Below are 57,671 nucleotides of genomic sequence, written 5' to 3'. Positions count from 1 at the left end.
CGGTTACGCATCCGTTGCAGGTTCGTCTCGTTATCCTGGGTCAAATTCCACAGGCGGAACGAAACGATCAAATCGGACGCAGCTACTGCCTCACGGACGAAGGACAACACGTTCCGCAAATACCCTTCCCGGTCGGTCGAACCTTCATGTCCGTCGAAGCTGTGCAACGAAAAATTCATCTGCCGCAGCGCCGGCTTGCCGAGCAGCTTATGACGCACCTTGGGGAGCAGCGTGCCGTTCGTGGTGATGTTGACCTTAAACCCTTTTTCGTGGCTAATGTCAAGCAACTGGTCGATCTTGGGGTGCAGCAGTGGCTCGCCTTTGACATGAAAATAAATATAGTCCGTATGCGGCTTGATGTCGTCCAGAATCTTGCGGAAGTCCTCAACTTTGATAAACTGCGCCTGGCGATGGGTCGGCGGACAGAAGCTGCAGGCCAGGTTGCAGATGCTGGTCGTTTCGATATAAAACTTTTTGAATTTTTTCATGGTGACCTACTTCATTTAAATTTTAGTTACTGTCTTATTCTATCAATGAATCGCGGTTAATAAAAGATCATGTGGTCTTTGTCCGCTTTATAGTAATCCAGTCGGTCTTGTAACGTTCCGGTATGGAATTCGAACATATGCCCGTCCGGGTCCAGAAAATAAATCGACTTTTTGTCGCGCTGATCTCTTTCACGCCCTGGCAGCACTTCAACGTTTAATTCCCGGAGCCGGTTCTGAAAGGCCTCGAAATCCCCCTCATCGATCGAAAAAGCGATATGCGTATATGTACGATGCTGCTTGTCCCGCGGAATGTCTTCCTGATTTAAGGCGATCCACAGCCCGTTCAGGTCGAAATAGGCAAGCTTATGTCCTTTCACCAGGGGAGTCGCTCCAAAGACCTGCTCATAGAACGCCATGGATCGATCCAAATCCAATACGGAGAAACAGAAATGATTAATGCCATTAATTTTCATACCAATCCTCCTACTCTATCAAACAGACCGTGACAAGGCCCTGCCCCCTGCCACGACGAATTTTCATGCTGCTTCGCATTTTCCTAGTTCAGGACGTGGCTTTGGCGGTGATTCGCACGTTTTCCACTATAATCGGCGTGCCTGCCCCTATCATATCCTGCCCCAGCAACAACGTCAAAGACTCCGGCTCCAGTACAAACAATCTGCCTTCCTGCAGCATGCCATTGATAAATAAGTTGGTATAGGACCCTCCACCGATCCCGGCAAAAACCGCAGGCGTTTCCCCCTCGTCATCCGTAAATTGATTGGCAGGGATGTGAACGGTCCCGGTCAAATCGGCAAGCGGCGCAAAAAAGTAACGGAAAACTGTAGAGGTAACCCGAATATCGCCTGCAGGCAGTCCTGGTGGTCCGGGCTTTCCCCGCTCGCCTTGTGGACCTGTTAGCCCCATTGGCCCGGCTGCTCCTGGCTCGCCCTGCGGCCCTGGCGGTCCCATCGGACCGGCACTTCCCGGAGCGCCCTGCTGTCCTGCGGGTCCCAACGCTCCAGTTGCTCCCCGCATTTCGGCCAGATCCTCCGCAACTCCACCAGGAAACGGCATAAGATTCTTCGCGCGTACCAAGCGCTCATACTGCCGAAGTAACCGGCGGTAGCGGTGCAGGAGCCGTGCCGCTCGCAGATAACGAAGCCGCAGTGCATGCACGACCCGCTTCCGGCGCCGCTGACGCGAGCATGCCTGGCAGTGCTTTACCTTATGGGCTTGATACCGCCGTTTGTTCATGCGCGTTGCCTTTTTGCGCGCACCTCTTGCCGCTCCCATTCACCGCTTCCCCCTGGCCAGATGGCTCTTCAACTCTTACTTACCTATCCTATGAATAACCCGTCTTTGGCGCTTGGGCAATTGGCTTCCCCCGCCGTCCAAAAAATCCACATTCAACGGAGGTTGTCAGCCCTGTCACTTAACAAAGTTGCATCATTATATATGATGTATCGGACACTCTCGATACCCTCAAAGATTAGGAGGTGATGATAGATGCCTGTAATTAAACCCGTATTTACGGCAGTAGCATCGGCTCCAGTCGCCTCTGGAGGTGAAGTTACAACCGTAGTAACGCCGACAGTCACCCGTTACTTCGCCACGTTAACAGCCGACATGATCGGCGCTACCGAAACGACCATTCCTGCCGCCAGCTTCGTCGACGATGCCGACGCACCGATCACGGAACTGCCTGAGCTCACCGGTACCGATTATTTCAACGTTTACATTAACGGCGTACTTCAACAATCCTCGTTGTCAACGCTGACCACGGCCAGCCTCGTGCTCGACACCGTGGATTTGATCGCAGGTGTTCCCGTTCAGATTGAAGTGGGCAGCTTCAGCAACGTCGTTTCCACAATTACAACCCCGCCAACAATTTCGGCGCCCACCATTACGATTATCACGTAATCTGTATTGACGAGTTGTCCCCTCATAGCATAAAATGTTGCCAATGACAACGCAATAAGGCGATGGAGTTCGCCTAAACCGCTCGTTTGAGCTGATGACTCCTACCAGACTCTCTGGTAGGAGTCTGTCTATTTTTTCAGGAGGTAGAGCACATTGAACATCCTTGCATTAATTGTGGGTGGCTTACTCGGAACCCTGCTCCGGTACGGACTGTCCCTCTGGATTCCAAACATTGGAACTTTTCCACTTTCGATCCTGCTCATCAACTGGGCCGGTTGCTTATTTCTCGGCTGGTTGTTTACCGTCGCTGCCCTGCGAAAGATCCATCCCAGTATACGCATCGGGGCAGGTACGGGATTTGCCGGTGCATTTACGACGTTCTCCACCTTCACGGTCCAGACCGTTGATGCGATACATACCGGACATCTGGCTGCGGCAGTCGCCTATCTGTTGACCAGCTTGATCGGCGGTCTTCTGATGGCTTGGGCTGGAGTCCGCTTAAGTCAAAAACAACAGGCTCCTAAGGCAGGGGACTCCGCATGATCGGCATCGTGGGACTTGGCGGGATTCTCGGCACGCTCCTTCGTTACTATTTAGGACAATGGATCTCATCTCAAACCGCCCCTCGCGGCTCGCAATTTCCTTGGGGAACGTGGGTAATCAATCTCAGCGGCAGCCTCCTGCTTGGCGTCCTAGCCGGACTCCACACACGGCAGGCTATCCCTGACTGGGGCTGGTTGATGCTGGGAACTGGATTTTGCGGTGCCTACACGACGTTCTCCACCTTTGGATATGAAACGATCACCTTAATTAACAAGGGGCAAAAACAAAAGGCGGCCGTATATGTGCTGACCTCGGCTTTGCTCGGCGCGGCTTGCGCATGGTTGGGAAGCTGGCTTGTCTCAACTTAACGATCCTACATTACAAAGGCATCGGCCCGTATAACGATCAAGCGTCCCGGCGCCAGCATATAATGCAGCAAATCCGCGAATATGCGAGAAAAGGTGATATCTATTGGCCAGTTTTCGTAGAGCTTATTTGCTGAAACAGCGCATTGCCGGGAAGATGCTGAAGATGAAGGGAGTCCATGGCGTTGGCGTCGGCTTGCGGGACCCGAAACGCCCCAAACGCGGCGCAGCGATCATCGTATATGCCGATCCCCTGACCACAGCCGCTGCCGCCAAACAAAACAAGTCAACCCGCACCACAGCATTACCTCGTTATCTAAAGCCTCGGGCTGGCGTGCCGTTTCGTATCGTCCGTTCCCCTAGGTTCTGCAAACGGGCAGGTAATGGGAACGGCGGCAGGTTCACGCGCCGAATTCGCCCGGTTATGGCCGGCTACAGCGTTGGCACATCGGACTCCTCCGGCACGGTTGGTTTGATCGTCAGCGGCGATGCTTCCGGATGCCAACGCTTGATCCTTAGCAACAACCACGTCCTCGTCGATAATAATACCCGGCGATTCTCTGCCACGCTGCAACCGGGAGGTGCTGATGGAGGGACTATCGCTAAGGACCGCATCGGTCAGCTGGACCGTTTCGTCAAGCTGAGCCGGAAACGGGCAAATTATATCGACGCAGCTACCGCCAAACCTTTGAGACGTTCTTTGCTGAAGCCAGCCTATGCTGTCTTTGGGATCGTCCCGGGCCATGTGCGATCCTATAAAATCGGTGATCGACTTAAGAAGGTGGGTCGCACGACAGGGGTTGTAACCGGTACGGTGGAATCAATCCATACCGATGTGCAGGTCGATTACGGGGATTACGGCAATTTAGGGATGATTACCTTCAAGAACCAAAGCGTGATCCGCGGCAAACGCCCCGTTTCCTTGGAAGGCGATTCCGGCTCGGTGTGGCTGACGAGGAAAGGCAATCTTGCGACTGCGGTGAATTTTGCCGGATCCGAAAACGGATTGCTGTCCATCTCCTATCCCATTGAATGGTTTATGCAGGTGTTTGGCGCGCGGGTAGCAAAGCCCGGTTCAGGGCGGCTGCTTCGATCCGGGCGGGGCAACAGTAAGAAATTTATGTGCATCCGGCCGTTGCCGGCGAAGCTGGTCCAATCCCTCCGTCCGATTACGGCGTCTCCCCGCCCGCTCCGTCGGAGGACCACATAAGAAAAACGTCTATCGACGTACATTCAAAGTAGACAGACCGCGTTTAGAGGAAATTTTTCTTGCGATATCAGGATGCCAATCCTGATATCTTTAAAAAAAGCTCCCTAAGGGAACCCTTAGGGAGCTTACCATGTTATTCCATAAAATCTTTCAGCCGCTTGCTGCGGCTTGGATGCCGAAGTTTGCGCAGCGCTTTGGCTTCGATCTGGCGAATCCGTTCGCGCGTAACACCAAACTCCTTGCCAACCTCTTCCAATGTCCGCGTCCGGCCGTCATCCATACCAAAACGCAGCCGAAGGACATTTTCCTCACGCTCGGTCAGTGTATCCAACACTTCTTCCAGCTGCTCCTTCAATAATTCATAGGCCGCAGCTTCTGCCGGAGCCGGAGCATCGTGATCTTCGATAAAATCGCCGAGGTTCGAATCGTTCTCTTCCCCGATCGGCGTTTCCAACGATACCGGTTCCTGAGCGATTTTCATAATCTCCCGCACCTTATCCGGCGTCAAATCCATCTCCTTCGCAATCTCCTCCGGAGTCGGCTCGCGTCCGATCTCCTGAAGCAGCTGCCGAGAGACACGGATCAGTTTATTAATGGTTTCCACCATATGCACCGGTATTCGGATCGTTCGGGCTTGGTCTGCTATCGCACGGGTAATCGCTTGACGAATCCACCAGGTGGCGTAAGTACTGAACTTGAACCCTTTCGAATAATCGAACTTCTCCACCGCTTTGATCAGGCCCATATTGCCCTCTTGAATCAGGTCCAGGAAAACCATCCCGCGCCCAACATAACGACGGGCAATGCTGACCACCAATCTGAGATTCGCTTCAGCCAATCGGCGCTTCGCTTCCTCATCCCCGTTCTCGATGCGCTGCGCAAGCTCGATTTCCTCCTCTGCGGATAACAGAGGCACGCGCCCGATTTCCTTCAGATACATTCTGACCGGGTCATCGATTTTAATTCCTGGCGGTAACGTCAGATCATCGGTGTAATCCAATTCATTATTCTTCAAGTCCTCTGTCATCTTCCAGACCCCCACCCTAAAAATTAAATGCGAAAACCACTCTATATCTCTAAAACCGTAAATCCATTTGACAAATGATTGATTTTATGCTATTATTGAGGAGATTATTGCGTGAGTTTTTTGTGATTGGCTATCCGTCATTTTACCACAGTTCATTAGTTTATACAACAATTAATTTATTTTTTTATTTTGTTCGCAGAACGAGACGCTGATCCTTAGGGATCAGCGTTTTTTGCATTTTCTTATTTTCTAAATCGATATTAAGACCGATCTTCCCATGCTCGTAACAATGCCCCTTGAAAAATTTCCAACGGCTGTGCCCCCGACACCGCATACTTACCGCGCAGCACAAAGAACGGTACGCCGCGAATCCCAAGTCTTCTTGCTTCGTTCTCATCCTCGCGGACAGCGTCGGCATACGTATTTTGCTCCAGCACTTCCCGGACGGCTGTGCCTTCCAAGCCAACCTCTTCCGCCAAACGAACCAGTGTTTCCCGGTCCCCGATATGCAGCGAATCCGTAAAATAAGCCCGGAACAACCGCTCCGTCATCTCCTTCGCCTTGCCCTGCTCTCCGGCATAATGCGCTAATCGATGAGCATCAAACGTATTTGTAGGAATGATCGTATCAAAGTTATACGTTAACCCTTCCGTTTGAGCCTGCTGCGCAACATTGCGGTTTGATTCCTGCGCCTGCTCCAGGCTGAGGCCGTATTTCACCGCTAACAATTCATGGATGCTCGACTCCGTATCCTTAGGGGCACCCGGATCCAGTTCAAAGCTGCGGTAAACGAGTTCGATCTCATCCCGATGACCAAATAATTCCAACGCCCTTTCCAGGCGACGCTTGCCGATGTAGCAAAACGGACAGCCAAAGTCCGACCACACTTCGATTTTCACATCAATCTCCTCCTTTTTTTGCGCAAGGTCCTTACTGGATCAGACCTCATTCGCGAGCCTGCTCAAGCCGCCCCATCCCAATCACAATCATATGGGATTTCCTTGCGTTTATGCAGCACCTCCTCCCGCAAGATGTGACTTGCTTGTCCAAGGCAGCTATAATAAACGAGAAGGATATATTTCCACATGAGGTGATTGCTATGAAAGTTACTTATTTGGGACATTCCTGCATCCTGGTGGACACAGGGAAGCATCGTTTGATCATCGATCCATTTCTCACCGGGAATCCGGCGGCCGCAGCCTCAGCCGATGACATTCAAGTCGATTACGTGCTTCTGACCCATGGTCATTCCGATCACATCGCAGATGCGGAAAGCATCGCCCGGCGAAACAACGCGCCGATTATCGCCATTGTCGAGCTGGCCGATTATTTTGCTGGCAGCGGACTGCAAACGGTCGGCATGAACCTTGGCGGCTCCCGCACGTTCCCGTTCGGTAAATTAAAATGGGTGCCTGCGCTGCACAGCTCGTCCGTCAACCAAAACGGCGTAAATGTATATCTTGGCGTGGCGGCAGGGATCCTGCTCGATATTGACGGAACAGCCATATATCATGCCGGAGATACCGCCCTGTTCAGCGATATGAAATTGGTCAGCTCCCGCGGCCCGGTCGATCTCGCATTCCTGCCGATTGGAGACCATTTTACCATGGGACCGGAGGATGCTCTGACCGCGGCTGAATGGATTGGCGCCAAGCACGTTGTCCCTGTGCATTACAATACGTTTGATGCAATCGCCCAGGACGGGGAACGATTTGTCGCAGATCTCGCACGTATCGGCATTACAGGTCATGCCTTGAAGCCGGGCGATTCTCTGGACAACTTCTAATTAAACGGATGAACAGCAAAATTGTTGCGGATCTGCAGCAATTTTGCTGTTTTTTAATCCGCCAGCTCCTTCCCCCGCGTCTCGGTCCCCAGCCAAAACACCGCCAGTGCCCCAATGACGATTGTCACGAAGAACATCCAGAAGATTCCCCCGATGGCGACGTGGCGAGCGACCAGCATGCCGACCAAGTACGGAGCGATGATACCGCCGATCCGTCCAAAGGAAGCGGCCAAGCCGACTCCGGTCGAACGCACCCGCGTCGGGTACAATTCCGGGGTATAAGCGTACATGCCGCCCCATGCCCCAAGATTAAAGAAGGATAAGCAAATCCCAGCGGCAATCAGCATTCCCTCACTAGTCGCATTTCCAAACCAGGCCGCGCTGGCTGCGGTGAGCAGCAAATACAGCACCAGCACAAATTTACGCCCAAACTTTTCAATGAAATAAGCGGCCGTGAAGTATCCCGGTAATTGTGCCAGTGTCATGATCAGCACGTATTCAAAGCTTTTGACCAGACTGAAGCCTTTCAGCACCATCACCGAAGGCAGCCACAGAAACATGCCGTAATACGAAAAGACGACGGTAAACCACAAAATCCAAAGCATCACAGTCGAACGACGGTGCGGGGAAGCCCAAACGGACTTAAACCTATCGCTGAAGGAAGGCCCTCGTCCTTGATGATGACCCGTCTGCGCTTTAAATCGGGCCGGCTCCTGGATTGATTTGCGCAAGTACAGCGCATATAACGCAGGTATGGCACCGATGATAAAAGCGGCCTGCCATCCGTAATCCGGGATGACGAAATACGAGATCAACGCCGAAGCGATCCATCCGGCAGCCCAGAAGCTCTCCAGCAGCACGACGGATCTTCCGCGTTCCTGTACCGACACCGATTCGGATACCAGTGTGGAAGCGACCGGCAGCTCCCCGCCAAGTCCAAAGCCGGCAATAAAGCGAAGCAAACAAAGCATGGCAAAGCTAGTAGCGGCAGCTGACAAACCGCTGGCGATGGAGAAAATCAACAGCGTCCACAGGAGCACGGATTTGCGGCCAAACTTGTCCGCCATATAACCGGCAATCGCTGCGCCAAACGCCATCCCTACGGAGTTGATCGCCGTAAAGAAGCCGGTCTGCTGCGGCGTTAAGCTCCATTCCACCGCAAGGGCAGCAGCGATAAACGAAATGATCCCGACGTCCATGGCATCAAACATCCAGCTGAGCCCGGCGCTGAGCAGCAGCTTCCGCCGTGCTGCCGCGGGTTTTCCTGATAAAGCCTGTTCCTGAGTATTCAAACGACTCGCCCCCTATCCAATCTTATTCTCTCTGTAGCTTATCCCGGAAAGCGGTCGATCCATGCTAAGGTCTCATGCCTTCTTTCGTCTTGGATAGGAACCGGTTGCGAATGACAAAGGCGACGCCCAGCACAAGCAAAAATAGGGCGTAGGAGAGAATCAACTCCTGAAGATTCACCCCCGGAAACACAATCGATGCGCTTAAGATCCCGAACAGCCAAATGCTTGACAGATTCCCAACCAGGTTGGACCAGACATAAGAACGGAGCTTTAAATTCGAAACCGCCGACATAAACGAAATGAGATTGTTTGGCATAATCGGAATCGTGCGGAGAAAGATCACTGCCCACACCCCATAGCGGTCCAGCCCTTTTTGCCATTTTTCGTATTTTTGCAGCTTAGCCAACCACCTGCGGTTAAACCAATCAGCAAAAAAATATCTGCACATCAGGTAAACAACCATCCCTGCCGCCGTACCGGCAATCCAACTGGCTAATAAACCGTTCGCAATCCCCAGCAGGGAGAGATGCAACATCACGATCGTGGCAAACGGAAAAAAACCAAAAACTCCCTGCACAACGGCGAGTGGGATCGTAAAAAGCAGGATGGAGTACCCGCCTAACTGAGTCGTCTCCAAAAACCAGTCCGTGATTTCCTTAACCCATTCGTTCAAATGATTTGATCCCCATTCCCCAAAAGCATATTAAGCCTCAACAACCCGTTTCCCCAAAATAACGAGATCCCGTTCCACGCCGTCTAAATTGGCCACGCGGGGCAAATGCGCCCAACGCTCGAAGCCGAATTTACTAAGGAGCTTAAGGCTCGGCTCGTTGTGACCAAACACAAACCCAAGCAGCGTATGGACACCAATCTCAGGGCAAATCGCAAAGGATCGATTTAACAAGATCCCTCCGATTCCGCGGGAACGGTAGGCTTCTGTGATATAAATACTGATCTCGGCCGTGCCGTTATAGGCCGGTCGCCCATAGAAGGACTGAAAGCTGAGCCAGGCGATGACCTTCCCCCCGGATTTCATAACCAAAAGCGGCCGGAAATCGGGCGAATGCTCATCAAACCACTTCCGTCTGGCGTCAACGGTCACCGGCTCCAAATCGGCGGTAACCATGCGTCCAGCGATCGTTTCATTGTAAATCGCCACGATCGCCGGCAAGTCCTCAAGCGTTGCATCTTCAATGGTATAGTCGAAATGTTCCGTCATATGTACATGCTCACAGTCCTTGAATAATTTTGTTATACATAGCTCTGCCTTCACCTGCTGTGGCTGTTCCTCGAGCATTCAGAATATCGATAAATCGCCGTCCCGAATTCAAGCTGCCGCCAAATGATTTCTTCCATTCTCTTTCCTCCTACTCCGTTTCATGCTTGATTTGCACGTAGTGTTCCACGGTAGGCATGGGATCGTAGAATGGATGAAGCAGCGCTTTCCATTCCTCATATTCCGGAGATTGACGGAAACCTACCTCATGTGCGGAAATGGATTGCCAACGCACGAGCAGAATATATTTATTCTCCGTCTCTACGCATTTATGGAGCTCATGTCCAAGATAACCGGACGCCCGGCTGATGATTTTGGAAGCCTTCCGGAAGTGGCTTTCGAAATCATTAATCATTCCGGGCTTCACTTGCAGCTGAGCTACTTCAAGAATCATCCTCTGCATCCCCTCCGTTCAACTGATTATAGCACGGACTTAATGCTTTATGAATCCAAATTGCGGCAATTGAGCCTTCCCCCATGGCCACGCTAACCTGTTCCGCATGAAGTCCTAGATCCCCAGCCACCCACACGCCGGGGACGTTCGTCTGCTTTGTGCGGGGGTTGACCTCCACATGACGGTTCTCGGAAATGCGTACGCCAAGTTGAGCGGCTAATCCAGAATGAACCTCATTGCCGCCAAACGCAATAAATCCCCGTTCTGCTGTAAAGCTCCGGCCATCCTGTAATTTCACGCTGCGGATAAAGCCTTCGGATTGTTGGACTTCGGCGATGGTCCCTTCCTCGTAGCGAATCCCCTGTTCCTCCATTTGCTTCAGGAGCGACGCAGCGACAGATGTCTGTTCATGATTAATGTAGGTTAAATCGCGGGTCCGCTGGATGAGCAGCAGCGCCATCTTGGCACCGGTGTCCCCCGCCCCCATTAATACCGTTTTCCGCCCCTCAATTTCGTACCCATCACAATCCGGACAGACATAGACGCTTAGCCCAAGCGTTGGAACCAAACCGGGGACATCGGGATAACGGTCCAGCACACCGGTCGCCAGCAGCAGGGTTCGACCTGAATACGTTTGGCCGCTTAATGTTTTTACCTGAAATCCCTCATCCCGTTTCTTCGCTTCGGTTACTGTGTCTTGCACAAACTTTACGCCATAAGACGCCGCTTGCCGTCTCCCCCGACTGCGCAGTTCTTCCCCGGAAATACCTTCCGGGAACCCCAGCAGGTTATGATATTGCCGGCATAACGTGGATCTTCCATAACCCGCGTCAATAACCAGTACGTTGTGGACCGAGTACCGGCCTAGCTGAATAGCGGCTTGTAATCCGGCAATACCGCCGCCAATGATCATGCAATCGTAGTTTGTGGTTTGAGTCATGTTGTTGTCCCGCTTTCCGTAGCTATTAATTGACATCGTTAATTTGGTGTATAGCCGCTTTCCCGTTAGGAGAAATTAGAGCGTAAAACAAGGAGGTGAAAGGGTTGGACAAGTTTCTCGTCAAATTACTTGGAAATGGAATTATCGTCATCGTCATGGTAATGCTCTTAAGCAACGCCTCATTCATCTCAGCGCTGCTGACAGCCTTAGCGTTGTCTATTCTAGCCTATTTATTCGGGGATCTTTTCATCCTTCCGCGAACGAACAATGGGATCGCAACCGTTGTAGATGCGTTTCTCGTCTTTATCTTCCTGTGGGCGATTTCCGCCAACGCGGAATGGACGTTATCTCTTGGCGAAATCCTTGCCATTACCATTGTGATGGGCGTATTTGAATGGTTCTTGCACGCTTGGATGCTGCGCGACGGCATCCGCAGGGACAGCAGCGTACGAGTGCGCGATGCTCGTTAAAAGACAACAAAGAGCGCGAGTACAAGGGAATCCTCCCTTTGCACTCGCGCTTTGTGTACAGGTATAGTTGCAATTTAACTGCCCAGCATCACGCGATCATCGGACAGCTTGTGGCCGCTGATGCGTTCGAATTCGCCTAGCAGCCGTTCGATCGTTAACTCGCGTTTATTCGTTTCATCCACATCAAGGATGATCCGCCCGCCATCCATCATGATGAGGCGGTTACCCAACCGGATCGCTTGCTCCATGTTGTGGGTGACCATCAACGTGGTCAGCTTCAATTCGCTGACGATCTCCTGCGTAAGCTTCGTCACCAGCTCAGCACGGGCTGGGTCCAGTGCAGCAGTATGCTCGTCTAGGAGCAACACCTGCGGCTCGGTAAACGTTGCCATCAGCAGGCTGAGCGCCTGGCGTTCCCCGCCCGACAATGTACCGACCTTGGCGCGCAGCCGGTTCTCCAATCCAATGCCCAGCCTGCGCAGCTGCTCCTGGAACATCGCCCGGCGCTTCGCGTTCACCCCCAGCGCAAGGCCACGCGCCTTCCCGCGAGAGTAAGCCATCGCCAGGTTCTCCTCGATGGTCATATGCGGTGCAGTACCGGCCATCGGGTCCTGAAACACACGGCCAATCCACTTGCTGCGTCGATGCTCTGGAAGATGGCTGATGTCGACGCCGCCAAGGCGAACCTCGCCAGCATCCGGCTTGATGACGCCGGAGATCATATTCATCAGCGTGGATTTCCCCGCACCGTTGCTGCCGATGACCGTTACGAAATCGCCTTTGCGCAGATGCAGATTGACGTCAATCAGCGCGATCTTCTCATCCGGCGTGCCGGGGTGAAAGAGCTTCGATACCTGGGTTAACTTCAGCATTAGAACCCACCCCCTACGCTCTTTTGCCCGGCGGTTTGTGTAATTTCACCGGCGCGCCGGCGAGCTACGGCTTTCTGCTTCATGTTTCTTTGTGCGGTCGGAAGCACCAATGCGATGATCACGATAACTGCCGTAATCAGCTTCAAATCCGTTTGCTCCAGCCATTCGATCCGCAGCGCTAGCGCTACAACCACTCGATAAACGATGGACCCGAGAACCGCTGCCAGCGTTGCCCAGAATACCGTCCGCGTCCCGAAGATGGCCTCCCCGATAATCACCGAAGCCAGCCCGATCACGATCATCCCGATCCCCGACGAAATGTCGGCGAAACCGGACTGTTGAGCGATGAGCGCCCCGGACAAAGCCACTAGCCCGTTGGACAAACTGAGCCCGAGAATAATTGTGTTATCCGTATTGGCACCAAAACTGCGGATCATCCGTTTATTGTCGCCAGTGGCCCGCAGGGCCAAGCCAAGCTCCGTACGAAAGAACAAATCCAGCAGCAGCTTAATGGCGATAACAACGATCGGCATGAACACCAGCGGCGAAACCGAGCTGAACAGCGTTGTCTCCCCCAGCAAGCCTACATTAGGTTTGCCCATGATCCGCATATTGATGGAATACAATGCAATCATCATTAATATCCCGGAGAGCAGTCCGTTAATCCGTCCTTTGGTATGAATGATGCCGGTGATCGCACCGGCAGCCAAGCCGCCCAAAAAAGCAACGACCGTAGCAATCCAGGGAGAGCTTCCCCCTGCGATCATGACCGCAGCGATCGCACCGCCGGTCGTAAAGCTCCCGTCCACCGTCAGGTCCGGAAAGTCGAGAATTCGGAACGTAATATATACGCCGAGCGCCATAAGCGCATACAGCAGGCCGGATTCCAGCGCCCCCAGCAGCGAGTTCAACATGATGAGTACCTCCTCAAGAAATTAGGAGCGTGTGCTGCCTATTCGATCAGATTGTTTTCCTTATCCGTAATTTGAGCCTTCATGGCATCGGTCACTTCGATCCCTTGCTCGGCTGCCGCTTTCAGGTTCATGATCAAGTCGAGCTTATCCGGCACCGTCACTTTCAGGTCACCGACCTTTTTGCCGTTCTTCAGCACGTCGACTGCCATTTGTCCCACTTGGTACCCGTGGTCATAATATTTGAACCCAATCGTTGCAAAAGCCCCCTTCTCGACCGTATCCCGGTCACTCGAGAAGAAAGGAAGGTCGTTATCGTTGGCTACCTGGATCACGGTGCTGACGGCTTCAACGACCATGTTATCGAGCGTAATGTACAGCGCATCTACCCGACCAACCAGCGATTCGGCCGCTTGTTTAACTTCCGATGTATTGGTTACCGAGGCTTTCACCAATTTGATACCGTGGGCTTCCAATGCTTTCTCTGCATGGTTTGCCATAACGACGGCATTCGGTTCCCCTTGGTTGATCACCAATCCAACGGATTTGACATCCTTGAAGTGCTCAGCGATGAAGTCCATCAGCTTCGTAATCGCTTCCGGGTTCGTATCCGAAGCCCCGGAGATGTTCCCACCTGGATGATCCAAATTGTCCACCAATTTGGCATCAACCGGATCAGTAACAGCCGCGAACAGGATCGGGGAGTTCTTCACCTGCTGCGCTACAGCTTGTGCAGGCGGCGTAGCGATCGCGAGCACCAGATCATATTTCTCGCCGGCGATTTTTTGCGCGATGGTCGTATTGTTCGTTTGGTCCCCCTGCGCATTGTTGTAATCAAGCTCCAAGTTTTCCCCTTCTACAATGCCTGCGTCCTTCAAAGCGTCCAGGAAGCCCTCCCGCGTTGCATCCAAGGAAGGATGCTCCACGATTTGCGAAATCGCGATTTTATACGTTTTCTTATCGGAATCCGATGTATTCCCCGCACCCGCGGAATTTTCCGTTCCGGTTCCCCCGGCATTCCCCCCGTTTGCGGCATTTCCGTTGCCGCCATTGTTGCCGCAAGCAACAACGCCGACCAGCAGCAGCGACAAGGCGAGAATCATCCCAAGCTTCTTCTTCATGTTTTTGTTTCCCCTTTCTCTCTCATGAAATTAATGACCCTGCAGTGCCCCTGCAGTAAAGCATAATCTGATTAACGCTTTTGTTGATGAAAGGATTAAAGCGTCCGTGGACAAGGATTCGTCCAACATGGACACGAAGTATGATTCCTATATTAAATGGTGGTCAATTATACGTCAATACAGGTTAAGGGACTTCTGCCTCAAGATAGGTATAAAAAAGAGCCATCCAAAGCAAAACCGAAAATCGGCCTCGCATTGGTAGCTCCACATGTTCTTGGATCTACTTTTTGGCATCTAAATAAATATGTTGCGCCTGGATCGCTTGGGGAGTGATCTCAAGCACGCCAAAGCTGTATTTGGGTTCCCGCCGTTTGTCGGTAGGCGACCCGGGATTAAACCACAAGACGCCACCGCTTTTCGCAAGGTAAGGCTTGTGCGAGTGGCCAAACAGCACGGCGTCTACCGGTTGGCCAGCAAAGACGCGCTCCGCATTGTTCTTAGCCCCGTGCCCGCCGCCGGGGAGATGGCCGTGCGTCAGTCCGATCCGTCTGCCGCCCAGCTCGAGAATTTTATGCCAACCAAACTTACGGATAATGTCGTTTGGGTCATTGTTTCCTGCCACACCCTCAACCGGCGCTATCGTTTTTAACTGCTCGTATACCTCCATCGTCACCCAATCCCCCAGGTGGAGAATCATGTCGCAGGTGCGGAAGGTTTGCCGCAGCTTCGCGGGCAGTTCCACTCCGCGGCGCGGGATATGCGTATCCGATATGACTCCGATCCGCATAGGCGTTACCTCAACGGCGAAGCGGCCATACGCACATAGGTGTGCCGCCGCCCGCGGATGGCGATTGATACCGCTTGGATATTTTCTGGGATGGCCATGCCCGCGAAACCGGCATCCCCGATGTGTACAATGTCGGCGCCGGCACGTTTGGCGCTGAGAGCAATCTCTCGCACCGTCGATTCGTCCGCGCCTTCCTGACTTGTGCCGATCGCCGCCAAAACCAAGGCCCCCCGCGCCTTGACTTCCGCAATGACCCGGGCCAGCTCCTCCTCGCGCACGCCCGGAACGGTCCCCGGAGCTGGCAGCAGCACGACGTCCGCGCCGGCTTCAACGAACTTGATCGCAGCCTCGCCGTCCAGCACGCTGCCGCGAGTACCAGCGCCATGCATTTTGCCAGCGATGATCAAACCGCCGAATTCCCGTTTTGCCACATGGATCGCGTGCAGGATGCGTTCATGGGTCACTCCGGTTTTCGGGTTGCCTGTCAGGCATACGAAATCCACGCCAAGCCGCTTGGCTTCGGCCAAGCTCTGAGCGGTTGCCTGCCGTCCTTCGGGCAGCTCGTGAAGCCCTTCAACCGCATCGGCCGACGCGTCGACCGGCTCTAAATTGATGCCGACTGGCAGTCCCGTTAATCGTTGCAGCTCCGCGATCGGATTTCGCGCGCTCGGCCCGGGCTCCCCACTGCCGCGATCCGGCGCAAACAAATCCCGCGGCTCTATGCCGCGAATCTGCGGGTGAAACACGTCAAAGACGTTCAGCAGGATCATGTCCGCGCCAAAAGCTTTAGCAAGCTCCGCATTGGTGATCTCGGGCAGCAGCGGCTGGGACGTAACCACCGTTTCCGCCATCACCGTTCGCCCTTCCGCTGCCAAAATTGCTCCCCTTAGAGCTTCGCGATCCATTTGGCGAAAATCCGAAGCCCGGCAGTCCAATATCCGTTTCATGGGCTACCCCTCCATTCGTTCCAAGTTCTGCACAATTGCTATATCTCCAGTGTAGCACGTCGAAATGCTGCAGGCCATCCGATATCCCCTTGAATCAATATCGTTTCAAATAAACCCTTGCTTCATAGGGGCGCAGCGGTAAGTTCAATACATCCTCGTGCTCCCGTGGAGCGTAGTTGGAGATTAACAGTTCGATGTCCTTCGGCTCCACCGCCTCAGAAGGCCATTCGAATACCGGCTCCTCGGAACTAAAATTCAGGATCACCAACAAACAGCTCGTTTCCAACCTCCGGGTAAACGCATATATCTGCGGATGATCGGGGAGCAGCAGCTCGTATTCGCCGTAGACGATCACGGCATGTTCTTTTCTTAAGCGAATCAGCTTTTTGTAGTAATGGTAGATCGAATCGGGGTTACGGATCGCTTCCTCGACATTAATCCGATCGTGATTGGGATTCACCCGGATCCAGGCGGATTCGGCAGTGGTAAACCCGGCTTGCGGTCCGGCATCCCATTGCATGGGGGTACGGGCGTTATCCCGGCTTTTTAGATGAATCGCCCGCAGGATGTCCGCCTCCGGAACACCGTTTCTTCGCTGCTCCTCATAGTAGTTGAGCGTCTCCACGTCACGATAATCGTCAATTGAATCAAAGACCGCGTTCGTCATGCCGATTTCCTCGCCTTGATAAATGTACGGCGTCCCTTCCAGCATATGAAGGAAGGTCCCCAGCATTTTAGCGGACGGAATGCGGTAAGGTTCCTGATCGCTCCCAAAACGGGAAACCGAGCGCGGCTGGTCATGGTTGCACAAATAATTGGCGTTCCACCCCCGCCCGTGCAGCACAGTCTGCCAGCGAGTGATGACTTCCTTTAAGTCCGTCAGCTTCCACGGAACGACGTCCCATTTGCCGCTGCCCGCATAGCCCGCATCCAGAAACATATGCTCGAACTGAAACGTCATATTCAGCTCACGACGGTCATCGCCAACATAATTCAACGCCTGCTCCGGACCTAGCCCCGACGTTTCGCCTACGGTCATAATGTCATAGTAATACAACACGTTATCGTACAAGTTTTGCAGAAGTGTATGTACATCGTCCAGGTTCGAAAACAGCTCGTAAGCCCGAACCGTCGGTCTCTGCTCCGGATTGTCTGCATCCGGCAGTCCTTTCGCCTTGGCGATATGCGCAATGGCATCGAACCGGAAGCCGTCCACGCCTTTTTGAAGCCACCACTTGACCATGTCATGCAGCTCGCGGATGACGGACGGATTTTCCCAGTTCAAGTCAGGCTGATGCTTGGAATACAAATGTAAGTAATATTCATCGGTACGCTCGTCATACTCCCAAACCGAACCGCTGAAATACGACTCCCAGTTGTTCGGCGGGCCGCCGTTTTTACCCTTTCGCCAGATGTAATAATCCCGCTTCGGATTATCCTTGGACTTCCGAGATTCCAAGAACCAGGGATGCTCGTCCGAAGTGTGATTCAGCACCAGATCCATCATTAGCTTCATTCCGCGCGCGTGCAACGCTTCCAACAGCTCATCGAAGTCCTCCATCGTGCCAAATGCGGGATCGATCTTATAATAATCGCTAATATCATAGCCGTTATCATGCCCAGGCGATTGATAGATCGGACAGATCCAAACGACGTCGACCCCAAGATCTTGCAAATAATCCAGCTTGGACAGGATCCCGCGCAGGTCACCCACCCCGTCCCCATTCGAATCCTTGAAGCTGATCGGATAGATTTGGTACACGACGCTTTCCTTCCACCAAGTCCGCTTCATGTCCGACTCCCTTTCTCGTTTTTCCTTTAGCTATTTGCATCGAACCAGTTTTGTATTACGAAAAAAGCCCGGGAACCCAAAAGTTCCCGAGCCTCGTTATCTGCTAAGCATAATGCTCCACCGCTTGCACGTATTTCCGATGCGTTTCGGCCCGCTCCGATTCCAGCTTATGTTTGGCTGTTTCCAGCTCGCGTTGCACGTCGCTTACCGCCGTAAGTTGGTTTTGGACTTGATCTAAGCTGACGTTGATTCGCCCCTGCACTAGCCAATCCGAGATAAAATCGTCAAAGAAATAGTCGGAAAATTTCAGCAATCCGCCGATCTCCAGATGCGTCGAAATGTCCGCTCCGATGTCACGGAGTTCCCGCTGAAAACGTTGCAGACTTTGCCGCGCCGCCATTAGATGGCTCATCGCCTCATCAATCCGCGAGTGCTTAATATGTGTCGACAACATTCCGCCGCCCAGCATATCGTACACCCCCCAATTTTTCGCAGAACGCAGATCTTCCTCGGCTGCGCTTAAATCGTGAAGGGCGGATTGTCCAGCCTGCAGCGCTTCGTCCACCTCTTTCAGCTGCACGGTGAGGACCGCTTCGCGTTCGGCCAGCTCCCGCAGCTCTCCGTCTTCCTCCAGGATCTTCCGCTCTTTGGCTTGAAAAATCCGCTCATATTCGTTCTTCCAAGAACCCAGCTCGAGCAGTCTGCGCTCAATATCCGCAATTTGCCGCTCCATATCGCGAACCGCAGCTTCGGCGGCATCATACCTCATCTTGGCTTCCAGCACTTCCCGCTGCTCCCGATCCAGCTTCTCGGCTTTGTTGCCAAGCAGGGTAGCCAATAAGTTTGACAGCGACATCGTCGACAGCTTGCGAACATCTTCTTCCTCTGCAGCCAGCTGCTTCTGCCAACGGTTCCGTTCTTCTTGCAGGCCGGTCAACTCCTGCTGGAGATTTTTGAGACGCTGTTGCCATTTCTCCTGATTCCGGGCTTTCTCTTTGAGTTCTGCCATACGAACGTTAAGGTCCTCGAACAACCTTGGTTCCTCCCTTTATCGCCGGAACGGTTGTCCTGTCCGGCCTACGTAGTTTCGCTATCCTGTTCTACGTTGGTCGAGACCGAAAGTTTCAAAGCGGCCGTTCCCAAGCCACAGCGCCGTTCGCCTCAGCGCTCTTCACAATCTCCTCGCACAGCCGATGGGTTTCCAGCGAATCTTGCAGCGAGATGGCCGGTTCCCCTCCTTCGCGAACACAGCGGATAAAATGATCGATGATCTGCACAAACCCCCGCCGGTACAACACCGGATCCCAGTCCTTAAAGGTCAATCGTTTCGCTTCACCGCCGGCAAAATGCTCCGTCGTGTTCAGTCCGTCCACCCGCCATTTCTGGCCGGGGCTCATCACCTCCAGGATTTCATCGTTGGCCCCCGAATCGCGGTTCATGATGCCGATGCAGGTAAAGCCGTCGCCTTCCAACTGGAGCGTGACATGGTACAGCTTCCCCTCCTGCACTCGAGTCGAGACGTGAAAGTTCCGGACTTCACCCGGTGCCAAAAACCGCAGCGTATCCACCACATGGATATAATCGTCCAACACGAAGCGGCGAGCATAGTCGGGCGATGGGGTGCGGTTTTTCTGCAACAGCACGAGCCGGCGGTCCGGCTGTTCCTTCAGGGACGCGTTCATCGGGGCGAACCGGCGGTTAAACCCCGTCATGAGTAACACGCCTTTCTGTTCCGCAAGCTCACTCAGTCTTTTGGACTCCTCGTAATGGTAAGCGATCGGCTTATCCACGTAGACGTGGATTCCGTTCTCAATCAGTTGCTCCACAATCGCCGGATGGGACTCCGTCGCCGAATGGACGAATGCAGCATCCACGCCGGATTTCACCAGCTCGTCCACGCTGCTCACCGTTTCCGGGATGCGGTATTTTGCTGCCAGCTTAGACAGCGTCTCCTGATTTCGTGTACTCAAGACGAGTTCGACGTCCTCCCTCGCCGTAATGACCGGCAAATACGCTTTTTGCGCGATATCGCCGAGTCCGATGATTCCGATGCGCATCCTTTTTGCCTCCTGAGCATAACTTCATGATTTCGTTAGAGTGAAATGGTCAACGTTTCCTTTCATTTTGGCATAGGGAAAGGAAGATGTAAATTTGCTGCAGCAAAAAAGAAAACCCCCATGCTGATCATGGGGGTCTGCTCGGCTGATCGATTAAACAAAGGAAGGTTTCGTACGGTCTACGTCACCCGTGAGTACCTTCACATATTCCTTATCTCCGCCTTCGACGGACGGTCCAATATAGAGAATGCCTTTGGAACGGCTGGCTTGCAGCTTGCGTCCTTTTGCCGTCTTGGCATCCATCATCGCTGGGGACAGACGCTTGGAAGCCTTGGAAACCGGGGCAGCGCCTTGCTTCAGCTTCAAGTTACCTCGCTTCATATCGAATCCCCTCCAAGGATATAATCAATGGTTCGTAAGAGTTCATTATTATCGGATACAATGATGCCTAACTGCTCGTCGGTCAAGTGATGCCTGCCGGAAAAATGAACCGACAGCACATGCTCTCTACCTAAAGGATAGCATAGGATGTATACCTGTTCAACTTCAAGCCGGTTAAAGAAAGCCCATTTTGCGGTTAAATACGCATCTAACACGTAGATCGGCTGCTGGCCGGACTCCACTCGCTCTTGGTTCTCCTGAAAGGTGAAAAATCGGCCTTTCCCTACGTTGCCGCCGACTTGCCCAATCCCCTCATCTCCCTGCACCTTCCAAAGCGCAGCACCGGTAACCAGATACCCCGGAGGAGGAAGCATCGACGTCCGAATGGCCTCGCTCAAAGAGTTGTAACGCTCCTGCTCGTCGGATACGGTAATATTTTTGTTATAAGTCCAGAAGAGATGCAGGATCCGGCGTTTACGCTCCAACTCCATTTCCATTCTCGCGATTTCATTGTGGGGATCACGGTACACACCTTCGGCCAGGATCGCTTTAATCAGTGAACGGCAGGCAACGGCAACCGCAGCCTCCTCATTCCCATCCGTTCGCACCTCATATCTCAGTAACGTCAAGCCTTGAAGGTCGGATAAGAGATGATATTCTGAAACGTTCTCCCCTTGGATCAGATCATCCCTCTCTCTGATCTCCTGCGGGATGATGGCAAATACTCGCCTTCGCCCGAGTCTCCCCCAAAACAACCCCATCTCAAAAAGCGTGTTGTCCCGGGTGATGAAAACAAATTTCCCTCGATATAAAGCGATGTCATCCGGCGCAAAGATGAAAACCCCAAAATCATTCTTATGGAGTTGCTTCTCCAGCGATTCCATCGTGTAATCATTGCCTTCAAATGCGCCGGCATACCATGGAGTTACCTGGGCATATCGGTTGATCTGAGCGTGGATCCCGTTCGCGATATCCATCGCTTCCCGTGAGGATCCAATAAAGACGTTCGGCTTGGTCACATCCACAACTCCACAGCTCCTTGAAAAACGAATCATCTTTTCCTAATTATACCATCCCGATTCGTTTTGTGCAGGTTGATGGAATAACTGACGATGTCGTACACCGATGAAGACCGAAAGTAGGCTCCATCCCCCCGCCAGCAAGTAAACGTAGACAATTCCTACCCCCTCCGCGACGAAACTCATGAGCAGCAGAGATATCCCAAACAGGAAATTCTGCAACGCGGCTTGGGCTGACAGCACTTTGGGCAACTGATCCGGATCGGCGCTGCGTTGCGTATACGTTTGGCGGGCAACTCCGACTAGTTCGGCAAACGGACCTATCAAGAGCACAATACCCAGCGTCAAAACAGCGGAAGTGTTTAGCGCAAAGGCAAAGGTCAAGACGGCATATCCAAGCATACCGATCCATAGCGCAGGGTACAACCGATACTCCAGCTTGTTTACCAGAGCTACAATCAATATTCCGCCTAATACGGCCCCGGCAAAATAACCGGCGTTGATATACCCCCACCACGATTCATCCCGGTGTAAAATATCGCGCACAAACACAAGCAAAAATGCCCCCGACCATACCGAACTGCCTAACAGTTCCGTCATCTCCATGCAGGTTAATGCGCGCAATCTTGGCAATCGCAATAGGGTGATCCACCCCTCTTTTAACGTTTCCCAATGAGAGATGACCCGTTTGGATCCCCTATCTCCATATGCTGCCATAGATGTTGCATTTCGAGGTTCCCCTCCGATCGGATCTACGATTCGGGTCGTAGCCAACATGGCGATTCCGTAAGCTCCAGCAACCGCAACAAGAACCGGAAACGAACCAAACTTCGCCACAACCACACCGCTGAGTGCCCACCCTGCAAACTGGATGATTTGATCCGTCGCCGCGATCATACTATTCGCTTTCAGCAAAGTATCGTCCTGAACCAACCTGGGAATCAACGCGTTCCTCGCCGGTGTCGTCCATCCGTCGAGGAAGGAAATCACCAAGATTATTCCATACAGAATGCCCGGGGCAGTTCCGCCAACCCATGGGGAGACATATAATGCGAGCAACGAAAACAACAGAAACTGACCGCCTTGCGATATCGATAATATTGTGGTCAGTCGAAATCTGGCAATCACCAAGGGAGCCAGCAAGCTGCTGATCAACTGGGAGCTTACCCGAATAAAAGGAACTAATGTCGCAAAGATGATGGATCCAGTCTGATCCAGTACCAGCGTAATAAAAGCGACAATATACAGGACGTCCGCCATGTTGGACAAGGTCTGCGAACTCCATAACCAAAAAAAGGACCGTTTCATCCCCGTATCACTCCTTTGTTCCAAACCAAATAACCCGGAAACCCCGGGGTCAAAAAAAGGTTAGGTTCAAGAGTGAAGGATCAAATCGGTCCCATGCTTAAGCTCCTTATATAATGTTGATTCATCTTTGCTCACGTCTTAAGGCTCGTAAATCATCTTCCGCGTCATCCCGCCGTCGACCACCAGATGTGCACCGGTCACAAATGTATTGTCCGGGTGAGTCAAGTACAGACAAGCCCGGGCGATATCCTCCGGAGTTCCAACGCGTCCTGCCGGATGCTGCTTGTGATCGATCTCGCGCAGAGCGCCGTAATCCCCGGTTTCAATCCACCCCGGACTGATGCAGTTCACGCGGATGCCATCCGGGCCAAGCGATACAGCTAACGCATGCGTAAGCGACACAATCGCTCCTTTGGAGGCGGCGTACGCCTCCGAACCGGGTTCCGACATGAGCGAACGCGTGGAGGAGATGTTCACGATGGCTCCGCCCCGGCCGCTTCCCTTCACACGTTTGGCCATCTCACGGGAAGCTAGAAACGTACTGCGCACGTTGGTATTCAGCACATCGTCCCATTCCTCTACCGTAAGCTCGTAGGTGGATTTAAACCGCGATACTCCCGCATTGTTGATCAAAATATCAATCCGCCCCAACTCACGCTCGGCCGTTTCCATTAAGCGAACGATATCAGCCTCCTGGCGCACATCACAAGGCACGAATAGGGCTCGGCCCCCGGCCTGGCGAATTGCCTCCGCCGCCGATTTGCCGGTTTCTTCATTAAGCTCCGCCAGTACGACGGACGCACCTTCCCGGGCGTAAGCTTCAGCCACACCGCGGCCGATGCCTTGCCCCGCTCCCGTTACAATCACAGTCCTATTTGCAAAAGACATGTCTCGAAACTCACCCCTTCTGTCCGCTTTCCGCGATGTGACAGATTAACCCCGACAGCCAATCGTCCAGCGCTTCGAAACGATATCCCGCCTCATGCGCTTTAGTATTGTCCATCACCCACGAGCTTGGGATGCCAAATGGAGATCGATGCTCCTGAGCCGTTTCGCGTTCGATCAACGCTGTTTTGCCGGTGATGGATTCAATGAGGCGGATGATTTCTCCAATGGTAATTTCCCCATCGGAACAAGCATTAATCGGCCCGGTCAGTTCGGATTCCCCCAGCCAGGCCAGAAACTTCGCCGTTTCCGCCGAAGTGATAAACGAGATCGCCGCGTCCGGGTTCGGTACGCCAATCGGCAACCCCTGCTGAACATGCTCGACATGAAAATGCAACCGCCGTGTATAATCATCCGGCCCTAATACAATTGGAATCCGCAAGGCGCTCACCGGAAAATCTGCCTGTTGGAAGAATGCCGCTTCAGCCAACCGTTTTCCTTCCCCATAATCAAACGCCTGCTTATCGCCAAGCTTCAGTTCATAATGATAGGGATCAAAATCAGCTTCGGTTAAAGGCGATTTACCCAACTTGTAGACGGATAAGGTGGAGGTCAAAATATATTTCCCGACGCGCTCCTTGAATGCCCGCACCGCGGCAAGCGCTTCGTTAGGCGAAAAACAGATGTTATCGTACACCAGATCCCAAGGTCCAGCCTCAGCCGCCGCTTGCAACGATTTCTCATCTGTACGGTCCAGCCGCAGCTGCGTAACTGGAGAATCAAACTGGACCTCCGTTTGTCCCCGGGTCGCAACCGTTATCTCGTGCAAGCCCGAACTTGCCAGCAGGTTAACCAATCTTTTGCCAAAATAACGAGAGCCGCCAAGCACTAAAATCTTTGCCATTTCTTCTTCCTCCTCCATCGCCGGATATTGAGTCACCTTCTAACGAGCTTAACGCGTCGCAAACGTACTTTTGATCAAAGATAAAGCGCTTAGCATCCCAAAGAAAAACAGTTGCGGATCTCGCACGATCTCGAAATAACCTACGATATAAATCTGTTTCACATAAATTGTAATAATCGGATAGATCAGCAACAGGAAGCTCGGTACAAATACGAAAGCAAACAGCGGCCGATGGAACTTCCGCCGGTTTGGAAAGCCGTTCAGGAAGCTTAAATACAATCCAAATGCTAACCCGTACACGATTTTGCCGATCAAGCCGTAATCGATTTTACCCAGCGTTTGCGTCTTGTTGTTCATCATGTCGATAAACTGATGCCCGTAATACATCAGCACCAGCGCTCCCAGCATCCAGATAAAATAATAAAAATACCCTTTTGAGCTCTTCATGTATCCTACTCTCCCTATGTATGGATCAAAACCAATAATAATCAAATTTTATCATGAAACGCAGGGAGAAGCAGGAAGTTTTGTTGCCGGAAGGGATTGCATAAAAACCTAACGGACCTCAGAGTCCTTATTTCGTTGATTTTGTGCTTGTAAAAAATCTAACGGACCTCAATGACGTTATTAGCCCTTGGTTTGCCTTGAAAGGAGCAAATTCCAGGATATAAGGTCTCTGGAGTCCGTTAATTATCGATTTTAAGCGTTTGGACTCAAAATAACGTCATCTGAGTCCGTTATCTGTTAGGTCTTGGCGATACCCCCTCGTTCAATGAGGCAGCCGCAGCCCCTCCTCCCCCTCGACCAGCTTTAACAGCGGCCAGCGTCTGAGCCAATCTTTGCCGTTGACCCGCTTCCGGAACACGTCGTGATCGTGAAAATACGGACCCTGCCGAACTTGAAGTGACAGGAGATCGTCCAGCCCAAAGGGCGCGATCAGCTCGACCTCCCCCGCAGCGTTCAAGCGTGCGCCAACGGCTGTCGCTGTTTCCGGCCAATGGCGCATGGCATCCTCGACGGAGCGGTAAGTGGCCGTCCCATTACGTAAATGCATGCGCGCCTGATTTTTCACCGACCAATTTAGCCGAGGATTCCGTTCGCGCAGCCGTTCATCATAGGCTTTCTCCGCCTCTTCATCCAGACACGCCGGATCATAATACAGCACGTCCACATCGTGCAGCGGCGTCCGTTCGGCATAGCCATGAAGCACGTCCCAGACAAAGTTGCGGATATAACCGGCGGCAATGCAGCCCTGAGGCAACCTCAGCTCAGCAACGAGCTGCAGATCGGCCATTATCTCCGGCTGACGACGGATCGCCTCGCGCAAATCGGCTGCACCTGCAATCGTTGGCATCATCAACTCCCCGCCTCCTGCTCTTTTAATGCTTCATCCTTTGGCAGCAGGACGGTGAGCAGACCGATCAACGGCAGCAAGGAGCATACCTGCATAATGAACAGAATGCCTGCCTGATCGGCAAAGTTCCCCAACACGGCGGAACCTAAGCCGCCAAGTCCAAAGGACAAGCCGAAGAACAGGCCGGAGATCAGCCCTACCTTTCCCGGCAGCAGCTCCTGCGCATACACAACGATAATCGAAAAAGCCGAGGACATGATCAGGCCGGCAATGACGACAAGTACACCTGACCAGAACAGGTTAGCGTAAGGCAGTAGCATCGAAAACGGCGCCGTTCCAAGAATAGATACCCATATGATGTTGCGCCGACCATACCGGTCCGCGATAGGCCCGCCAAAAAACGTGCCCACCGCCGAAGCTGCCAAAAAGGCGAAAATATACCATTGAGCCGTATCTTTAGCAACACCGTAGTGATCCATCAGGAAAAACGAATAAAACGTCGAGATGCTGATCGAGTAGACGTTTTTGGAGAATAACAACAGCACCAGCACGGTGATGGCCAGTATGATCTTGCCCCGGCTGAGGCGGCTCTTTGGCCGAGCGGCTCCGCCCGCGGCTGCCGAACCTGTTGTACGCGGCTTACGCGGTTTCAGATCCTGCCCGCTGTACCATTTTGCCACGAAAAACTGGATGACGATCGCCGCCACCGCCGCCAAAGCAAACCAAGCGACGCTGGTCTGACCCAAAGGGATAAAGATCAAAGCCGACATGATCGGACCTAACGAAGCTCCGATATTCCCGCCGACCTGAAAAATCGACTGCGCCAGCCCGCGTCTCGGACCTGCAGCCAAATAAGCAACGCGCGACGACTCCGGGTGGAACACCGACGAGCCCAGCCCGATAGAGGTGACCGCCAGCAGAATCAATGGATAGCTGGGGGCAAAGGCCAGCATGACGATGCCCGCCAGCGTAAAGCAAACGCCAAGCGGCAGAATATAAGGCCGGGGCCGAACATCCGAGTACAAACCGACCAATGGCTGAAACACGGAAGCCGTCATGTTCATGGCGAACGAAATCCAGCCGATTTGGCCGTAGGATAACAACAGAGATTCGCGCAGTACCGGGAATAAAGCCGGGATCGCGGATTGCATCGTATCGTTTAATAAATGCACCGTGCTGATCGCAAAAAGAATCGGATAGACCGTGAATGCAGGGTTAGCCGTTTTGACGGCGGTTGACTGGTTCATCTTGACCTCACATTTTTATCTGATATAGGATGGTTTGCTTCATTTACTTTGGAACGTTTTTATCCGGATCCGACCCAAAACGTTGGTTGCGGTTTAACCCATCCATCGCCTGAATCTATGCCTTTCAGTAACTCATGCTCCAGCAAATGACCTTAGCCCAGCGGCGAGGCTTCCAGATGAAACGCAGTCTTGCAGATGATATGGCAACTTCGACATGGGTTTCGTCCTCCTTAGGTTCAGGTGATTTCTGGTAATATCCTACATCAAGTAAACCGAATTGAACAGAGAACAAACCAAAAAGACTGCCCAAAGGCAGCCTCAAAGGTGAAAATTTCATATTTAGATAGTTAAGTATGATTAAGTATAAGTATATAAGATCAGGCTGTTTCTCTAGACCGGCGCAGCTTTTGTCTGGCGCGATACAACACGATTTTGAAATGGGATAACGAGATGCCCATCAAATCCGCCGACTCCTGATAAGAGAAGCCCTGTACGTCATACAGCAGCACCGCATGTTGTTGATTGGGCTGCAAAAAAGCCAGCTGCGCGTATAGTTCCCGGCGGTTTTCCTCGCCAAGCACGGATTTCTCCGGTGTATCGTCACTCGGATAACGGTGGAAAAATTCATTTTCGTACGAGGACGACCGGCTTTCCTTCCGCAGCAAGTCGATATAAGCGTTATGGGCGACGCGAAGAAGCCAGGCCTTGGCCCTTTTCCCCTCTGCTTCGTGCAGGTGCATCAGCGCCCGGCAAAACGTCTCCTGCATCAAATCCTCAGCGATATGCGAGTTACGGCACATACTATACAAATATCGAAAAACGTCATTTTTATATTCGCGGTAAAGCAAATCCATAGAACGAGTCTTCATGATTGATTCCTCACTTTCTCCCGGCTTTCAGAGCAAGGCTGTCTTTATATCTCCGCCATACTTGGTCCATTATGCCGAATAGAGTTTGCGTCCCGACTAAGAAATTGTTAAGTTTTCCTTAAGAATTTACTGCGTTTTCCTTAAACAAAAAGACGCCATCTGGCGTCATCATGCGAATTCTAGTTGATAGTTCATGCACCGTCCCGGCGTAACCGCACCGTAAACGCGGTACGATACTCGTTGCTGTCCGCTGAGATTGTGCCATGATGCAAATCGACGATATGCTTGGCGATCGCGAGGCCAATGCCGGAGCCCCCCGTCTGGGAAGCGCGCGACTTCTCCACACGGTAGAACCGGTCAAACAGATGCGGCAAGTCGACGGTCGGGATCGGATCGCCGTAATTCACAACCTCTGTGATGATTTCATCGCCTTCCTGCCAGCCGCGAATATCCAAATACTTGCCATCGTGGCCATACCGGATCGCATTGGTCATCAGGTTCTCGTAGACTCTGCGAAGCTTGTCCCCATCCGCCTGAACGTACAGCGGCCCATGCAGGTACAGCCGGCATTCCATGCCGTTCTCCTGCAACTGCCAGCCGAAATGGGCAGCCATTTGATGGAGCATCTCCGCCAGATTAATCCGCCTGAACTCCAGCTTCATCTCCTTATTCTGCATACGCGTATATTCGAACAAATCCTGCAGCAGCTGCTTTAATCGAAGCGACTCCTCGTAGGCCATGCTGACATAATAACGCAGCTCAACCTCATCGCGGTAACGGTCCTCTTCGATCAGTCCCAAATAACCGGTAATCGAGGTAAGCGGGGTGCGCAAATCATGGGATACGTTGGTGATCAGCTCATTTTTCGTCTGCTCCGCCCGTCGCTCGTCCTCGATGGATGTGACCAACCGATCGATCATCCGGTTGATATCGGTCGCGAGCTGTCCAAGCTGCCCGACGTTCTGCACAGGGATTTTCCGTACGGAGCCGGCTTCGATTTTATGGACCTCTTCGATCAGCTGCTCCAAGTATCGCTTCTCTTGACGGCGGAGGCTGCGGCGGTAAAAATATAACGAAAACAGCATAAGAATCGGCACGCCGGTTAAATAATACGCTTCCGGGAAACCGATATTTCGGTTAATCCACATCACCACATTGTACACCGTCATACTCGGGAAGGTGAGGAAAAACAACCGCGCCAGCAAAATAAGCAGAAACAGCGAAATGAGTGAAGTGACGACGGTCCAGAACAACCAGGCAACAAAACGCAGGCTAGCTTTCAAGTTTGTAGCCGACCCCCCATACGGTACGAATCAGCTTCTCCCCATCCATTTCCTTCTCCAGCTTATCACGGAGGCGGCTGATATGCACGGTTACAGAATTGCTGCTGTCCAAATATTTGTCCTTCCAGATCAGCTCGAAGATCTCTTCAGAACCAAACACCCGCCCGGGATGGCTGGCTAACAAATGCAAAATGCCAAATTCGATAGGCGTCAGCTTCAGCGGGTTGCCGTCTACGGTCGCCGTGTGCGTTTCTTTGTCGATCGCCAGCGAGGCGATCTTGATGATATGATCCTGCGATGACTGCGTTGAGCTTGGCGGCTGTGCTGTATAGGAGGAGCGGCGAAGCAGCGATTTGACGCGGGCGACGAGCTCCAGCGGATTAAACGGCTTCACCATGTAATCGTCCGCTCCGGTCATCAGCCCGGTAATCTTGTCCATATCGCCGTCCTTGGCGCTAAGCATTAAGATCGGCGTGGTCTTCGATTCACGGATCTTCATACAGACAGATATTCCGTCGAGCCCGGGGAGCATCACGTCAAGGATCACCAAATCAACCTCATCCTGCTCGGTGATCTCCAGCGCCCGCAAGCCGTCCTCCGCCTTCAGGACATGATAGCCTTCATTCATCAGATATATTTCGATCAGTTTTGCGATTTTTTCGTCATCATCGACAATTAAAATACGTTTACTCATTCATCCAATCATCCTTTATTTGAGCTGGTTAGACACGAGCACACAATACCATCATACCATGTCTCTTGCCTCCAAATCCAAATAAAAGGTTACAATTTCCACCGATTATGGTTTCCAGCGGAAAGGGATGAACACGTTAAAGCTTGAGCCCTTGCCAGGCTCGGAAGTCACCGTAATCTCACCTTGATGGATGTCCACGATTTTTTTGACGATCGACAGTCCCAGCCCGCTGCCCCCATCGCTGCGCGTGCGGGATTTGTCCGCTTTATAAAAGCGTTCAAAAATATGAACCAAATCCTGCTCGAACATACCGATCCCGTTGTCTGCCACCGTCACAACCGCCCGTTCCCCTTCAGACGTGAGGGAAACTCGAATTTCCCCGCCTTCCGGCGTAAACTTGATACTGTTATGAAGCAGATTCATCCAGACCTGGCTAAGCAGATCCTCGGCGCCCTCCACCTCCAACGCTGAAACTTCCATCTGTATTTGAATGTTCTTGGCGAGCCACTGAGGTTCACAAGCCAATACTACGTTTTGCAGTTGGCGATCAAGCCGAAACCGGTTCGTTTGCAGCGAGGCACGGTCCGTCTCCAGAGCGGAGAGCTTCAACAAATTGTCGCTCATCTGCGCCAAACGGCGGCTTTCCGATTCGATGATCTCCAGGTAATGGTTCCGTTTCTCTGGAGATAAGTCCGGTCTGCGCAAAGCTCTGGCAAAGCCGCGGATCGAGGTCAGCGGCGATTGGATTTCGTGCGACACGTTGGAGATGAAGTCTTGTCGCATCGTTTCCATTTGTCCCAAAGCTCCGGCCATTTCGTTAATGCTGTTAACGATGGTTTCAAACTCTCGCATCCGTTCGAATCCGACGATCCGAACCGAGAAATCCCCTTGGGAGATCCGGCGAATCGCGTCGATCACGATGTTCAGGCTTCTCAGTTGACGGGGCCGGAACATCGCGGAGATCAGAAGCACGACCAAGAAGAATAAGATGACTCCGAAAATGACATTCAGCAGATCGATGACATAAGCAGAAAAAGGAGGCTCCCATTTTCGGTAAACCGCTGCGGTTACCCAGCGCGCCAAAGACCAAGTCGTACCAAAACAGGCGAGGATGACGAGGATCTGGCCGATTCGGAGCAATATCTCTCCTGCTCTCCTCCAGAAGGTCAACGTTCACACACCTCCAAACGATACCCGAGACCGCGGATCGTACGAATCTTAAATCCAAACGTTTCCTCGGGAAACCGTTCGCGCAATCGATTAATATGCACATCTAGCGTGCGTTCATTTCCTTCAAAATCGTATCCCCAGATTTCCTCAATAAGCTGCTCCCGGGTGAGGGTTCGCCCTGCATAACTGCCAAGCTTGAACAGCAGCTCGAACTCCTTAAGCGGCAGCGTAATGCTGCTTTCGCCGCTTTCAACTTCAAATGTTTTGCGGTTCATTCGCAGCGCGCCAATCGTCACGGTTTGGGAGATCGACACCTGATAGCGCTTGAGCAGCGCCTTCACCCGTGCGACGAGCTCGGCCGGTTCGAACGGTTTGACGAGATAATCATCCGTGCCCAGCTCGAAGCCCTTAACCACCTGCCGAGTCTCCCCCTTCGCCGTCAGCATGAGCAGCGGCATATCATAGTATCGGCGCAGCTCACGGCAGAGGTCCCAGCCGTCCATCTCCGGCATCATGATGTCCAAAATCACCATGTCGACCTTCTCCGATTCCACCAGAGCGAGCGCCTTGCGTCCATTCTCGGCTTCCATCACCTGATCGATGCCCGCTTCCTCCAGGAACAGGCGAACCAGCTCGCGGATATGCTGATCGTCGTCAACTACGAGAATTTTAGCCATGTTGCATCTCTTCCTCCTCGTTTTCGCGCGGTTCCGACTCTTCTCGGCTTGCGGCGATTTGCAGCTGCTGCGAGGCGAACTCGCGATACATGGCGTGCTGACGCAAGAGCTGCTCATGTGTGCCTCGGCCCGTAACCTTCCCTTTTTCGATAAAAATCAGCTGATCCGCCCCAATGACGGTGGAGAGACGGTGGGCGATGACAATCGTCGTCCGGCCTTTCATGAGGTTATTTAGCGCCTTCTGGACGACGATTTCCGAGCGGCTGTCCAGGCTCGAGGTCGCTTCGTCCAGCATGAGGATTTTCGGATCGCGCAACAGGGCCCGTGCAATCGCGATCCGCTGCCGCTGCCCGCCGGACAGCTTAACCCCGCGCTCGCCGACATCGGTATCGAACCCGTTCGGCAGTTCGGCGATAAAGCCGTCAGCATAAGCCATCTCCGCCGCCCGCTGCAGCTCCGCTTCGCTGACTTCGCGCTCGATGCCGTAGCACAGATTCTCACGGATGGTTCCGGCGATAATCGGGCTTTCCTGCGAGACGTACCCAATCATCCCACGCCAGGAGCGAAGCGAAAACGAATCGATGGGGTCATCTCCCAGTCGGATACTGCCCTGCTGCGGCACGTAAAACCGCTCCAGCAAGGAAAATAACGTCGTTTTGCCGCCGCCGCTTGGGCCAACGACCGCCGTTACCGTCCCCGGCTCCATCGTAAAGGAAACGTCCTGCAACACCGGCTCGTCCGGTTTGTACCCGAAGGTAACCCCGTCCACGATTAACGGCTGATCCGCCTTCGTAATCTCCTGACCTTGGCCAAAAGGCTCCTCCTCGGCATCCAGCGTTTGGAGAATCCGTTCCGTAGCGCCTTTGGCTTTCTGAAGTTGGGTGAAAAACGTCGTCAACTGCGTCATCGGCATGACGATCTGAACGAGGTACAGAATAAACGCCACCAGTTCCCCGGCGGACAACCCGCCGCCCGCCACCTGCATCCCGCCGTAGCCAATTACCACGACGAGCAGCATCATCATGACAAAGGCCATAAACGGGCTAATCCATGCCATGACTTTGCCCTCCCGCACGCCGAAGGAGAGCAGTCTGCCAATCGCTTGGCTGCCGCTTTCATATTCCTTCCGCTCCGCGTTCGATGCTTTGACCAGGCGGATTTCGGACAACACCTGGCTTAAGGCCGCTGTAAAAGATGCGGTCTCGTCCTGCATGGCCAGCGAAATTTTATACATCGTCCGGCCCAGCGGTACAAGAATCAAAGCGGCAAGCGGGATCACCGCGAACATCACCAGGGTCATTTTCCAGTTCAAGTAAAATAGAACGGCCACCGCACCCAGAATCGAGATGATTCCGCTGATAAAGCCGGAGACCTGTTCGGAGATCAACGTTTTGATGATCCCGGTGTCATTGGTCATTCGGCTGACCGACTCCCCGGTCCGATTGTTGTCGAAGTAAGATACCGGCAAGCGGAGCAGCTTCTTCCATAAACGATCCCGCAGGCCAGCAACCATGCGCTGACCGGTATAATTCAGCAGGAAGATCGATAGTCCCGAAGCGACGGACATCCCGACAAATGCGGCGCCGATCCACACGATCTGCGAACCGCTGATGGAAGACAACGAAAAGCCGTCAACAAGATTCTTCGTGAACATCGGAATCACGAGGCTGACCAACGTTGACAGCAAGCTGAGGACGATCGCGACGGCAAACAGCGGCAGCGGCGGCTTCGTTTCCCGCAGCAGGCGGAAAAACGCCTTTGAGCTTCCACCACTTGTGCTCACTTGACGATCGGTATCTTTAAAATTGAAGTTATTCCTTGGCATGTGTTTCTCTTCCCTTCCATCTCTATCTGAAACAAGACGAGCCGGAAATACCGGCTCTAGGAAAAAGACTACATTCGGAATTTAAACTGAAGTTAAACAAAATAAAACCTTAACTAGTTTCCCCTGAAAAAGTCAGGGTGTTTTGAGCATAATTAAAAGGAATTCAGCACCTCAAAATGGAAATTGTTATTGACGAGATAACAAAGTTCCACACCCCGAGGGAAGAATTCCTTTGCTATAGGAGTTCAACAGAAGCCCTCGGGAATCCTTCCAAGAGGTGAAGAAAATGTTGAAACTTCGAGACGAGCAATTGACCATCTGGGATGCCATTCTCCCGGAATCTGTTAGAAAGTTGCCGGTCGAGCTTGCAATCATAGATCAATTACTGGACGACGACCGTTTTCTTCAACCGTTTACTGAGTTGCACCCGAAAGGCAAGAAAAGCGGCCGTCCTACGCTTGCAATTGAAAAGTACATCCGTCTTATGGTCCTGAAGCATAAATACAATTTGGGCTACGAGTCACTCGTGAAGGAAGTCGGTGACAGCATCACATGGCGAATGTTCTGCCGGTTTGCCATCGACGAACCGATGCCCGACCCGTCTACGCTCATCTATGCCCGCAAACGCTACGGCGACAAGATCGTCGAAGACATCAATGCCGCACTCGTAAAGCAGTGTGAGGAAAAAGCCGTTCTGAAAACCCGCAAATTGCGCACGGATACGACGGTTGTGGAATCCGACATCCATCACCCGACAGACGCTACGCTGTTGCAAGATGGCGTAAAAGTCATCACTCGAACGATTCAGAAAATCCGGAAAGTCGCCTCCCACACTGTTCAAGGCTTTGAAGATCGTACGGCAGAAATCAAGGAAAAGATTCTGTCCATCGCGAAAGTTCTACGTCGCCGCACCCGTGAATCTTGGGAAGAAGTTGACCGGATCACTGGGAGCGTAATCGAAGTAGCCGAGAACGTTGTGAACAAGGCGCAAGCCGTTATCGAGAAACTGCAAGACAAGGGCAAAGCTGCTCTTCGACAAAGTAAAACCAAACTGACCGAGGCGGTCACGCTAACCGGCAAGTTGTTGGAACAAGCCAAACAGGTCGTTTCCGGCAATCGAATCATCGCAGATCGGATCGTCAGTTTCTTTGACCCGGAAGCAAGACCGATTAAGAAAGGTAAGCTGGCCAAAGGAACTGAGTTCGGCTACAAGGTGCGAATCGACGAGACGGAAAGCGGCTTTGTGACCGGCTACGCTGTCTACGAGGGGAACCCCTCGGATGATGAACTGCTCGTTCCCGCTGTACAGGCGCATATCAAGCAATTCGGCAAAGCGCCGCAAGCTGTAGCGACCGACCGCGGTTTCTCAAGCAAGAAGAACGAAACGGCCATTACCGAACTTGGTGTGAAGCGAGCTAGCTTGCCGCGAAAGGGCAAAAAAGGCATTGCCCGATCCGAGTACGAAAACGAATTATGGTTCAAAGACTTGCAGCGTTACCGTGCAGCTGGAGAAGCGAAGATTAGTCTTCTCAAGCGGAAGTACGGTTTGAACCGCAGCAGGTATCGGGGCTTTGTCGGCTCAAAATGCTGGGTCGGCTTCGGGATTCTGACCCACAACCTGCAAAGAGCGGCAAAAATGCTCCAAAACTAACATGGAAACCGATCATTAGGGAAAGTTCCCCCTCACAACCCAGCCAGCAACCCGAAACTATTTTTGAAAATCGACTTTTTCAGGAGCAACTAACTAGAGATTCTCCACTTCCACGCTGATGACATGGTTAATCTTCCGGAGAAAATGGTACAGCTCCGTCGTATACTCCTTCTCCGATGCGGTAATCACCATATCGATCCGCTGGCGTCCTTCCTCCAAGTCTTTGATTTTCAGCCGCCGAATCCGGTGCTTGTTCACTTTCGTTCCTTGTTCTGGATCACCGCTGCATTCGATGATACGAATCAGTTCGGTTACGTTGCCGTGATCCTCCATGACGATTTTGATGGAGACATCGCGCTGATTCAGCTTATAGGGTCCAATCCATTTAATGATATAGGGTACGACATTCACGGAAATGATCAACAGAACCACCGTTAATGCAGCAGCCAGATAAAACCCGGTTCCGATTGCGATCCCAATCCCGGACGCTGCCCAGATCATCGCCGCAGAGGTAAGGCCGGAGATCCCCTCATTGCTTCGGCGAAGTATCGCCCCTGCCCCCAGGAAACCGATCCCGCTGACGATTTGCGCAGCTAGCCGCATCGGATCCATGTTCGGATGATCCGGTCCGGCGAATTTGGCAAACGCCTCGATCGACACGATCGTAACCAAGCAGCTGGCAATACAAATAACCATACTCGTCTTGATTCCCAGCGGTTTCTGCTTTAATTGCCGGTCGATACCGATAAATAACCCGAACAATAGAGCTAGGCCAAGCTTTACAACCATTTCCATTTCGTTGTTCATGATCGCAACTCCTTCAAGTATATAAGGTGAGTATAATTGTATTCGGCACTTTGGTGCAAATCGAACATACCCGCCCAGAAGATAAAAAAGAGACCCGGCTAACGGATGGATCTGCCCCTGTCAGCAAGAGTTTCTTGGACTTACTACTTCACAAGTTCAGAAAAGATATCGTCAGGGTTCGCTTCAGAATGAGAGTGCACAAATTGATCATATGATCCCTCAAAAGTGAACCTCCCCTGGTTCAGTAGATGAATCTTACAATCCACTTTCTGAAAATCATGCAGCGTATGGCTTGATAGTTAGAGGGATAATTTTCTAATATTGTTAGATTTTCTGTTAGACTCATTTTATTTTTTCCCTGCTTCGTTGGTCAAGAAGAAAAAAGCCTGAACCGTATTTAAACGGCTCAGGCTTCTGAAATTGCATATCAGATAAATTAGAATCTTGCAGCCAGCTCGGCAGCGCGTTTTACGCCATCTTGAATAATTTCTTCGGCGCGGTCTTGGAATTGATTATGCCCCTCGACCACAACGGCTTCCGGATCGTTAATGCCCCAGAAGGCCAAGGTGTTCTTTACATAGTTCAGAGACATTTCCAGCGCACTCATTGGACCTTCGGAATAAACGCCGCCGCGCGCTTGCAGCAACGCTACTTTCTTGCCGCCGACCAGGCCAACCGGACCTTGCTCGGTGTACTTAAACGTTTTACCAGCTTGGTTCAAGTAGAACAGGTAGGTCAACAGCTGTGCCGGAATCGTGAAGTTCCACAACGGGAACGCAAATACGACTTTATCCGCATTCAAAAATTGCTCCAGATAACCATTGGCCAAGTCAGCAGCTTTTTGCTCTTCTGGCGTTGTCGGGATCCCATTATTGACTTTGAACAGCCCGTTTAGCATATCCAAATCATAATAAGGCAGGTTCAACTCGAACAGGTTCAACTCGGTGATTTCATCATTAGGATGAGTTTCTTTGTAAGTTTGCAGGAAGCTTTCATACAACTTTACAGTAGCAGATTGCTCTGCTGGGCGATTATTGGCTTTGACAAATAAAACTTTAGACATCTGTGGTTTCCCTCCAACTCTTTATCTTTACTTTCTTTTTTCTAGTTACTCTATATTATCTTGTAACTGATTTAACAATGGTAATGATAAAGGCTAACTACCACTTTGTCAATTACAGATTCAAAAAAATCAAACTTCCTTCACTGCCGTGTTGCCTGCGTTCCACGTCCAAATTTGCTGCGAACCTGCTCTGCTGCCGCCGTCATTTGCCGCAGCGCTGCGACCGTTTCGTGTTGTCCTCTCGTTTTCAAGCCGCAATCAGGGTTCACCCAGAAAAGTTCCGGGTCCAAAACTTGGAGCGCCCGCTCGATTAACCGTACCATCTCCTCCGCAGACGGGACGCGCGGGCTATGAATGTCGTAAACCCCCAGCCCGATTCCAAGCGGATACGTATGCTTCTCAAAACTCTGGATCAGCTCGCCGTGGCTGCGCGACGTTTCGATCGAGATCACATCGGCATCCAGCGCACGGATCTCCTCCAAGATATCGTCAAATTCGCAGTAGCACATATGCGTATGAATCTGCGTCGTATCCCGGACCGATGAGGTCGTCACGCGGAACGCCTTCACCGCCCACTTCAAATAGTTCGCCCAGTCCTTCTGCTTGAGCGGCAGCCCTTCGCGCAGCGCAGGCTCGTCCACTTGGATCATCTCGATCCCCGCTTCCTCCAACGCCTCGACTTCCCTTCGCAGAGCCAGAGCAATTTGATAAGCCACCTGCTCCCGGGACAGGTCGCTGCGAACAAAGGACCAGTTTAGGATGGTGATCGGTCCCGTTAACATCCCTTTCACCGGTTTGTTCGTCAAGCTCTGGGCATAGGCCGTTTCCTTAACGGTCATTGGCTTCGCAAATTCGACGTCTCCATAAATGATCGGCGGTTTTACGCAGCGCGTGCCGTAGGACTGTACCCAGCCTCCTTGCGTAAACGCAAATCCCGGAAGCTTCTCTCCGAAAAATTCCACCATATCGGTGCGCTCGAATTCACCGTGCACCAATACGTCGAGCCCGATCTCCTCCTGGAGCTCAACCCATTTGCGGATTTCCGCTAGAATGAACGCCTCGTACTTCTCTGGGCTCCACTCGCCTTTACGCCATTTCTGCCGGGCGGCCCGAACCTCGGCGGTTTGCGGGAAACTGCCGATCGTGGTTGTAGGCAGGAACGGCAACTGCCACTTTGCCTGCTGCTTCCGCCGCCGATCGGCGAAATCGCTGGCGCGCTCGGCCGGAGCCGCTGCAGTCTGCGCTGCTTCTTCCCGCACCGAAGCAAGGCTGCGGGCCGGATCTGCGGCAAGTACAGCCAAGGCGCGACGATTCTCGGCGAACTGCACCGGCTCTGGTTCTTCCCCATTTGCCGCCCTGCTTAAGCTCACCAACTCCTCCAGCTTCTGCTCGGCAAAGGCCAACGCATCGCGCAATACCGGATTAAGCCGCTCCTCCCCTGCAGCAGATACCGGGACATGCAGCAAGCTGCAGGAAGGCTGCACGATCACATCCGGCGCTCCGGACTGGAGCGAAATCGTCTTCACCAGGCTAAGCGCCTCATCTAAATCCGTACGCCAAATGTTCCGCCCGTCAATCAGTCCCGCTCCTATCGTCTTGCCAGCGGGAAAGCCGTAACGCCGGAGCGCTTCCAGGTTACCGTCCCGGCCGTGTACGAAATCCAACCCCAAGCCGTGCACCGGCAGTTCAATCAGATCTTCGTATCGTTCAACCGCATCAAAGTAGGTTTGCAGCATCAGCCGCAGTCCCGGAACCTCCTGCGCGATCGCCTGGTAGATCAAGCGAAGCCGGTGTACGTCCTCCTCACTTAAAGAGACAACGATAGCCGGTTCGTCGATTTGCACCCAATCTGCGCCCGCCGCCTTCAGCTCGCGCAGCACCTGTACGTATAGCGGCAGCAGCTTGCGGGTCCAAGTCTCGACTTCCCCCGCCGTTTCCCCCTTGGACAGCTTCAGCAAAGTAAACAGCCCAAGCAGTACAGGCCTTCCGTTGATCCCGAGCTCCTGTTTCGCTTCCAGATAAGCCGCCAGCGGCCGATTGACGGTCAACTTGGGATCTCGGTTCCCAAGCTCAGGCACGATATAATGGTAGTTCGTATTAAACCATTTGGTCATCTCACTGGCGGTCGCTTGGTCGTCGCCTCTTGCGATGGCGTAATACAGATCAAGCGATACTTGGTCACCGTTCCATACGAAGCGCTCCGGTACTAGGCCAAACATCGTCGCTGTATCAAGGACGTGATCGTAATACGTAAAATCGCCCACCGGGATGACATCAAGTCCCCGATCCCGCTGCAGACGCAGGTTGTTCAATCGAATCTCTTTTAATCGAGCATGGAGCTCCGGCTCCGTGATTTTTCCTGCCCAATAAGCCTCGATCTGCTTCTTCCATTCCCGTTGTCCTCCGATTCTGGGATACCCCAGATTTCCGCTAACAAAGTCCCCCATATTCATTGCCTCCCATTGGTAAGTTCAAAACGCGCCAATCCGTAAAGCACAAAAAAGGTCCTCGATAGCATGGCTAAAGAGGACCTTCGATCCGTTGTTCGATGGCTTGCAACTTTAACACCTCCCTATCTCCCGTAGGTACAGCAGTGCTGTCGAAATAGGCAGGTCTCCTGGCTTCGGCATCATCGCCGGATGTGACCTTCCCAATGATTACATCACCAGTGGCATCTCACACATCCGACTCCTCCGTTACAGTGGCGGGACCGCGCCGGCATTGCACCGGACTTCCCTTTTAAGCTCCGGCCAATCCTGGCCGGAACACCTATTTCCGCTATATTCGGTTGGAATATACCTACCATCTTACTTCATCTGCCCCGCGAATACAATATCAAACAGATCGGAATTAACTTATTTATGCAATGAGAATGGGAATCAAATGACAACATTTTCGACAACTTTCATGTGATACATATCACAATGCGGTCTTCGGACCCATCGTACGATGAAGGTACATCAAGGAGTTATTGCTTAACCATTTCAGATAGAAAGAGGAATGACCGATGAAATCGCGGAACATCCCGAAGCATCTATTGCTTAGTTTGTGCTGTCTGGTCATGATTGCCGCAGCATGGTTTGCGTTCCCATCGGAGACACCCCAGGTCAGTGATACCGTCCTGCAAGAGGAAGAACAGCATCTCCATCCACCGCCAGTTGAGCCAATCATTCAACGGGAAGGCCATACCGTCCGCATTGAAATGACCGCGCAGCAAGCGGATATCGAGATTTCCGAAGGCGTCACTTATCCCGCCTGGACACTTAACGGTACCGCCCCCGGGCCGGTGTTGCGCGTGAAGCAAGGCGATCAGCTGGAGTTTACCTTAAAAAACCTAGATCCAGATATGCCGCATTCGATGGATTTCCATGCGGTCCATGCCGCTCCAAGCGAGAAGTTCGTTGAAGTGATGCCTAACGAGCACGGCACGTTTACTTATCCCGCCAACACGCCAGGCGTGTTCATGTACCATTGCGGAGCAAGTCCGGTACTGCTGCATGTAGCCAATGGGATGTATGGGATGATCATCGTTGAACCGAAGGACGGATACCCTACGGACTCGGATATCGACCGAGAATATACGATCGTCCAAAGCGAGTGGTATGCGGCAAATGATTTGGATGCTTTTCAACAAGGTGATCCGGAGTATGTTGTGTTCAACGGCGATGATTTTACGTTAAAAGAACACCCCTTGCTCGCCAAAGTCGGCGACAAGGTTCGGCTGTACGTCATCAATGCGGGACCAAATCATGTTTCTTCGTTCCATGTGGTTGGGACGACCTTTGATCGCGTCTATCTGGACGGGAATCCAAGCAATCAGCTGTACGGCATGCAAACGGTGTTGCTTCCGGCCGGCGGCGGCGCAGTCGTTGAGTTTACCGTCATGGAAGAAGGCGATTATCTGATTTTGACCCATCAGCTGGGTGATGCTAACCTCGGAGCTACGGCGATCCTGCGCGTAAGCCAGGACGGGACAGATCATGGAGAACCGGTGATGAGCCATTAATGAAATACCATTTTCACGCAAATTCATAAACGAGGTGACGTTGGATGAATCGACAAGACGCCAGAATTGTAGAGCTGGACGTTCGAGAGCAACTACGGAACAAACTGGAGCCGTTCCAGCTCATCATGGATACTGTCAAAAAGCTGGAAAAAGACGATCTCTTCGTGCTTCACGCCCCCTTCAAGCCGACCCCTTTGCTCAAGCTTCTGAAAATGAAGGGACTCGTCGGCAAAGCGGTGATGCTAGACAAAGAGCATTGGATCACGACATTTGTCCATAAGAAAAACAAGGCATGGCTCGAAGAGGAAAACGAATCCGTACCAGTTGAAGCAACCGCAGAGATTGCTCCGGCATCAACGGGTGGATCCGGCGAATCTGCCGCCAGCCCTAACATCATCACGCTGGACAACCGTGGTCTGGAACCGCCGCAACCGATGGTTCGAACGCTGGCAGCCTTGGATCGCTGCAAATCAGGTGATGAGGTGCATATTCACAACGACCGGGTACCGGTATTTCTTATCGAGGAATTAAACAGCTTGGGCTGCACCTATACGGTGGAAGAACAACCGGATGGGACGGCCAAAGTCCAAATTCGCAAACCTTAAGGAGGTGAACCTGATGCCGGCCATGTCCCGCCTGCCCTTTCTCTTTATCGTCACCGGAATCTTCGGATTCGTCCTGTTTCACGCCACCTCCCTGATGTCACTCACAGGCTGGATCGGCGATGATATCCGCGGCCCGGCCGGCTGGTTCCAGGTGCACCTGTTTGTGCTGGGCTGGGCAACCATGCTGGCGATGGGTGCCGTCTACCAGCTGATCAACGTTATTTTGCAGTCGAAGATCTACAGCGAACGTCTCGGGTATGTGCATTATACACTTTTTACGATTGGTCTGTTTGGTCTGCTATTTGGCTTCATTCAAGGCGACACGTATTGGATTGGCGGCTTTGCCACACTCGCATTCTCTGGAGTTGTCCTGTTCGTTTGGAACCTGGCCGCCACATTGCTGCGGGCCGAAACGTGGAACGCGATCACCATTAGCACTGCCTGCGCGGTGTTTTACCTGCTGCTCACCGGGTTATCCGGGATGGCGATGGGGATCAATTTTGCGACCGGTCTTTACAACGATTTGCACGAAAACCTATTTGGTACGCATATCTGGCTGGGGACGCTAGGCTGGTTTGGTCTGTTGATCACCGGGTTCAGCTACAAGCTGTTGCCGATGTTTTATTTGTCCCATAACTATCCAACCCGGCTGGAATATGTCGTCTTAGGGGTATGGAACGCAGGGGTTCTGCTAGGCGCGACTTCCTTTCTGTTTGGTTTGCCAACAGGCTTCAAAATTGCCGCGCTGCACCTGATTGTTGTTGCCGTCCTTTGTTATAACGTTCATCTGTTGCAAATCCGCAGCAAACGGCATAAACGCAGCCCGGGGGCAGGCATTGAATGGACAGTCACCGGAAGCCAAATCTTTGCCGCCTTTGCGGTCATGTTTGCGGTTCGGGCACTGGTGTCACCAGGGCAACTGCTGGAAACTCAAACTGTTCTTACAGCCGGCTTTGTTTACTTAAGCTACTGGGTGTCGTTCACGGTGCTTGGATACGTGTCCAAAATCGTACCGTTCCTGTGGTGGACCTACAAATACGGCAAGCAAGCCGGACGCCCGGGAACGCCGGTACTGGCCGACCTGCTGGACGAACGGAAAGTGAATCTCGGGTTGACCTTGATTCTCTGCGCGAATTTGACCGTCCTCATCGGCATCGTGACCGGATCATCGATCGTTATTGCCATCGGAGGCGCCGTATTATCCATCGTTTCGGTGGCTTATATCGCTTTGATCGCAATGGTGTTTGCTCATTAACGACAATGCAAATGGAGGTTAGTGGCCATGAATAAAATTGAACAAATCCGTGAATGCCTGCGTGAGGTTTATGATCCCGAGCTGGGCGTAAATATCGTTGATCTAGGGCTGGTATACGACATTCGGGAAGAAGATGATCATGTCTACATTCAGATGACTTTAACAACGCCGGGCTGCCCGATGCATGATACGATTGTTGGCGGTGTTCGTTGGGTTCTTAACGATCAACTTGGAATCCAAAACCCGGTCATCGACGTCGTCTGGGAGCCGCGCTGGTCGCCGGAGCAGATGTCGGAGGCAGCCAAGGAGCAGTTGGGGTATTTTTGAGGTTGTGATGCAACGGGATAATCACGTAAGGGATGCCACACGCATGCAGAAATACAGCTCTCCTTATCAAAAAAAGCTGGCGACTTCATCTGCTGGATGAGCCGTCAGCTTTTTATTTTACGATCAAGATGCCTTTCATTTCCTTGTGGTTCTTGCCGCAGGAGATGTTGCAGGAGTACTCAAAGGTTCCGGCTTGGTCAGCCGTAAACGTAATCGTTTTGCCTCCGCGGACTTCTTTGTTGTATCCTTTGATTTTCAACGAATGCATCCCCTGCGTATTTTTGAGCGTAATCTGCACCGTATTGCCCCGTTTGACCTTGATTTCCGTCAAGTCGTATCCCGATGAGCTGGCATGAACGGTAAACGACTTCACCGGTCCTGTTGTTTCCGCCGCCGGCTCAGATTCGCCAATATAGCGCCCTGGGGCGTCGGCACATGCCGATAGCAGAAGCATCCCGGCCGCGAGCAAACAGGCAACAGCACCCAAACGTTGATTCATCAGCTTCTCTCCCCTTCTTGAACTAAGAGCTACTCTCAGTTTAGAACGGGAAGGCTTCACGCTTTGTGATTTCCGTCACAACTTCGACATTTGTCCCTGCAGCCATTGAAATCACCCTCGCGGGTCGATCCACCCTTGCTCCAGCGCATAACGCGTGAGTTGTACCCGGTTTTCCAAATGCAGCTTTTGCAAAATGTTTTTAAGATGGTTTTTTACCGTCTGATCGGAAATGTGCAACACCCCGGCAATCTCCCGATTGGTCATGCCCTGCGCAACCCAGCCAAGGATCTCCCGTTCGCGGGCAGTTAGCGGAGGTTGTTCACCGCTTGTCCGCCTGTTCACCGGAAACTCCTGCAAAATCCGCAAAGCCAGCTCACTGGATAATGGCGCTTCATCGCTGGCGATCGCCCTTAAATATTCCAACCAAGTTCCGGGCTCCAAGTTTTTGAGCAGGTATCCCTGGGCGCCTTGCTTCAGCGCTTCAAACAGATGAGCGGCGTCATCCGATACCGTAATGAGCACGATCTTCACATAAGGGTAGCGCAGCTTGATCTCGCGGGTCGTTTCCAAGCCGTCCTTGCCCGGCATGCGGATATCCATCAAGATCAAATCCGGCATCCACCGCTCCGTCTGGGCAATGGCCTCGTCGCCATTTTCCGCGTAAGCCACGATTTCAAAGGAATCATCCTCGGCTAATATCTCCCCGATCGCTTCCCGGGCATGAGGATGATCATCCACGACCAACACGCGAACCTTCATCTGAACCGCCGCCTCCCCGAATTTGAATCGTCGTCTCTCCTGGCTGGGACGCAACCGTCAGCTCCCAGCCCATCTCGTTCGTCCGCTCTCGCATGATCTGCAGGCCGTAGCGGCCCGGTCTGGCTTGATCCTCTTGCGCGAAGCCGCACCCGTGATCTGTGATCGTGACGGTGAAATCCTGCGCATCTCCCGATGCCGAGATCTCGATGGCTTGTACGCCCGCATGCTTGGCTGCGTTAATCACCGCTTCCCGCAGGCAGGACACCAGCTCCATCTTCGCCTTCGCCGGCCAGCCCGCTTCCTCCAGCTGCCAGTCCAAATGCAAAGTGAGCTGCTGTTCAACAGCGATTCGACGGACGATTGCCGACATGGAGGCTTCATCCGCTTCGCCTTCCCGAGAGTCTGGCGGAATCCGCAGGTCGGAAATCGCCTCCCGCACATACCGGTTCACTTCATGGATCGATTTGCGCAGCCCGTTCCAATCATACGAACTACCTGCCGCCTGCTGCTGCCGTTCTGCCCGGTCCACCTTGACGGAGAGAAGGAACAAAGATTGCGCGATCCCATCATGCAGCTCACGAGCCAGCTGCTCCCGCTGCTCCAAACGGGCCTTCAGCGCCCGCTCCCGCTGCAATTCCTCCTGCATGCGTTCCAAGTTCGAAAACCAGCGATATTGCAATGTAATACTCACCGCAAACAAAATGACCGGCGTCAACACATTCCCTAGCTCCATCGACACAAACGGCATGAGAAATTGGTGGCGTACCACCTCCCACACCCCGACCACCAGTGTTGGAACAATCAGGATCAACCATTTCGTAAATTTATAGGACATCGTCTAACCCCTTAAGCCGTTTTCCTTCGACTTAACTTTACATAACCCGAGATTGGGCTGGCAAGCGTTAGACAAAAAAATTGAATCCTTTCGTTAGATAAAGCCGTAAAATAAAAAAGCAAGGCGGAACTGCCATTCCGCCCTGCGATGCAATACGTGCGTTACCTTACAGCATCTTTTTGATGTCATCCTTGATCGCTTCGGATTGCGGTCCGAACACGACTTGGACTGCGCCTTTGCCGAGTCTCATGACGCCCGATGCGCCCAACTGCTTCAATGCGGCATCGTTCACCTGTTTATCGTCCTTGACGACGAGGCGAAGGCGGGTAATGCACGCATCCACGGACTCAATATTTTCCGGTCCGCCGATGCTGGCCAGGATTTTGGCCGAACGGTTGTCGGCGGCAGACTTCCCTGTTCCTGAAGCCCCTTCCTCTACCACTTCTGCGATATCCTCAGCATCTTCACGACCTGGTGTTTTCAAATTCAACTTGACAATCATGAAGCGGAAGATGACATAGTACACAACCGCCGTAACTAGACCAACTGGGATGAGCAGCAACGGCTTGGTCGAGATTTGATAGTTGATTGCATAATCGATGAAACCGGCCGAGAAGCCGAAACCAAGCTTCATACCAAGCGCGTAAGTGACATAAGCCGCAATCCCCGACAGTACTGCGTGAACCGCATAAAGCACTGGAGCAACAAACATGAAGGCAAATTCCAACGGTTCTGTAATCCCCGTCAGGAACGATGCCAATGCCGCCCCTAAGAAAATGGAGCTAACCATTTTGCGTCTTTCCGGTCTAGCCGTATGAATAATCGCAAAGGCTGCAGCCGGAAGACCAAACATCATGATCGGGAAGAAACCGGTCATGAACATACCTGCGGTCTTGTCGCCAGCGAAGAAGCGGTACAAGTCGCCATGAATAACGTCCCCTGCAGCATTCGTAAAATCTCCAATTTGGAACCATACGATCGAGTTGATGATATGGTGAAGACCAAACGGAATCAGCAAGCGGTTGGCAACGATATGAATTGCCGAACCAATGCCGCCCAAGCTGGTTACCCAATCGCCAAAGACATCCAAGGCAGCTTGTATTGGTCCCCAAATCAAGCCGAAGATCAAACCTACAACAACCATCGTTATCGCAGTGACCATCGGAACAAACCGTTTGCCACCGAAGAAGCCTAACCAATCCGGCAGTTTGATATCATGGTACCGTTTGTACAAATAGGCGGAAATACAACCCACGATAATACCACCAAGAACCCCCATATCCAATTTGGTATCGGCGGATTGCATGAGTCCTGGAAAAATGCCGGGTACTCTACCAAGCACGTTCAGCAAAATCAAATGACCGATGACTGCAGACAATGCGGCTACCGCATCTCCGGCCAAACCGATCGCAACGCCAACAGCGAAGATCAGCGGAAGATTGTCAAAGATCGTTCCTCCGCCCGCTGCTAGAAACGGTGCGATATACGTGTTGAGAAATCCCCCAACTCCATCCCCCAGGTGAAAATCCTTGATGTAGTCGATGCTGCCGAACCTGAGCAGAATCGCCGCTGCAGGCAGTGTTGCAACCGGAAGCATCAATGACTTACCGATTTTCTGGAGAAAAGCTAGCATGCACAAACCATCCTTTCCTTACTTCTTGTATTTTATTGTAAAACCGCCTTTAAAATGACGCTGCTGCCTGCCGTCACAGGACCGGTGATGGGTTCTACGCTGCTCGTCACTTCTCCGGCGTTTGTTACTATAATTGGCGAAATCACCGGATAACCAGCTTCGCGAATGGCTGCCAGATCAAATTCGATTAGCAGCTGACCTGCTTTGACTTTGTCCCCCACGGAGACATGGGCAGTAAAGCCCTCGCCTTTGAGCGACACGGTATTGATTCCGAGATGAAATAGAAACTGCAATCCGGACGAATGCTCCATCATCACGGCATGGTTACTTTTGATGACATGAACGACTTTGCCGTCAAACGGCGCAACCAGACGTCCTTCGCTGGGTTCAACAGCGATCCCCGGACCCATATGGCCCCCTGCGAACGCTTCATCTGGAACTTGAGCTAACGGTACAGCCTCCCCGGTTAGCGGCGAGAGGATCTCCAGCACTTTACTCTCCGTATTTTTCTTTCTCCATTTTGAAAACATATGGCTCTCCTCCTAAATCTGATTACCTATATTCTGGCATCTTTAAGAAATCAATATGCCCTACTCTCGGATATTGGGAGATACAGGCGAAAAAAAGAGCCAAGAAAAGAAGCCTATTGTTTATCTAGGTCTGCTTTCCTTGGCTCATGCCCATTCTGAATCAATGGTAACACGCCAAAAGTCATTCAATTGTCGGTCGGTTATGTGACTATAATAATTCAAGCTCTCGCTAGCGTCAATAGAAAAATGAAAGCGCACACAAGATGTTAATTATTTAAATTTTTATCCTTATAGAGCCTGAAATAACGCGGGTACCTTATCCGGTTCCCAGCCAGGCAGCGACGTGTGGGCTTGAATTACTTTATAGGTTACACCGTTATACGTTACGAGCTGATTCACAGTATACGACGTATAAGGTGCCCAAGCTGTCGCCCCCGTCCCTGCCGAATCTGTGGTGACCGTCACCGCATTGCTTGCAGGCGAGAGATTACCGGCGGCGTCTTTCGCTTTCACGGTAAACGTATAGGAAGTAGATGGCGAAAGTCCGTTAATCGTAGCCGTTGTCCCCGTCACCGTCGCAACGAGTTGACTACCGTTGTATACCTCATATCCAGTCACGCCGACATTATCGGCCGATGCGCTCCAGCTCAGGCTGACGCTGGTCGAGGTTTTGGCCGTCACCGTAACGTTGCCCGGCGGGGTGGGAGCGATTGTGTCGCCCGGGTCGGTTCCAGGCTCGGTCGTGACCGTCAGCGGAGCGCTGGCCGGTGAGACATTGCCCGCAGCATCCCGTGCAACCACCGTAAAAGTATACGTCGTTGCGGGGGCAAGACCGCTGATCGTCGCCGTCGTCCCGGTTACGCTGGCCGCTTGCGTTCCGTTCCGGAAGACGTTGTATCCAACAACGCCGACATTATCAGAAGAAGGCTGCCAGGTTAACGTGACAGAGTTCGCCGTTTTGGAGGTGACCTTTACACCGGTAGGCGTAGACGGAGCCACCGTATCTCCCGGCGGCGTTACGCCTCCGCTCAGATCGTTGTTCAGCTTGGTGAGCAGCGTTTTGTTGCGGTCACCGCTCAGTTCCCAGAACATGGCGCCGGCAAGACCACGGCTCTTGATATAATCGGTTTTGAAGCCGATGGATTGTGGATCGTCATAAGAGATAAACCGCCGTACCGAAGGATTATACAGGTACGGCACCTTGGCCGTATCGTTCCAATAGCGGCTATACCCGTTCTTATTGATATAATTCGCTTCCAGGTCGTAGTAATCAAAAGAACCAGCCTCCCAAGTTCCGACGGAAGACGCTCCGCTGGCGCTTTGGTATTGCCCGTTGCCGGCGTTGTTTACGCCATCCCAACCGCGACCGTAGAATGGAATGCCAAGCACCAATTTATTGGCGGGAACACCGGCATTTAAGTGGCCTTGCACTGCGGCGTCGGCATTAAAGACCGAGGCGCTGGGCACGCCGGCGTTGCCTGCGGCCGGATCGTAGTACAGCGGTGCATTGTGAGCCGTAATTTGCTGCCATCCGCCGTTAAAATCATAAGTCATAATATTAATCCAGTCGACGATGGATGCGATATTGCCGAGCTCCGTATTGCTAACGAAGGAAGGCGAAGCTCCGGAAGCGATCGTCAGCAAATATCTTTTGCCATCCACCGTTCCGGCTGCATCCAGCTTATTCCGGATCTCCTGGAGCAGCTTCGTATAGTTCTGCTTATCCTCCGGACGATAGCTATTCCCGGGCAATCCACCGGCAACCGGATACTCCCAGTCCAAATCGATGCCGTCGAAATTGAACTTCCGCAGGAAGTCAACGGCCGAGTTGGCGAACGTTTCGCGCGTGACTTGGCTGGCAGCCACATCGCTGAATCGGTTGGACCAGGTCCACCCGCCCACCGATATAATCGTCTTCAAGTGCGGATTCGCCTGTTTAAGTTTATTTAGCTGATGAATATTGCCTGCGTACGGTTGATCCCAGGTGTCGCCGGGAAATAGCTTGCCGGTATCGATCCAAGGATCGCCCAAGACGATCGTGCCGTTGGGCACGTTAATCGTTTGGCCCTTCTCGTCCTGCGTCGGCCAGGTCACAGGGTTCGGCCCGGCCGGATCCGGATTGCCGTGACGGCCGTCCCAGGCGATATCGGCGAAGGCATAATTGATATGGGTGATTTTGGATGCATCGATATCATAGACATTAAAATTGCGGTCATAAGCCCCCCAGGATGGGTAATAGGCAACGATTTTGTAAGGATCGGCAGCCTCAGCGGCTTTCGGTTGGAGCAGGCCGCCCGGCAGCAGCAGAGATAAAGCCAGACAGGTCAGAGTAAACAGCTTCCACTTCTTGGCGAAGCTTCGGGTTCTTATCGATTGCATCACTTAAATCCCTCTCTTTCAATCGAAATTGAATTGGAATAAAGCTAGCAGCAAGAACTCTGGCTGTAAGATCCACAAAACGGACCAACGTCACAAATCTTCCGTGCTCGTCAGCAAATCTCCTTTCCTTATGGAACTAACCGATGGACTCCTCGCTTGTCCTCTGTCAGCCGCAGCCGATCACCTCCGCAAATTCAGATCTCATTTCATTCCTTGTAAGCCCTCAAAGCCAATCCCGGCGCCTATAGGATTTCTCTGAAGTGTTTACAAAACTATTAAATCATAATAGATTTGGTGATAAAAGGATAAATTTCTATTATTTAATCGAACATCGGCTATAAAGCGCAATAAAAACGCGACGATCTGAGAAGATCGCCGCGTCTTAAGAATGATATATGCTCGCTGGTTCGGTCGATATATTCGATTTTTCATACACATTTTGTGGCAAAACGTTGAAATTGGGAAATCTATATGATTTTTCATATAAAAATGTGGCTTTCGGCTCCCCGCAGCCCGAATCTATATGAAATTTCATATATAACTGGCAAAAATGGCCCCCTGTCCGCTGAATGTATTCGATTTTTCGCATACAATCACGTGCAAGTCCGGATCTAGCCGTCCGTTTACTTCCAAACTAAACTAACGTTGTCCATCCGGCCTTACTTTTCGGGTCGCGGTGGCCTGAAGCGGATCGTCCGGCCAGTAATGCTTCGGGTAACGGCCTTTCAGGTCTTTTTTGACCTCAAAATAAGTGTGTTGCCAAAAGCTGCGCAGGTCCGACGTGACCTGAACCGGCCGGCTGGCGGGCGACAGCAAATGCAGCGTAATTGGAACCCGTCCAAACCCGATCCGCGGCGTTTCCATCATGCCAAACACTTCCTGCAAGCGTACTGCCGCATAAGGGGCTTGGGGGCCGTCGTAATGAATTTGAATTTTGGAGCCGCTGGGGACAAGCAGGTGCGTTGGCGCTTCGGCGTTTAACTCCTGCTGCTGCGGCCAAGTCAGAAGGCCCTCCAGTATGTTGTATAAGGACAGCGCCTGCAGATCCGCCCGCTTACGCACGCCGGACAAATACGGTGCCAGCCATTCCTCGGCGGTTGCGGCTAGCGTCTCATCCGATACATCCGGCCAGTCAGGATTTAGGCGGTGCAAAAACATCAGCCGCTCCTGCAGCTTCCGCGCCTTCTCCGTCCACGGCAAGATGGCGACGCCTTTGGCGGCAACGGCCTCGAGCAAGGCTTGTGTGATCTGCTCTGGACTCGGCGACGGGTCCGGCTGCTCCCGCAGAACGATCGCGCCAAACGTCCGGCGGATTCTCGCCCGCACCGTTCCCGAAGCGTCATCCCATTCCGCGCTTCGCTCCTCGGTAATCCCCTCCGCATGATGGCGGTACACGTCCTCTTCCTCCAGCGGGGCCGCCAGCAAAATACGTCCTTCTGCTCCTTCGTCGTCAACCTCGGCAATCGCCAGGAACGCGGATTGGCCTAAGGAATCCTTGTGGAGCAACTGCGCCCCCCGCCCGTTCCGCATCAAATACCGCCCATCCGGGCGGCGGAACGCGATCCGATCCGGATAAGCGAAGGAGACCAGCAAGCCGCAGCAGCGGTCCAGATCCGTTGGAACGGAGGCTGCCGGCACGGGAGCTGTCGGCGGCGTTGGATCGGCCAGCTCGGCACCGGCCGCTGCTTCGCCGTCCGGCGGCTCGAAATCGGGGTCGTCTCCGGCATCCGGGACGACCCACTCGCCGAGCTCGGCGGACACATCGGGCGCGCCGGGCGGCACAGCCTCAGCAAGCGGCTCCAGCTCAGCGAGCCGCTGCTCCCACTGGCGGGCGAGCGCAGCGATGCGCCGCAGCCCGTCGGGCCCGGGCTCCTGTGCTGCGGCGGCGCCCCTGCCCCGGGAGCCCGGGGCCCCGGCCGCGCGTCCGGACGCGGCCAGCACCAGCGCCAGCCGGCCGCGCAAATCCGCGTCGCGGCCGGCTGGCCCACGCAGCAGGTCGCGCTCTTCGAGCAGCGCGGCCAGCGCGCATGCCGGCGCGCCGAGCCCCAGCTCGCGCGCCCGCAGGAGCATGTGCGCGAGGCGCGGGTGCAGCCCGAGCGCGGCCATGCGGCGGCCGTGGGCGGTGATGCGCCCGGCCGCGTCCAAGGCGTCCAGCTGGCGCAGCAGCTGGACCGCCTGCGCGTACGGCGCCGGCGGCGGCGCGTCGAGCCACGCCAGCTCGTCTGGCGCGGCGGCGCCCCACGCCGCCAGCTCCAGCGCGAGCGGCGCGAGGTCCGCCTCGAGCATCTCCGGCGCCGTCCGCGCGGGAAGCAGGCGGTCCTCCGCCTCGCTCCAGAGGCGGTAGCACACGCCGGGCGCCGTTCGCCCGGCGCGGCCCCGCCGCTGGTCGGCGGAGTCGCGGGCCGCCCGCACCGTCACGAGCCGGCTCATGCCGGTGCGCGGCGAGAACAGCGACGTGCGGCGGAGGCCGCTGTCGATCACCACGGTCACGCCGTCCACGGTCAGGCTCGACTCGGCGATCGACGTCGCCAGCACGACCTTGCGCTGTCCCGCCGGCGCGGGCTCAATCGCCCGCCGCTGCTCCGCTTGCGGCATCGCGCCGTACAGCGGCGCCAACATTACACCCGCCGGCAGCCCGCCCTCCGCCAGCAGCGACTCGGTACGGCGGATTTCCCGCGCTCCCGGCAGGAACACGAGCACGCTGCCGTCATGCTCCACAAGGGCCCGGCGAACCGCACGGTCCACCTTGCGTTCCAGCGGCTCGTTTGGAGCTCCCGGCGCATATACCGTCTCCACCGGGAACATGCGTCCCCGGCTTTGCACAACCGGTGCGCCGTCCAGCATCTCCGCGATCGGCCGGGCGTCCAGCGTCGCCGACATGACGAGCAGCCGCAGGTCGTCGCGGAGCAGCTGGCGGCTTTGCCAAGCCAAGGCCAAGCCAAGGTCAGCATGCAGGCTGCGCTCATGAAATTCGTCGAAGATGACCAGACCCGTCCCGAGCAAGGCCGGGTCCTGCTGCAGCATTCGCGTTAAAATCCCTTCGGTGACGACTGTAATCCGCGTTTTGGCCGACACCCGGCTGTCGCCTCGCATGCGGTAGCCCACCGTCTCACCAACCGCTTCACCTAGCTGGGACGCCATATATACAGCGGCAGCCCGAGCCGCTAACCGGCGCGGCTCCAGCAGCAAAATCCGCTGTCCCCTAAGCCATGGTTCGCTAAGGAGCGACAGCGGAGCACGCGTCGTTTTGCCCGCCCCGGGCTCCGCCAGCAGCACGGCGGTTCCCGTTTGGTCAAGCGCTTTTTGCAGCTCAGGGATTACTTCATCAATAGGCAAAGGAAACTTTGTCATGATTCTCTCCTTACGGGTTACACTATGAAAACATTTTACCATACGGTTCTAAGAAACGAAGGGATCGGAGGAAAAACGATTGTTGAAGCTGCTCGTCCTTTTACTGCTTATCGTCTTCACCGCATTGTTCGTCATCATTGAAGCGTCGCTGCGTTCATTGCACCCGCGGACCATCGAAGCTTGGGCGCGGGAAGGCCGTCGTGGGGCCTCCGCCCTCCGCGCCCTGTCGCAACGGATCGACCAGGCGTTGTCGGCCTGCCAACTGGCCATTACGGTGAACTCGCTGACCCTGGGTTGGCTGGGCCAGCCGGCTGTCCGCAGCCTGCTCGCCCCGTTATTTGTTCGCCTGCCCTTATCGGATTCCGTAGAAACTTTTTTCTCTTTTCTCATCGCGTTCGTGTCGATTACCTATTTGCATGTGGTGCTTGGCGGATTAGTCCCGCAGGTGCTGGCTGCTCAACGGGGCGAAGCCATCATCTTGGCGTTTGCCCGGCCGCTCCTGGCATTCAGTACCCTGCTGTCCCCGTTCCTCTGGCTGCTCAACCGTTCCTCCGGCCGCATCGTCGCATGGCTAGGCCTTAAACCTGCTGCGGACTGGGACGACGCGCACAGCGAGGAGGAACTGCGAATATTGCTGAGGGAAAGCCTGGCCAACGGCCGGATTAACAAAAGCGAGTACCGCTTCATGAACCGGATTTTCGCCTTTGATGATCTGCTCGCCAAAGATATCATGGTTCCGAGAACCGATATGGTCTGCTTGGATGCGGCCAAGTCGCGCGAGGAAAACTTGCGGATCATTCGCCGGGAGCAATACACGAGATTTCCCGTCATCCGTGGAAATAAAGATAATATTATCGGGGTCATTAATACAAAAGCGTTGTTCCTGGCCCCCGAAAATCAGGCGGATGTCCCTTTGGCTTCCCTGGTCCGGCCTGTGATGACCGTCTCGGAGAACATCCCCCTTCCGGCGCTGCTGACCAAGATGCAGAAGGAACGTTCGCATATTGCTGTGCTGATCGACGAATACGGCGGTACGAGCGGGATGGTGACGATAGAGGATATACTGGAGGAAATCGTCGGCGACATCCGCGACGAATTCGATGCGGAGGAAGAGCAGGAAATTACCGAGGTCGCGGCGAATCACCTCATAGTTGACGGCAAAGTTTCGGTGTCGTTGATCAACGAATTGCTGGACGCCGATTTGGAGGAAGATGACGCGGATACAATCGGCGGCTGGATCTATGGGCATAATCTGGACATCGAAGAAGGAACCCAGCTGGTCTATGGGGACTTGCAGTTTACAGTCCTCGAGCGCGAAGACACCCGGATACGGAAAATTGAAATCAAAAGGCTGGACATGCCCCTCATGGACAGCGCGTATACATCAGAGGGTGAAGACGAAGCCCGGAACGCCCAAGGCCCCGAAGCAGGCTTGTAATGCTCGTTCCGACGTCGTCTTCGTCCACATTCATCAAATGGGACATTCGGACAACTCTACAAAAAGTGAACAAGTGAACAATCGAGGAAGTGAAGCATCATGAAACGCGGACGATTTGCACCTACGCCATCCGGCGACATGCATCTAGGCAACGCCAAAATCGCGCTGCTCTCTTGGCTGCAAATGCGCGCAGCCGGAGGAATCTTCGTGCTGCGCATTGAAGATATCGACACCCAACGCTCCAAGCCGGCGATCACGGAACGGATTCTCGCCGACCTTCGTTGGCTGGGGCTGGACTGGGATGAAGGACCAGGCGCTTCGGATGCGTCCGGTCCTTACCTGCAAAGCCAGCGGACCGAGCTTTATGAGGAGGCGCTGGCCAAGCTGGACGCGGCCGGCCGGCTGTACCCTTGCTTCTGCAGCCGGGCGGAGCTGCTCGCGGTGGCCGGGGCGCCGCACGGCTTGTCCTCGGAAGGGGCGCCTTACCCCGGAACCTGCCGCGGCTTAAGCCCGGAGGAGCAGCAGCGCCGAGCGCAACACAAAGATCCGTCACTCCGATTTGCGATTGGCCCGGAGGAAATTCGCTTCGTCGACGGCATCGCCGGGCCGCAGGTTTTCCCGCCGGGCAGCGGCGGGGATTTTGTCGTGCGCCGGGCCGACCATATGTATTCCTATCAACTGGCGGTGACCGTAGACGATGCCTTGATGGGGATCACCGATGTACTGCGCGGTGACGATTTGCTCGACTCCACGCCCCGCCAGCTCCACCTCTATGCAGCGTTAGGCTTGACGCCGCCTAAGTTCGCCCATGCCCCGCTCATCCTCGGAGAGGACGGACGGCGGTTGGCCAAACGGCATGGCGATTTAGGGCTCCCCGCGCTGCGCGCCGCCGGTACGAAGCCGGAGACGGTCATCGGCTGGCTGGCCTACATCAGCGGCTTGATCGACCGCCCTGAAGCTGTAACGGCCAAAGAGTTGATCCCCGGCTTCCGGCTGGACCGGATCTCGCGAGAGCCGTTTCTGTTAACCGAAGCGATGATACGGAAGCTGATGCCTGACACCCCAATTTGACTTCCTATTCCAGCTTCCGGCGGATTGCATCTTCATACTGCCGGAACGCCGGATTCGTTGATAGACCGCGCTCGCTCATTAGCATATTCAGCCTCAGCTCCTGCTCCGTCAGCCGCTTCTTCAAAGCCTGCCTCTCCGGCCCGTCCTCACAAGCGGCAAGCAGGTCGGTAAGCCGAACCATCTCCTGCTGCAGTTGAATTTCTTCGGGAACGTAACCCGCATTTTTCATCAGCTTATAGGCCATCCGCAAATCCTCCGGAACCCCGGATAAATCCTCCACCTTCAGCGGCTTGCCCTTCCCGGGCAAATGATCAAACTCCCCGCGGGCCATCGCTTCTGCAATCTTCTGTTCCGCTAACCAGGACAGCATATCCATCCCTCCTCAAGCGTTTCCTTCCTGTATCATACCACAGCCGCCATCGGATTCATCTCCGCAGATGCCATGCCCCGAAAGTTTATACTTTCTGAATCTAAAAAAAACGCCTCCGCGATTGCGAAAGCGTTAACTCTAGGATCGTTTCTCCATCAGGTGAAACGTTATAACAGCGACTCCGCCCCATCGATGACAATTCGAGCTCCGGTAATGTGGATGGACTCGTCCGAAGCCAAAAAGGCGACGAGATCCGCGACGTTCTCCGGTTGACCCGGGCCGTCCGCTAAGGGCTGCGAGCCCTTTGGATATTTTACCGGAATGACGATCTCCTGCAGCTCCTTGCTCTTCTCCGTTGATGTATCGATATTGGTGGCGATGGCGCCGGGACTGATGGCATTAACGCGAATTTTGAATTGGGCCAGCTCCAGCGCCAGCATTTTCGCGAAAGCAACTTGTCCCGCTTTCGTCGTACTATAAGCCGACATCCCAAAGCCGGAAAATTTATCATTGCCGTTTATCGAACTGGTAATGATAATACTGCCGCCGCCCCGTTGCTTTAAGTAGGGAACCGTATATTTCACGGTCAGGAACGTACCCGTCAGATTGATGCTCAGTGTCTTCTCCCAATCCTCGAAGCTTAAATCCTCGACTGGCGCCAGCTTGCCGTTGACGCCTGCATTGGCGAAGACGATATCGATGCCGCCAAAATGCTCGGCAGCTTCGCGTACCGCCTGTTCGACCCGCGCCGGGTCCGCCACGTCGACATCATACGCGCGGGCCGCACCCTCGCGCATGGCATTGATTTCCCGCGCTGCCTGCTCCGTGCGCTCAGCCAACAGATCGAACAGCGCGACCCCCGCCCCCTCGCTGGCCAGCTTCACCGCAGCCGCCTTGCCGATCCCGGAACCGGCTCCGGTGATGATCGCCGTTTTGCCCCGAAACCGTTCGCGGTTCGTCGTCTGATTGCTTGTCATGACTTCACACTCCTGAAGATGAAATGGGTTCATTGGTGAAACTTTTTACCTGCCTCTATCCAGATTGCCCATTTCGGAGTGTTTTTTAGTCAGGGATGGCTGGTTTATACCATGAAAAAAACTTGGGTTTCCTTAGGTCCCACTCACTCAGCGTTATGCGGCTTACGGAACCACTTCAGCAAAATCTTCTGAAATTGCTGGCGGGGCGTGGGCGTCGCAATCATCCAATCCTCTTCGTCCTTCGCGCTGCAACGGATCAACCAGTTCAACTGCGGGTTGTTCATAAACTGCATCTGCTGGA

Annotated in this window: 57 protein-coding genes, 1 pseudogene and 2 riboswitches (2 of these 60 cut by a window edge); of the genes and pseudogenes, 13 read left to right on the top strand and 45 right to left on the bottom strand. The window is 53.4% G+C overall.

The window, feature by feature from the left end:
• The 3 genes from NSQ80_RS09845 to NSQ80_RS09835 form a co-directional block, all read right to left on the bottom strand.
• On the bottom strand, window positions 1–488 hold the 5' portion of the coding sequence (locus NSQ80_RS09845) for a radical SAM/SPASM domain-containing protein (RefSeq protein WP_009223191.1). The gene continues 397 nt to the left of window position 1, outside the view; only the first 488 of its 885 coding nucleotides appear in the window; its start codon is at window positions 486–488; its stop codon lies beyond the left edge, outside the window.
• A gap of 56 nt (window positions 489–544) precedes the next feature.
• On the bottom strand, window positions 545–961 hold the full coding sequence (fosB, locus tag NSQ80_RS09840; protein ID WP_339302119.1) for a metallothiol transferase FosB: 417 nt from the start codon (window positions 959–961) through the stop codon (window positions 545–547).
• Window positions 962–1,049: 88 nt separating this feature from the next.
• The gene (locus NSQ80_RS09835) at window positions 1,050–1,781 is read right to left on the bottom strand and encodes a DUF4183 domain-containing protein (protein WP_339302118.1); all 732 of its coding nucleotides are present in this window, start codon (window positions 1,779–1,781) and stop codon (window positions 1,050–1,052) included.
• A gap of 213 nt (window positions 1,782–1,994) precedes the next feature.
• Between NSQ80_RS09835 and NSQ80_RS09830 the strand changes: the two genes are divergently transcribed.
• The 4 genes from NSQ80_RS09830 to NSQ80_RS09815 all read left to right on the top strand — a co-directional run bounded on the left by NSQ80_RS09830 (window position 1,995) and on the right by NSQ80_RS09815 (window position 4,526).
• Window positions 1,995–2,408, top strand: coding sequence for a DUF4183 domain-containing protein (locus NSQ80_RS09830; protein WP_260069941.1), 414 nt, complete (start codon window positions 1,995–1,997; stop codon window positions 2,406–2,408).
• A gap of 49 nt (window positions 2,409–2,457) precedes the next feature.
• Window positions 2,458–2,519: riboswitch (Fluoride riboswitch) on the top strand.
• A gap of 42 nt (window positions 2,520–2,561) precedes the next feature.
• Window positions 2,562–2,951: a fluoride efflux transporter CrcB gene (gene crcB / locus NSQ80_RS09825; RefSeq protein WP_339302117.1), complete on the top strand. Its 390-nt coding sequence runs from the start codon at window positions 2,562–2,564 to the stop codon at window positions 2,949–2,951.
• Entirely contained in the window at window positions 2,948–3,319 is a 372-nt protein-coding gene (crcB, locus tag NSQ80_RS09820; protein WP_009223186.1) for a fluoride efflux transporter CrcB, read from the top strand. The genes crcB (NSQ80_RS09825) and crcB (NSQ80_RS09820) overlap by 4 nt, the downstream gene beginning before the upstream one ends.
• Window positions 3,320–3,422: 103 nt before the next feature.
• Complete coding sequence (locus tag NSQ80_RS09815) at window positions 3,423–4,526, top strand: hypothetical protein (RefSeq protein ID WP_009223185.1); 1,104 nt, start codon at window positions 3,423–3,425, stop codon at window positions 4,524–4,526.
• Between the two features lie 133 nt (window positions 4,527–4,659).
• On the opposite strand, the pseudogene rpoD reads toward NSQ80_RS09815, so the two are convergent.
• Both rpoD and NSQ80_RS09805 read right to left on the bottom strand, forming a co-directional pair.
• Window positions 4,660–5,547 (bottom strand): annotated as a pseudogene (gene rpoD / locus NSQ80_RS09810) (RNA polymerase sigma factor RpoD); the annotation flags it as partial.
• A 266-nt stretch (window positions 5,548–5,813) separates the two neighbouring features.
• Window positions 5,814–6,452 (bottom strand): DsbA family oxidoreductase, encoded by a 639-nt coding sequence (locus NSQ80_RS09805; protein WP_323076507.1) that lies wholly within the window; start codon window positions 6,450–6,452, stop codon window positions 5,814–5,816.
• Between the two features lie 200 nt (window positions 6,453–6,652).
• Between NSQ80_RS09805 and NSQ80_RS09800 the strand changes: the two genes are divergently transcribed.
• A complete protein-coding gene (locus tag NSQ80_RS09800; RefSeq protein WP_009223182.1) occupies window positions 6,653–7,339 on the top strand; it encodes a metal-dependent hydrolase in 687 nt (228 codons plus the stop codon).
• Between the two features lie 53 nt (window positions 7,340–7,392).
• Here NSQ80_RS09800 and NSQ80_RS09795 read toward each other — a convergent pair whose 3' ends face one another.
• The 5 genes from NSQ80_RS09795 to NSQ80_RS09775 all read right to left on the bottom strand — a co-directional run bounded on the left by NSQ80_RS09795 (window position 7,393) and on the right by NSQ80_RS09775 (window position 11,241).
• Window positions 7,393–8,631 (bottom strand): MFS transporter, encoded by a 1,239-nt coding sequence (locus NSQ80_RS09795; protein WP_323076506.1) that lies wholly within the window; start codon window positions 8,629–8,631, stop codon window positions 7,393–7,395.
• A gap of 64 nt (window positions 8,632–8,695) precedes the next feature.
• A complete protein-coding gene (locus NSQ80_RS09790) occupies window positions 8,696–9,304 on the bottom strand; it encodes a VTT domain-containing protein (RefSeq protein ID WP_009223180.1) in 609 nt (202 codons plus the stop codon).
• 30 nt (window positions 9,305–9,334) lie between these two features.
• Entirely contained in the window at window positions 9,335–9,850 is a 516-nt protein-coding gene (locus NSQ80_RS09785; RefSeq protein ID WP_009223179.1) for a GNAT family N-acetyltransferase, read from the bottom strand.
• Window positions 9,851–9,998: 148 nt separating this feature from the next.
• A complete protein-coding gene (locus NSQ80_RS09780) occupies window positions 9,999–10,301 on the bottom strand; it encodes an antibiotic biosynthesis monooxygenase (protein WP_009223178.1) in 303 nt (100 codons plus the stop codon).
• Entirely contained in the window at window positions 10,291–11,241 is a 951-nt protein-coding gene (locus NSQ80_RS09775; RefSeq protein ID WP_339302116.1) for an NAD(P)/FAD-dependent oxidoreductase, read from the bottom strand. Before NSQ80_RS09775 ends, NSQ80_RS09780 begins: the two co-directional genes overlap by 11 nt.
• A gap of 104 nt (window positions 11,242–11,345) precedes the next feature.
• Between NSQ80_RS09775 and NSQ80_RS09770 the strand changes: the two genes are divergently transcribed.
• Window positions 11,346–11,711, top strand: coding sequence for a DUF2512 family protein (locus tag NSQ80_RS09770; protein WP_036643798.1), 366 nt, complete (start codon window positions 11,346–11,348; stop codon window positions 11,709–11,711).
• A 74-nt stretch (window positions 11,712–11,785) separates the two neighbouring features.
• Here the strand turns inward: NSQ80_RS09770 and NSQ80_RS09765 are convergent, their stop codons facing one another.
• The 22 genes from NSQ80_RS09765 to NSQ80_RS09660 form a co-directional block, all read right to left on the bottom strand.
• Window positions 11,786–12,583 (bottom strand): ABC transporter ATP-binding protein, encoded by a 798-nt coding sequence (locus NSQ80_RS09765; RefSeq protein ID WP_009223175.1) that lies wholly within the window; start codon window positions 12,581–12,583, stop codon window positions 11,786–11,788.
• Complete coding sequence (locus tag NSQ80_RS09760; RefSeq protein WP_339302115.1) at window positions 12,583–13,497, bottom strand: ABC transporter permease; 915 nt, start codon at window positions 13,495–13,497, stop codon at window positions 12,583–12,585. Before NSQ80_RS09760 ends, NSQ80_RS09765 begins: the two co-directional genes overlap by 1 nt.
• 38 nt (window positions 13,498–13,535) lie before the next feature.
• Complete coding sequence (locus tag NSQ80_RS09755) at window positions 13,536–14,615, bottom strand: ABC transporter substrate-binding protein (protein ID WP_009223173.1); 1,080 nt, start codon at window positions 14,613–14,615, stop codon at window positions 13,536–13,538.
• Between the two features lie 280 nt (window positions 14,616–14,895).
• Window positions 14,896–15,402, bottom strand: coding sequence for a metallophosphoesterase family protein (locus tag NSQ80_RS09750; protein ID WP_009223172.1), 507 nt, complete (start codon window positions 15,400–15,402; stop codon window positions 14,896–14,898).
• Window positions 15,403–15,407: 5 nt separating this feature from the next.
• Window positions 15,408–16,349 carry a haloacid dehalogenase-like hydrolase gene (locus NSQ80_RS09745; protein WP_260069935.1) on the bottom strand — a complete coding sequence of 314 codons (942 nt, stop codon included), beginning with the start codon at window positions 16,347–16,349 and terminating at the stop codon, window positions 15,408–15,410.
• A gap of 94 nt (window positions 16,350–16,443) precedes the next feature.
• Window positions 16,444–18,141, bottom strand: coding sequence for an alpha-glucosidase (locus NSQ80_RS09740; protein WP_339302114.1), 1,698 nt, complete (start codon window positions 18,139–18,141; stop codon window positions 16,444–16,446).
• A gap of 103 nt (window positions 18,142–18,244) precedes the next feature.
• Entirely contained in the window at window positions 18,245–19,174 is a 930-nt protein-coding gene (locus tag NSQ80_RS09735) for a hypothetical protein (protein ID WP_339302113.1), read from the bottom strand.
• A gap of 91 nt (window positions 19,175–19,265) precedes the next feature.
• Window positions 19,266–20,198, bottom strand: a complete 933-nt coding sequence (locus NSQ80_RS09730; RefSeq protein ID WP_339302112.1) for a Gfo/Idh/MocA family oxidoreductase — start codon at window positions 20,196–20,198, stop codon at window positions 19,266–19,268.
• A 153-nt stretch (window positions 20,199–20,351) separates the two neighbouring features.
• Entirely contained in the window at window positions 20,352–20,579 is a 228-nt protein-coding gene (locus NSQ80_RS09725) for a hypothetical protein (protein ID WP_009223167.1), read from the bottom strand.
• On the bottom strand, window positions 20,576–21,604 hold the full coding sequence (locus NSQ80_RS09720) for a TIR domain-containing protein (RefSeq protein WP_339302111.1): 1,029 nt from the start codon (window positions 21,602–21,604) through the stop codon (window positions 20,576–20,578). Before NSQ80_RS09720 ends, NSQ80_RS09725 begins: the two co-directional genes overlap by 4 nt.
• 36 nt (window positions 21,605–21,640) lie before the next feature.
• Window positions 21,641–22,906 carry an MFS transporter gene (locus NSQ80_RS09715; protein ID WP_323076493.1) on the bottom strand — a complete coding sequence of 422 codons (1,266 nt, stop codon included), beginning with the start codon at window positions 22,904–22,906 and terminating at the stop codon, window positions 21,641–21,643.
• Between the two features lie 138 nt (window positions 22,907–23,044).
• A complete protein-coding gene (locus NSQ80_RS09710; RefSeq protein ID WP_339302110.1) occupies window positions 23,045–23,794 on the bottom strand; it encodes a glucose 1-dehydrogenase in 750 nt (249 codons plus the stop codon).
• 10 nt (window positions 23,795–23,804) lie between these two features.
• Entirely contained in the window at window positions 23,805–24,695 is an 891-nt protein-coding gene (locus tag NSQ80_RS09705; protein WP_009223156.1) for an NAD-dependent epimerase/dehydratase family protein, read from the bottom strand.
• 48 nt (window positions 24,696–24,743) lie between these two features.
• Window positions 24,744–25,142: a hypothetical protein gene (locus NSQ80_RS09700; RefSeq protein ID WP_009223155.1), complete on the bottom strand. Its 399-nt coding sequence runs from the start codon at window positions 25,140–25,142 to the stop codon at window positions 24,744–24,746.
• 322 nt (window positions 25,143–25,464) lie between these two features.
• On the bottom strand, window positions 25,465–26,052 hold the full coding sequence (locus NSQ80_RS09695) for a nucleotidyltransferase family protein (protein WP_339302109.1): 588 nt from the start codon (window positions 26,050–26,052) through the stop codon (window positions 25,465–25,467).
• A complete protein-coding gene (locus NSQ80_RS09690; RefSeq protein ID WP_339302108.1) occupies window positions 26,052–27,296 on the bottom strand; it encodes an MFS transporter in 1,245 nt (414 codons plus the stop codon). Before NSQ80_RS09690 ends, NSQ80_RS09695 begins: the two co-directional genes overlap by 1 nt.
• 377 nt (window positions 27,297–27,673) lie before the next feature.
• Complete coding sequence (locus NSQ80_RS09685; protein WP_009223152.1) at window positions 27,674–28,165, bottom strand: sigma-70 family RNA polymerase sigma factor; 492 nt, start codon at window positions 28,163–28,165, stop codon at window positions 27,674–27,676.
• 191 nt (window positions 28,166–28,356) lie between these two features.
• Window positions 28,357–29,448, bottom strand: a complete 1,092-nt coding sequence (locus tag NSQ80_RS09680; protein ID WP_009223151.1) for a HAMP domain-containing sensor histidine kinase — start codon at window positions 29,446–29,448, stop codon at window positions 28,357–28,359.
• Window positions 29,438–30,142, bottom strand: coding sequence for a response regulator transcription factor (locus NSQ80_RS09675; RefSeq protein ID WP_009223150.1), 705 nt, complete (start codon window positions 30,140–30,142; stop codon window positions 29,438–29,440). The genes NSQ80_RS09680 and NSQ80_RS09675 overlap by 11 nt, the downstream gene beginning before the upstream one ends.
• Before the next feature lie 105 nt (window positions 30,143–30,247).
• Entirely contained in the window at window positions 30,248–31,282 is a 1,035-nt protein-coding gene (locus NSQ80_RS09670; RefSeq protein ID WP_232282199.1) for a HAMP domain-containing sensor histidine kinase, read from the bottom strand.
• Window positions 31,283–31,308: 26 nt separating this feature from the next.
• Window positions 31,309–31,989 carry a response regulator transcription factor gene (locus tag NSQ80_RS09665; RefSeq protein WP_009223148.1) on the bottom strand — a complete coding sequence of 227 codons (681 nt, stop codon included), beginning with the start codon at window positions 31,987–31,989 and terminating at the stop codon, window positions 31,309–31,311.
• Window positions 31,982–33,814: an ABC transporter ATP-binding protein gene (locus NSQ80_RS09660; RefSeq protein WP_339302107.1), complete on the bottom strand. Its 1,833-nt coding sequence runs from the start codon at window positions 33,812–33,814 to the stop codon at window positions 31,982–31,984. Before NSQ80_RS09660 ends, NSQ80_RS09665 begins: the two co-directional genes overlap by 8 nt.
• A gap of 286 nt (window positions 33,815–34,100) precedes the next feature.
• Here NSQ80_RS09660 and NSQ80_RS09655 point away from each other — a divergent pair, with 286 nt between their 5' ends.
• On the top strand, window positions 34,101–35,465 hold the full coding sequence (locus NSQ80_RS09655) for an ISNCY family transposase (protein ID WP_019007868.1): 1,365 nt from the start codon (window positions 34,101–34,103) through the stop codon (window positions 35,463–35,465).
• A 93-nt stretch (window positions 35,466–35,558) separates the two neighbouring features.
• Here the strand turns inward: NSQ80_RS09655 and NSQ80_RS09650 are convergent, their stop codons facing one another.
• The 3 genes from NSQ80_RS09650 to metE form a co-directional block, all read right to left on the bottom strand.
• The gene (locus NSQ80_RS09650; protein ID WP_009223146.1) at window positions 35,559–36,272 is read right to left on the bottom strand and encodes an MgtC/SapB family protein; all 714 of its coding nucleotides are present in this window, start codon (window positions 36,270–36,272) and stop codon (window positions 35,559–35,561) included.
• Window positions 36,273–36,708: 436 nt separating this feature from the next.
• Window positions 36,709–37,335: an FMN-dependent NADH-azoreductase gene (locus NSQ80_RS09645; protein ID WP_009223145.1), complete on the bottom strand. Its 627-nt coding sequence runs from the start codon at window positions 37,333–37,335 to the stop codon at window positions 36,709–36,711.
• 140 nt (window positions 37,336–37,475) lie between these two features.
• Window positions 37,476–39,782, bottom strand: a complete 2,307-nt coding sequence (metE, locus tag NSQ80_RS09640) for a 5-methyltetrahydropteroyltriglutamate--homocysteine S-methyltransferase (RefSeq protein WP_339302106.1) — start codon at window positions 39,780–39,782, stop codon at window positions 37,476–37,478.
• A 142-nt stretch (window positions 39,783–39,924) separates the two neighbouring features.
• A riboswitch (cobalamin riboswitch) is annotated at window positions 39,925–40,123 on the bottom strand.
• Between the two features lie 219 nt (window positions 40,124–40,342).
• On the opposite strand from metE, the gene NSQ80_RS09635 reads away from it, so the two are divergent.
• From NSQ80_RS09635 to NSQ80_RS09620, 4 genes are read left to right on the top strand one after another with little or no spacing between them, the layout of a single operon-like run.
• Window positions 40,343–41,341 (top strand): multicopper oxidase domain-containing protein, encoded by a 999-nt coding sequence (locus tag NSQ80_RS09635; RefSeq protein ID WP_009223143.1) that lies wholly within the window; start codon window positions 40,343–40,345, stop codon window positions 41,339–41,341.
• Between the two features lie 44 nt (window positions 41,342–41,385).
• Window positions 41,386–41,946, top strand: a complete 561-nt coding sequence (locus NSQ80_RS09630) for a DUF2249 domain-containing protein (protein WP_260069924.1) — start codon at window positions 41,386–41,388, stop codon at window positions 41,944–41,946.
• A 13-nt stretch (window positions 41,947–41,959) separates the two neighbouring features.
• Complete coding sequence (locus NSQ80_RS09625) at window positions 41,960–43,201, top strand: hypothetical protein (protein ID WP_339302105.1); 1,242 nt, start codon at window positions 41,960–41,962, stop codon at window positions 43,199–43,201.
• A 27-nt stretch (window positions 43,202–43,228) separates the two neighbouring features.
• Complete coding sequence (locus tag NSQ80_RS09620; protein WP_036643790.1) at window positions 43,229–43,528, top strand: iron-sulfur cluster assembly protein; 300 nt, start codon at window positions 43,229–43,231, stop codon at window positions 43,526–43,528.
• Window positions 43,529–43,640: 112 nt separating this feature from the next.
• On the opposite strand, the gene NSQ80_RS09615 is transcribed toward NSQ80_RS09620, so the two are convergent.
• The 7 genes from NSQ80_RS09615 to hrpB all read right to left on the bottom strand — a co-directional run bounded on the left by NSQ80_RS09615 (window position 43,641) and on the right by hrpB (window position 53,514).
• The gene (locus tag NSQ80_RS09615; RefSeq protein ID WP_260069922.1) at window positions 43,641–44,027 is read right to left on the bottom strand and encodes a cupredoxin domain-containing protein; all 387 of its coding nucleotides are present in this window, start codon (window positions 44,025–44,027) and stop codon (window positions 43,641–43,643) included.
• A gap of 111 nt (window positions 44,028–44,138) precedes the next feature.
• Window positions 44,139–44,786, bottom strand: coding sequence for a response regulator transcription factor (locus NSQ80_RS09610; RefSeq protein ID WP_260069921.1), 648 nt, complete (start codon window positions 44,784–44,786; stop codon window positions 44,139–44,141).
• Window positions 44,758–45,621 carry a histidine kinase gene (locus tag NSQ80_RS09605; RefSeq protein ID WP_260069920.1) on the bottom strand — a complete coding sequence of 288 codons (864 nt, stop codon included), beginning with the start codon at window positions 45,619–45,621 and terminating at the stop codon, window positions 44,758–44,760. The genes NSQ80_RS09610 and NSQ80_RS09605 overlap by 29 nt, the downstream gene beginning before the upstream one ends.
• A gap of 166 nt (window positions 45,622–45,787) precedes the next feature.
• Window positions 45,788–47,254, bottom strand: a complete 1,467-nt coding sequence (gene nagE / locus NSQ80_RS09600; RefSeq protein ID WP_009223136.1) for an N-acetylglucosamine-specific PTS transporter subunit IIBC — start codon at window positions 47,252–47,254, stop codon at window positions 45,788–45,790.
• A 32-nt stretch (window positions 47,255–47,286) separates the two neighbouring features.
• A complete protein-coding gene (locus NSQ80_RS09595; RefSeq protein WP_009223135.1) occupies window positions 47,287–47,784 on the bottom strand; it encodes a PTS glucose transporter subunit IIA in 498 nt (165 codons plus the stop codon).
• A gap of 288 nt (window positions 47,785–48,072) precedes the next feature.
• Window positions 48,073–50,163 (bottom strand): glycosyl hydrolase family 18 protein, encoded by a 2,091-nt coding sequence (locus NSQ80_RS09590; RefSeq protein WP_339302104.1) that lies wholly within the window; start codon window positions 50,161–50,163, stop codon window positions 48,073–48,075.
• Between the two features lie 639 nt (window positions 50,164–50,802).
• Window positions 50,803–53,514 carry an ATP-dependent helicase HrpB gene (hrpB, locus tag NSQ80_RS09585; protein WP_339302103.1) on the bottom strand — a complete coding sequence of 904 codons (2,712 nt, stop codon included), beginning with the start codon at window positions 53,512–53,514 and terminating at the stop codon, window positions 50,803–50,805.
• Between the two features lie 79 nt (window positions 53,515–53,593).
• Here hrpB and NSQ80_RS09580 point away from each other — a divergent pair, with 79 nt between their 5' ends.
• The gene (locus tag NSQ80_RS09580; protein ID WP_339302102.1) at window positions 53,594–54,952 is read left to right on the top strand and encodes a hemolysin family protein; all 1,359 of its coding nucleotides are present in this window, start codon (window positions 53,594–53,596) and stop codon (window positions 54,950–54,952) included.
• A gap of 99 nt (window positions 54,953–55,051) precedes the next feature.
• Window positions 55,052–56,023: a tRNA glutamyl-Q(34) synthetase GluQRS gene (gluQRS, locus tag NSQ80_RS09575; protein WP_009223130.1), complete on the top strand. Its 972-nt coding sequence runs from the start codon at window positions 55,052–55,054 to the stop codon at window positions 56,021–56,023.
• Window positions 56,024–56,027: 4 nt separating this feature from the next.
• Here gluQRS and NSQ80_RS09570 read toward each other — a convergent pair whose 3' ends face one another.
• From NSQ80_RS09570 to NSQ80_RS09560, 3 genes are all read right to left on the bottom strand, one after another.
• On the bottom strand, window positions 56,028–56,399 hold the full coding sequence (locus tag NSQ80_RS09570) for a DnaJ family domain-containing protein (protein WP_009223129.1): 372 nt from the start codon (window positions 56,397–56,399) through the stop codon (window positions 56,028–56,030).
• A gap of 161 nt (window positions 56,400–56,560) precedes the next feature.
• Window positions 56,561–57,370 (bottom strand): SDR family NAD(P)-dependent oxidoreductase, encoded by an 810-nt coding sequence (locus NSQ80_RS09565; protein WP_339302101.1) that lies wholly within the window; start codon window positions 57,368–57,370, stop codon window positions 56,561–56,563.
• A gap of 143 nt (window positions 57,371–57,513) precedes the next feature.
• Window positions 57,514–57,671, bottom strand: the 3' end of a protein-coding gene (locus NSQ80_RS09560) for a hypothetical protein (protein WP_339302100.1). Its footprint extends 661 nt past the window's final position; 158 of the gene's 819 nt are visible here — the last part of the coding sequence; its start codon lies off the right edge, out of view; its stop codon occupies window positions 57,514–57,516.

The sequence above is a fragment of the Paenibacillus sp. FSL K6-2441 genome, assembly GCF_037964765.1.
GTDB lineage: Bacteria > Bacillota > Bacilli > Paenibacillales > Paenibacillaceae > Fontibacillus > Fontibacillus phoenicis.
The sequence above is the reverse complement of the archived record's forward strand: the minus strand, read 5'-3'. Positions and strand labels throughout refer to the sequence as shown.

Coding starts and splice junctions, on each gene's coding strand:
- fosB (WP_339302119.1), bottom strand. CDS start 961: ATGAAAATTAATGGCATTAATCATTTCTGTTTCTCCGTATTGGATTTG.
- NSQ80_RS09835 (WP_339302118.1), bottom strand. CDS start 1,781: ATGGGAGCGGCAAGAGGTGCGCGCAAAAAGGCAACGCGCATGAACAAA.
- NSQ80_RS09830 (WP_260069941.1), top strand. CDS start 1,995: ATGCCTGTAATTAAACCCGTATTTACGGCAGTAGCATCGGCTCCAGTC.
- crcB (WP_009223186.1), top strand. CDS start 2,948: ATGATCGGCATCGTGGGACTTGGCGGGATTCTCGGCACGCTCCTTCGT.
- NSQ80_RS09800 (WP_009223182.1), top strand. CDS start 6,653: ATGAAAGTTACTTATTTGGGACATTCCTGCATCCTGGTGGACACAGGG.
- NSQ80_RS09785 (WP_009223179.1), bottom strand. CDS start 9,850: ATGACGGAACATTTCGACTATACCATTGAAGATGCAACGCTTGAGGAC.
- NSQ80_RS09780 (WP_009223178.1), bottom strand. CDS start 10,301: ATGATTCTTGAAGTAGCTCAGCTGCAAGTGAAGCCCGGAATGATTAAT.
- NSQ80_RS09775 (WP_339302116.1), bottom strand. CDS start 11,241: ATGACTCAAACCACAAACTACGATTGCATGATCATTGGCGGCGGTATT.
- NSQ80_RS09765 (WP_009223175.1), bottom strand. CDS start 12,583: ATGCTGAAGTTAACCCAGGTATCGAAGCTCTTTCACCCCGGCACGCCG.
- NSQ80_RS09760 (WP_339302115.1), bottom strand. CDS start 13,497: ATGTTGAACTCGCTGCTGGGGGCGCTGGAATCCGGCCTGCTGTATGCG.
- NSQ80_RS09755 (WP_009223173.1), bottom strand. CDS start 14,615: ATGAAGAAGAAGCTTGGGATGATTCTCGCCTTGTCGCTGCTGCTGGTC.
- NSQ80_RS09750 (WP_009223172.1), bottom strand. CDS start 15,402: ATGCGGATCGGAGTCATATCGGATACGCATATCCCGCGCCGCGGAGTG.
- NSQ80_RS09745 (WP_260069935.1), bottom strand. CDS start 16,349: ATGAAACGGATATTGGACTGCCGGGCTTCGGATTTTCGCCAAATGGAT.
- NSQ80_RS09740 (WP_339302114.1), bottom strand. CDS start 18,141: ATGAAGCGGACTTGGTGGAAGGAAAGCGTCGTGTACCAAATCTATCCG.
- NSQ80_RS09730 (WP_339302112.1), bottom strand. CDS start 20,198: ATGCGCATCGGAATCATCGGACTCGGCGATATCGCGCAAAAAGCGTAT.
- NSQ80_RS09725 (WP_009223167.1), bottom strand. CDS start 20,579: ATGAAGCGAGGTAACTTGAAGCTGAAGCAAGGCGCTGCCCCGGTTTCC.
- NSQ80_RS09715 (WP_323076493.1), bottom strand. CDS start 22,906: ATGAAACGGTCCTTTTTTTGGTTATGGAGTTCGCAGACCTTGTCCAAC.
- NSQ80_RS09710 (WP_339302110.1), bottom strand. CDS start 23,794: ATGTCTTTTGCAAATAGGACTGTGATTGTAACGGGAGCGGGGCAAGGC.
- NSQ80_RS09705 (WP_009223156.1), bottom strand. CDS start 24,695: ATGGCAAAGATTTTAGTGCTTGGCGGCTCTCGTTATTTTGGCAAAAGA.
- NSQ80_RS09700 (WP_009223155.1), bottom strand. CDS start 25,142: ATGAAGAGCTCAAAAGGGTATTTTTATTATTTTATCTGGATGCTGGGA.
- NSQ80_RS09695 (WP_339302109.1), bottom strand. CDS start 26,052: ATGATGCCAACGATTGCAGGTGCAGCCGATTTGCGCGAGGCGATCCGT.
- NSQ80_RS09690 (WP_339302108.1), bottom strand. CDS start 27,296: ATGAACCAGTCAACCGCCGTCAAAACGGCTAACCCTGCATTCACGGTC.
- NSQ80_RS09685 (WP_009223152.1), bottom strand. CDS start 28,165: ATGAAGACTCGTTCTATGGATTTGCTTTACCGCGAATATAAAAATGAC.
- NSQ80_RS09675 (WP_009223150.1), bottom strand. CDS start 30,142: ATGAGTAAACGTATTTTAATTGTCGATGATGACGAAAAAATCGCAAAA.
- NSQ80_RS09665 (WP_009223148.1), bottom strand. CDS start 31,989: ATGGCTAAAATTCTCGTAGTTGACGACGATCAGCATATCCGCGAGCTG.
- NSQ80_RS09660 (WP_339302107.1), bottom strand. CDS start 33,814: ATGCCAAGGAATAACTTCAATTTTAAAGATACCGATCGTCAAGTGAGC.
- NSQ80_RS09655 (WP_019007868.1), top strand. CDS start 34,101: ATGTTGAAACTTCGAGACGAGCAATTGACCATCTGGGATGCCATTCTC.
- NSQ80_RS09650 (WP_009223146.1), bottom strand. CDS start 36,272: ATGAACAACGAAATGGAAATGGTTGTAAAGCTTGGCCTAGCTCTATTG.
- NSQ80_RS09645 (WP_009223145.1), bottom strand. CDS start 37,335: ATGTCTAAAGTTTTATTTGTCAAAGCCAATAATCGCCCAGCAGAGCAA.
- metE (WP_339302106.1), bottom strand. CDS start 39,782: ATGGGGGACTTTGTTAGCGGAAATCTGGGGTATCCCAGAATCGGAGGA.
- NSQ80_RS09635 (WP_009223143.1), top strand. CDS start 40,343: ATGAAATCGCGGAACATCCCGAAGCATCTATTGCTTAGTTTGTGCTGT.
- NSQ80_RS09630 (WP_260069924.1), top strand. CDS start 41,386: ATGAATCGACAAGACGCCAGAATTGTAGAGCTGGACGTTCGAGAGCAA.
- NSQ80_RS09625 (WP_339302105.1), top strand. CDS start 41,960: ATGCCGGCCATGTCCCGCCTGCCCTTTCTCTTTATCGTCACCGGAATC.
- NSQ80_RS09620 (WP_036643790.1), top strand. CDS start 43,229: ATGAATAAAATTGAACAAATCCGTGAATGCCTGCGTGAGGTTTATGAT.
- NSQ80_RS09615 (WP_260069922.1), bottom strand. CDS start 44,027: ATGAATCAACGTTTGGGTGCTGTTGCCTGTTTGCTCGCGGCCGGGATG.
- NSQ80_RS09610 (WP_260069921.1), bottom strand. CDS start 44,786: ATGAAGGTTCGCGTGTTGGTCGTGGATGATCATCCTCATGCCCGGGAA.
- NSQ80_RS09605 (WP_260069920.1), bottom strand. CDS start 45,621: ATGTCCTATAAATTTACGAAATGGTTGATCCTGATTGTTCCAACACTG.
- nagE (WP_009223136.1), bottom strand. CDS start 47,254: ATGCTAGCTTTTCTCCAGAAAATCGGTAAGTCATTGATGCTTCCGGTT.
- NSQ80_RS09595 (WP_009223135.1), bottom strand. CDS start 47,784: ATGTTTTCAAAATGGAGAAAGAAAAATACGGAGAGTAAAGTGCTGGAG.
- NSQ80_RS09590 (WP_339302104.1), bottom strand. CDS start 50,163: ATGCAATCGATAAGAACCCGAAGCTTCGCCAAGAAGTGGAAGCTGTTT.
- hrpB (WP_339302103.1), bottom strand. CDS start 53,514: ATGACAAAGTTTCCTTTGCCTATTGATGAAGTAATCCCTGAGCTGCAA.
- gluQRS (WP_009223130.1), top strand. CDS start 55,052: ATGAAACGCGGACGATTTGCACCTACGCCATCCGGCGACATGCATCTA.
- NSQ80_RS09570 (WP_009223129.1), bottom strand. CDS start 56,399: ATGGATATGCTGTCCTGGTTAGCGGAACAGAAGATTGCAGAAGCGATG.
- NSQ80_RS09565 (WP_339302101.1), bottom strand. CDS start 57,370: ATGACAAGCAATCAGACGACGAACCGCGAACGGTTTCGGGGCAAAACG.